Origin of the sequence: Aquabacterium sp. (assembly GCF_049274795.1) — a bacterium.
In the GTDB taxonomy this organism is placed as follows: domain Bacteria; phylum Pseudomonadota; class Gammaproteobacteria; order Burkholderiales; family Burkholderiaceae_C; genus Aquabacterium.
Map to the genome: position 1 here is coordinate 57,672 of NZ_JBASTH010000077.1, position 51,512 is coordinate 109,183.

At 66.5% G+C, this 51,512-nt stretch carries 48 protein-coding genes (1 of these 48 only partly in view); 24 read left to right on the plus strand and 24 right to left on the minus strand.

Features of this window, described 5'->3' with window-relative positions:
• Positions 1 to 324 carry the 5' portion of an endonuclease/exonuclease/phosphatase family protein gene (locus tag WAQ08_RS12235; RefSeq protein ID WP_422191851.1) on the minus strand. Its footprint begins 474 nt before the window's first position, so the window shows 324 of its 798 coding nt (coding positions 1-324); its start codon is at positions 322 to 324; its stop codon lies beyond the left edge, outside the window.
• Between the two features lie 284 nt (positions 325 to 608).
• Between WAQ08_RS12235 and WAQ08_RS12240 the strand changes: the two genes are divergently transcribed.
• Positions 609 to 1,787: a hybrid sensor histidine kinase/response regulator gene (locus tag WAQ08_RS12240; protein WP_422191852.1), complete on the plus strand. Its 1,179-nt coding sequence runs from the start codon at positions 609 to 611 to the stop codon at positions 1,785 to 1,787.
• A gap of 21 nt (positions 1,788 to 1,808) precedes the next feature.
• Here the strand turns inward: WAQ08_RS12240 and WAQ08_RS12245 are convergent, their stop codons facing one another.
• Entirely contained in the window at positions 1,809 to 2,504 is a 696-nt protein-coding gene (locus WAQ08_RS12245; RefSeq protein WP_422191853.1) for a hypothetical protein, read from the minus strand.
• A gap of 148 nt (positions 2,505 to 2,652) precedes the next feature.
• Entirely contained in the window at positions 2,653 to 3,231 is a 579-nt protein-coding gene (locus WAQ08_RS12250) for a hypothetical protein (protein ID WP_422191854.1), read from the minus strand.
• A 285-nt stretch (positions 3,232 to 3,516) separates the two neighbouring features.
• Between WAQ08_RS12250 and WAQ08_RS12255 the strand changes: the two genes are divergently transcribed.
• From WAQ08_RS12255 to WAQ08_RS12285, 7 genes are all read left to right on the plus strand, one after another.
• Positions 3,517 to 3,675 carry a DUF3309 family protein gene (locus WAQ08_RS12255; RefSeq protein ID WP_422191855.1) on the plus strand — a complete coding sequence of 53 codons (159 nt, stop codon included), beginning with the start codon at positions 3,517 to 3,519 and terminating at the stop codon, positions 3,673 to 3,675.
• 1 nt (position 3,676) lies between these two features.
• On the plus strand, positions 3,677 to 5,152 hold the full coding sequence (locus WAQ08_RS12260; RefSeq protein WP_422191856.1) for a dihydrolipoyl dehydrogenase: 1,476 nt from the start codon (positions 3,677 to 3,679) through the stop codon (positions 5,150 to 5,152).
• A 123-nt stretch (positions 5,153 to 5,275) separates the two neighbouring features.
• Positions 5,276 to 5,788 carry a BON domain-containing protein gene (locus tag WAQ08_RS12265; protein ID WP_422191857.1) on the plus strand — a complete coding sequence of 171 codons (513 nt, stop codon included), beginning with the start codon at positions 5,276 to 5,278 and terminating at the stop codon, positions 5,786 to 5,788.
• Positions 5,789 to 5,955: 167 nt separating this feature from the next.
• A complete protein-coding gene (locus WAQ08_RS12270; protein WP_422191858.1) occupies positions 5,956 to 6,162 on the plus strand; it encodes a hypothetical protein in 207 nt (68 codons plus the stop codon).
• A gap of 22 nt (positions 6,163 to 6,184) precedes the next feature.
• Positions 6,185 to 6,697, plus strand: coding sequence for a hypothetical protein (locus tag WAQ08_RS12275; protein WP_422191859.1), 513 nt, complete (start codon positions 6,185 to 6,187; stop codon positions 6,695 to 6,697).
• A 152-nt stretch (positions 6,698 to 6,849) separates the two neighbouring features.
• Positions 6,850 to 7,200: a response regulator gene (locus WAQ08_RS12280; protein ID WP_422191860.1), complete on the plus strand. Its 351-nt coding sequence runs from the start codon at positions 6,850 to 6,852 to the stop codon at positions 7,198 to 7,200.
• A 76-nt stretch (positions 7,201 to 7,276) separates the two neighbouring features.
• Positions 7,277 to 8,383: a zinc-binding metallopeptidase family protein gene (locus WAQ08_RS12285; RefSeq protein WP_422191861.1), complete on the plus strand. Its 1,107-nt coding sequence runs from the start codon at positions 7,277 to 7,279 to the stop codon at positions 8,381 to 8,383.
• Positions 8,384 to 8,410: 27 nt separating this feature from the next.
• Here the strand turns inward: WAQ08_RS12285 and WAQ08_RS12290 are convergent, their stop codons facing one another.
• On the minus strand, positions 8,411 to 9,838 hold the full coding sequence (locus tag WAQ08_RS12290; protein WP_422191862.1) for a phospholipase D-like domain-containing protein: 1,428 nt from the start codon (positions 9,836 to 9,838) through the stop codon (positions 8,411 to 8,413).
• 387 nt (positions 9,839 to 10,225) lie between these two features.
• Here WAQ08_RS12290 and WAQ08_RS12295 point away from each other — a divergent pair, with 387 nt between their 5' ends.
• Entirely contained in the window at positions 10,226 to 10,687 is a 462-nt protein-coding gene (locus WAQ08_RS12295) for a ferritin-like domain-containing protein (protein ID WP_422191863.1), read from the plus strand.
• A 50-nt stretch (positions 10,688 to 10,737) separates the two neighbouring features.
• On the opposite strand, the gene WAQ08_RS12300 is transcribed toward WAQ08_RS12295, so the two are convergent.
• Positions 10,738 to 11,904: an alkane 1-monooxygenase gene (locus WAQ08_RS12300; RefSeq protein WP_422191864.1), complete on the minus strand. Its 1,167-nt coding sequence runs from the start codon at positions 11,902 to 11,904 to the stop codon at positions 10,738 to 10,740.
• 221 nt (positions 11,905 to 12,125) lie between these two features.
• On the opposite strand from WAQ08_RS12300, the gene WAQ08_RS12305 reads away from it, so the two are divergent.
• Positions 12,126 to 13,088, plus strand: a complete 963-nt coding sequence (locus WAQ08_RS12305; protein ID WP_422191865.1) for an AraC family transcriptional regulator — start codon at positions 12,126 to 12,128, stop codon at positions 13,086 to 13,088.
• 114 nt (positions 13,089 to 13,202) lie between these two features.
• Here WAQ08_RS12305 and WAQ08_RS12310 read toward each other — a convergent pair whose 3' ends face one another.
• Together WAQ08_RS12310 and WAQ08_RS12315 are read right to left on the minus strand one after the other, a co-directional pair.
• Positions 13,203 to 14,762: a DEAD/DEAH box helicase gene (locus tag WAQ08_RS12310; protein ID WP_422191866.1), complete on the minus strand. Its 1,560-nt coding sequence runs from the start codon at positions 14,760 to 14,762 to the stop codon at positions 13,203 to 13,205.
• Positions 14,763 to 14,808: 46 nt separating this feature from the next.
• On the minus strand, positions 14,809 to 15,948 hold the full coding sequence (locus WAQ08_RS12315) for an aminoglycoside phosphotransferase family protein (protein WP_422191867.1): 1,140 nt from the start codon (positions 15,946 to 15,948) through the stop codon (positions 14,809 to 14,811).
• Positions 15,949 to 16,019: 71 nt separating this feature from the next.
• On the opposite strand from WAQ08_RS12315, the gene WAQ08_RS12320 reads away from it, so the two are divergent.
• From WAQ08_RS12320 to WAQ08_RS12340, 5 genes are read left to right on the plus strand one after another with little or no spacing between them, the layout of a single operon-like run.
• On the plus strand, positions 16,020 to 18,602 hold the full coding sequence (locus WAQ08_RS12320) for an LPS-assembly protein LptD (protein WP_422191868.1): 2,583 nt from the start codon (positions 16,020 to 16,022) through the stop codon (positions 18,600 to 18,602).
• 4 nt (positions 18,603 to 18,606) lie between these two features.
• Positions 18,607 to 20,022, plus strand: a complete 1,416-nt coding sequence (locus WAQ08_RS12325; RefSeq protein WP_422191869.1) for a peptidylprolyl isomerase — start codon at positions 18,607 to 18,609, stop codon at positions 20,020 to 20,022.
• Positions 20,012 to 20,830: a 16S rRNA (adenine(1518)-N(6)/adenine(1519)-N(6))-dimethyltransferase RsmA gene (gene rsmA / locus WAQ08_RS12330; protein WP_422191870.1), complete on the plus strand. Its 819-nt coding sequence runs from the start codon at positions 20,012 to 20,014 to the stop codon at positions 20,828 to 20,830. The genes WAQ08_RS12325 and rsmA overlap by 11 nt, the downstream gene beginning before the upstream one ends.
• Positions 20,827 to 21,399: a Rhs element Vgr protein gene (locus WAQ08_RS12335; protein WP_422191871.1), complete on the plus strand. Its 573-nt coding sequence runs from the start codon at positions 20,827 to 20,829 to the stop codon at positions 21,397 to 21,399. The genes rsmA and WAQ08_RS12335 overlap by 4 nt, the downstream gene beginning before the upstream one ends.
• Positions 21,359 to 21,958, plus strand: a complete 600-nt coding sequence (locus WAQ08_RS12340; protein WP_422191872.1) for a hypothetical protein — start codon at positions 21,359 to 21,361, stop codon at positions 21,956 to 21,958. The genes WAQ08_RS12335 and WAQ08_RS12340 overlap by 41 nt, the downstream gene beginning before the upstream one ends.
• Here WAQ08_RS12340 and WAQ08_RS12345 read toward each other — a convergent pair whose 3' ends face one another.
• Positions 21,959 to 22,444 carry a PEP-CTERM sorting domain-containing protein gene (locus WAQ08_RS12345; protein ID WP_422191873.1) on the minus strand — a complete coding sequence of 162 codons (486 nt, stop codon included), beginning with the start codon at positions 22,442 to 22,444 and terminating at the stop codon, positions 21,959 to 21,961.
• Positions 22,445 to 22,655: 211 nt separating this feature from the next.
• Between WAQ08_RS12345 and WAQ08_RS12350 the strand changes: the two genes are divergently transcribed.
• The 4 genes from WAQ08_RS12350 (at position 22,656) to WAQ08_RS12365 (ending at position 26,729) form a co-directional block, all read left to right on the plus strand.
• Positions 22,656 to 23,909: a multifunctional CCA addition/repair protein gene (locus tag WAQ08_RS12350; RefSeq protein ID WP_422191874.1), complete on the plus strand. Its 1,254-nt coding sequence runs from the start codon at positions 22,656 to 22,658 to the stop codon at positions 23,907 to 23,909.
• The gene (locus WAQ08_RS12355) at positions 23,906 to 24,607 is read left to right on the plus strand and encodes a response regulator (protein ID WP_422191875.1); all 702 of its coding nucleotides are present in this window, start codon (positions 23,906 to 23,908) and stop codon (positions 24,605 to 24,607) included. Before WAQ08_RS12350 ends, WAQ08_RS12355 begins: the two co-directional genes overlap by 4 nt.
• 4 nt (positions 24,608 to 24,611) lie before the next feature.
• On the plus strand, positions 24,612 to 26,438 hold the full coding sequence (locus tag WAQ08_RS12360) for an ATP-binding protein (RefSeq protein WP_422191876.1): 1,827 nt from the start codon (positions 24,612 to 24,614) through the stop codon (positions 26,436 to 26,438).
• A 90-nt stretch (positions 26,439 to 26,528) separates the two neighbouring features.
• Positions 26,529 to 26,729: a hypothetical protein gene (locus tag WAQ08_RS12365; RefSeq protein WP_422191877.1), complete on the plus strand. Its 201-nt coding sequence runs from the start codon at positions 26,529 to 26,531 to the stop codon at positions 26,727 to 26,729.
• A gap of 222 nt (positions 26,730 to 26,951) precedes the next feature.
• Here WAQ08_RS12365 and ftsZ read toward each other — a convergent pair whose 3' ends face one another.
• The 15 genes from ftsZ to mraZ all read right to left on the minus strand — a co-directional run bounded on the left by ftsZ (position 26,952) and on the right by mraZ (position 44,924).
• Positions 26,952 to 28,178 carry a cell division protein FtsZ gene (gene ftsZ, locus WAQ08_RS12370; RefSeq protein WP_422191878.1) on the minus strand — a complete coding sequence of 409 codons (1,227 nt, stop codon included), beginning with the start codon at positions 28,176 to 28,178 and terminating at the stop codon, positions 26,952 to 26,954.
• 56 nt (positions 28,179 to 28,234) lie between these two features.
• The gene (ftsA, locus tag WAQ08_RS12375) at positions 28,235 to 29,464 is read right to left on the minus strand and encodes a cell division protein FtsA (RefSeq protein ID WP_422191879.1); all 1,230 of its coding nucleotides are present in this window, start codon (positions 29,462 to 29,464) and stop codon (positions 28,235 to 28,237) included.
• Between the two features lie 22 nt (positions 29,465 to 29,486).
• Positions 29,487 to 30,320, minus strand: a complete 834-nt coding sequence (locus WAQ08_RS12380; RefSeq protein ID WP_422191880.1) for a cell division protein FtsQ/DivIB — start codon at positions 30,318 to 30,320, stop codon at positions 29,487 to 29,489.
• Between the two features lie 27 nt (positions 30,321 to 30,347).
• On the minus strand, positions 30,348 to 31,367 hold the full coding sequence (locus tag WAQ08_RS12385; protein ID WP_422191881.1) for a D-alanine--D-alanine ligase: 1,020 nt from the start codon (positions 31,365 to 31,367) through the stop codon (positions 30,348 to 30,350).
• A 17-nt stretch (positions 31,368 to 31,384) separates the two neighbouring features.
• Positions 31,385 to 32,788: a UDP-N-acetylmuramate--L-alanine ligase gene (murC, locus tag WAQ08_RS12390; RefSeq protein ID WP_422191882.1), complete on the minus strand. Its 1,404-nt coding sequence runs from the start codon at positions 32,786 to 32,788 to the stop codon at positions 31,385 to 31,387.
• Positions 32,785 to 33,912 carry an undecaprenyldiphospho-muramoylpentapeptide beta-N-acetylglucosaminyltransferase gene (gene murG / locus WAQ08_RS12395; RefSeq protein WP_422191883.1) on the minus strand — a complete coding sequence of 376 codons (1,128 nt, stop codon included), beginning with the start codon at positions 33,910 to 33,912 and terminating at the stop codon, positions 32,785 to 32,787. The genes murC and murG overlap by 4 nt, the downstream gene beginning before the upstream one ends.
• The gene (gene ftsW, locus WAQ08_RS12400) at positions 33,909 to 35,171 is read right to left on the minus strand and encodes a putative lipid II flippase FtsW (protein ID WP_422191884.1); all 1,263 of its coding nucleotides are present in this window, start codon (positions 35,169 to 35,171) and stop codon (positions 33,909 to 33,911) included. The genes murG and ftsW overlap by 4 nt, the downstream gene beginning before the upstream one ends.
• Positions 35,168 to 37,042 carry a UDP-N-acetylmuramoyl-L-alanine--D-glutamate ligase gene (gene murD / locus WAQ08_RS12405; protein WP_422191885.1) on the minus strand — a complete coding sequence of 625 codons (1,875 nt, stop codon included), beginning with the start codon at positions 37,040 to 37,042 and terminating at the stop codon, positions 35,168 to 35,170. The genes ftsW and murD overlap by 4 nt, the downstream gene beginning before the upstream one ends.
• A 15-nt stretch (positions 37,043 to 37,057) precedes the next feature.
• Positions 37,058 to 38,236 carry a phospho-N-acetylmuramoyl-pentapeptide-transferase gene (gene mraY, locus WAQ08_RS12410; protein ID WP_422191886.1) on the minus strand — a complete coding sequence of 393 codons (1,179 nt, stop codon included), beginning with the start codon at positions 38,234 to 38,236 and terminating at the stop codon, positions 37,058 to 37,060.
• On the minus strand, positions 38,226 to 39,698 hold the full coding sequence (locus WAQ08_RS12415) for a UDP-N-acetylmuramoyl-tripeptide--D-alanyl-D-alanine ligase (protein WP_422191887.1): 1,473 nt from the start codon (positions 39,696 to 39,698) through the stop codon (positions 38,226 to 38,228). Before WAQ08_RS12415 ends, mraY begins: the two co-directional genes overlap by 11 nt.
• The gene (locus WAQ08_RS12420; protein WP_422191888.1) at positions 39,695 to 41,239 is read right to left on the minus strand and encodes a UDP-N-acetylmuramoyl-L-alanyl-D-glutamate--2,6-diaminopimelate ligase; all 1,545 of its coding nucleotides are present in this window, start codon (positions 41,237 to 41,239) and stop codon (positions 39,695 to 39,697) included. The genes WAQ08_RS12415 and WAQ08_RS12420 overlap by 4 nt, the downstream gene beginning before the upstream one ends.
• Positions 41,239 to 43,065: a peptidoglycan D,D-transpeptidase FtsI family protein gene (locus WAQ08_RS12425; RefSeq protein ID WP_422191898.1), complete on the minus strand. Its 1,827-nt coding sequence runs from the start codon at positions 43,063 to 43,065 to the stop codon at positions 41,239 to 41,241. The genes WAQ08_RS12420 and WAQ08_RS12425 overlap by 1 nt, the downstream gene beginning before the upstream one ends.
• Before the next feature lie 86 nt (positions 43,066 to 43,151).
• On the minus strand, positions 43,152 to 43,472 hold the full coding sequence (ftsL, locus tag WAQ08_RS12430) for a cell division protein FtsL (protein ID WP_422191889.1): 321 nt from the start codon (positions 43,470 to 43,472) through the stop codon (positions 43,152 to 43,154).
• Positions 43,469 to 44,488 (minus strand): 16S rRNA (cytosine(1402)-N(4))-methyltransferase RsmH, encoded by a 1,020-nt coding sequence (rsmH, locus tag WAQ08_RS12435; RefSeq protein ID WP_422191890.1) that lies wholly within the window; start codon positions 44,486 to 44,488, stop codon positions 43,469 to 43,471. Before rsmH ends, ftsL begins: the two co-directional genes overlap by 4 nt.
• Before the next feature lie 4 nt (positions 44,489 to 44,492).
• The gene (mraZ, locus tag WAQ08_RS12440; protein ID WP_422191899.1) at positions 44,493 to 44,924 is read right to left on the minus strand and encodes a division/cell wall cluster transcriptional repressor MraZ; all 432 of its coding nucleotides are present in this window, start codon (positions 44,922 to 44,924) and stop codon (positions 44,493 to 44,495) included.
• A gap of 240 nt (positions 44,925 to 45,164) precedes the next feature.
• On the opposite strand from mraZ, the gene WAQ08_RS12445 reads away from it, so the two are divergent.
• From WAQ08_RS12445 to WAQ08_RS12455, 3 genes are all read left to right on the plus strand, one after another.
• A complete protein-coding gene (locus tag WAQ08_RS12445; RefSeq protein WP_422191891.1) occupies positions 45,165 to 45,590 on the plus strand; it encodes a histidine kinase dimerization/phospho-acceptor domain-containing protein in 426 nt (141 codons plus the stop codon).
• Positions 45,591 to 45,592: 2 nt separating this feature from the next.
• The gene (locus tag WAQ08_RS12450; RefSeq protein WP_422191892.1) at positions 45,593 to 46,711 is read left to right on the plus strand and encodes a response regulator; all 1,119 of its coding nucleotides are present in this window, start codon (positions 45,593 to 45,595) and stop codon (positions 46,709 to 46,711) included.
• 283 nt (positions 46,712 to 46,994) lie between these two features.
• Positions 46,995 to 48,344 carry a hypothetical protein gene (locus WAQ08_RS12455; protein WP_422191893.1) on the plus strand — a complete coding sequence of 450 codons (1,350 nt, stop codon included), beginning with the start codon at positions 46,995 to 46,997 and terminating at the stop codon, positions 48,342 to 48,344.
• 404 nt (positions 48,345 to 48,748) lie between these two features.
• Here the strand turns inward: WAQ08_RS12455 and WAQ08_RS12460 are convergent, their stop codons facing one another.
• Complete coding sequence (locus WAQ08_RS12460; RefSeq protein ID WP_422191894.1) at positions 48,749 to 49,561, minus strand: alpha/beta hydrolase family protein; 813 nt, start codon at positions 49,559 to 49,561, stop codon at positions 48,749 to 48,751.
• An 87-nt stretch (positions 49,562 to 49,648) separates the two neighbouring features.
• Between WAQ08_RS12460 and WAQ08_RS12465 the strand changes: the two genes are divergently transcribed.
• Together WAQ08_RS12465 and WAQ08_RS12470 are read left to right on the plus strand one after the other, a co-directional pair.
• Entirely contained in the window at positions 49,649 to 50,773 is a 1,125-nt protein-coding gene (locus tag WAQ08_RS12465; protein WP_422191895.1) for a hypothetical protein, read from the plus strand.
• A gap of 8 nt (positions 50,774 to 50,781) precedes the next feature.
• Positions 50,782 to 51,417 carry an NAD(P)-binding domain-containing protein gene (locus WAQ08_RS12470; protein ID WP_422191896.1) on the plus strand — a complete coding sequence of 212 codons (636 nt, stop codon included), beginning with the start codon at positions 50,782 to 50,784 and terminating at the stop codon, positions 51,415 to 51,417.
• Positions 51,418 to 51,512 lie beyond the last annotated feature (95 nt).

Consider the following 51,512-nt stretch of genomic DNA (forward strand, 5'->3'; position numbering starts at 1 on the left):
GCCATGGTGGCCCTGCGGGTAGACGGCGTTGCGCCCATAGGCGAAATCACGCCAGATGGTGTCGGCCAGGTATTCGTACTGGGATTGCGCCGGCCAGCCGTGCACGCGCTGGGCATGCGTGTCGTGCTGGCCCAGCACCTCCTGCAGGAAGACGATGTCCGCATCGCAGTGCTGTACCGCCGCCTTGAGCGCCGGCAACACGAAGCGCCGGTTCATGGCCGTGAAGCCCTTGTGCAGGTTCAGGGTGAGCACCTTCAGCGGCGCAGCCGGATCGCCGCGGCTCACCGAGCGGGGGGCCGGGTCACTGTGGGGGTCTCGGTACATGGGGTGGCAGGCATCGTTGGTCTGGATGGCACTTACCTTATCGGGGGCATGGCGCCAGGGCTGTCGTCCGCGACTGAAGCCCCTGTCGGCCAGCACTGACACCGCCATCGGCAGCCCGGGGCTTGTAGGCATCCCCCTACGCGACAATCCGCACCACCTGACGGCGACGCTGTCGGCGGCATCCGCTAACATCGCGCAGATCCCCGACCCAACATCTGTTCGAATACTGAACGAACGGCTGCCGTTCGAGCCCTCAACAACCTCAGCGCACCCAAGGAGCCGTGATGACCACGGACGCGGAACTGGACGTCAATATCCTCGTGGTGGACGACCTGGCCCAGAACCTGCTGGCCATGGAGGCCTTGCTGGCCCGCCCTGGCGTGCGCGTCATCAAGGCATCGTCCGGCGTCGAGGCGCTCGAACTGCTGCTGCTGCACGAGGTGGCCGTGGCCCTGCTGGATGTGCAGATGCCCGAGATGGACGGGTTCGAGCTGGCCGAACTGATCCGGGGCCGGGACAGCACCCGCCACATCCCCCTGATGTTCGTGACGGCCGCGGCGGCCGACCAGCAGCGCCAGTTCCAGGGCTACGACTACGGTGCGGTCGACTTCCTGCACAAGCCGGTGGAAAGCCACGTGCTGATCAGCAAGGTCAACGTGTTCATCGAGCTGTACCGCCAGCAGCGCCACATCCGCCTGCAGAACGCCCGCCTGAGCGAGACCCTGCAACTCAATGAGATGTTCGTGGCCGTGCTGGCCCACGATCTGCGCGTACCGCTGACCGCGATGTCGCTGGGCGTGCGGCTGCTGCGCGACTCCGTCAGTGCACCCCCTGCATCAGCCCTGCTCGACCGGGTCGAAGGCAGTGCCGCGCGCATGGGCCGCATGATCGAGCAGTTGCTCGATCTCTCACGCATCCGCAGTGGCCAGCTCACCCTGGCCCTGCGCAGCCAGGATCTGGCCTTGCTGACCGAACAGGCCCTGCACGAGCTGGACCCGGCCAACAGTGGCCGCCTCACCCTGACGGTGGCGGGCAATACACAGGCTCGGGTGGATCTCGACCGCTGGCAGCAGGTGCTCACCAACCTGCTCGGCAACGCATTGACCCACGGGCACGCCGGCTCGCCCATCAAGGTCACGCTCGACGGCCGCAACGCCCACATGGTGGTGCTGGAAGTGAGCAACCGCGGCACCATCGCCGCCGAGAAGCTTCCGGAGCTGTTCCAACCCTTCAAGCCCTGCCCCAACGCGCCGCTCAAGCCGCGCACCAAGGGCCTGGGGCTGGGCCTGTACATCGTCCACCAGTTCGTGCGGGCGCACGAGGGAACCATCGATGTGCAATGCAGCGCGCAGGACGACACAACGACCTTCGTGGTGCGGCTGCCCCGCTCCCCCCTGAACGACCAGCACGAGATGCTCGGCACCGCCGGCGCCACGCTGGTGGCGCAAGGCGACTGCCACTGAGCGCACGCGCAAGGCCAGGGCTTACACCCCGGAGGCCGGGCAACCCGTCCACAGCTCCAGCCCGTCCAGGCGCACATCCCAGCCCTGGGCGCGCAGCAGGGCCATCAGGCAGGCCTGCGTGATGCGCAAGCGCTGGGCCATCTCCCAGCCCTGGGCCGGATCCAGATCATCCCGTGCCGGGCCGGGCTCCAGCCTCCAGAAGCAGCCCCGTGCGCCATCCGATCGCACGGTGAGTTGCGCACCGGCAGAGTCCTCGTGGTCAAACCAGAACCACAGCGCAGCCAGCACGCCGTAGTAGGCCTCCACAGAAGCCGCGAAAGGCCAGGGAAAGCCTGCTCGATCAGGTGCGGGCTCGGGTGGCTGGATCTCCAGCGCCAGCTCGCGGCACTTGAAGGCCAGCCCCACCCAGCCCTGGCACACCTGCAGCACCTGGTCCAGGCTCACAGGCTCCAGGCTGTGCATCCAGCGCGCCAGCCCCCGCCCCACATCGATGGCTTCGCGGATGTCATCGCACAGGGCTGTCACGGCATCGCTCACGGAGCCGGCCGCGCCATCGCCCTTGGCCATGGACACCTTGAGCAAGGTGGTGCGCAACTCGATCACCATCAACTGGTTCATCAGGTCGTGCCGCATCGATGGCACCACGCGCTGCAGCACTTCCAGGCGCACCGAGTCGGCGCTGGGCTCTGCGCTGAACGCGGCCAAAGGTTGAGCCAAGGTTGCGGGAGACAACGAAACACTCACGGTGCACCACCAGCCATACGGCATCTATGACGAACCAAGGCGGCGAGGCCTCAAGGCCTGCCGCCCGCTTCAAGACGAAGAAATCAGATCCAAAGAACGAAGAGGAAAAGCTGCTTGAGCCTTACTTGACGAAGTCAGCCTTGGCCTTGGCCTGGCAAGCGTCCTTCGCATCGCCCTTGAGGGCATCGCACTTCTCCTTGGCCGCAGCATACTTGGCATCGAGCTTTTCTTCAGCGGCATGGTTCACGGCCTTGCCGGTCTTGAGCTGGACTTCGGCATCGGCCTTGGCGGCCGTGTAGGCGGCTTCAGCTTCCTTCTTGCAGACGTCCTTGTCGTTGCCGGTCTTGTCGTCGCATTTTTCCTTGGCCAGGTCGTACTGGGCTGCGGCGATGTCCTTGTGGGCATCGAACGTGGCCTTGGGGGTGTTCTTGTAGGCCGCTTCGGCCTTGGACACCGTGCTCACATGCTGCACCTTGGCTTCGGCCTTGCACACGTCGGCAGCATTGCCGCTGAGCGACTTGCACTTGTCCTTGTCAGCGTCGTACTTGACCTTGGCCTCGGCCTTGGTCTGCTCATAGGCTTGCTTGTTGCCCTTGTTGGCATGCATGTCAGCCTGCGCGGCCGATGCCAGGAACAGGGCGCCAGAGGCGAAAGCCAGCGATTGCAGGGCGGTACGGGCGAAGTGGGATGTTTTTGTCATGGGTATCTCCGTGTGGTTTCAAGTCAGGGCCAGACACCGTCATCGGCGACTTCCTCAGCGTTCGATCCTGATGCGGTGCCGATGAAGTGTGGCGGCCGGTGCTGTTCGCGGCACGGGGATGGATGCCTAGATTGCAGGCAGCATCGGCTGATAGGCCTGTAGGGCAATGCCGACACCCAGGCCGGGGGTAGGCCGGGGACTACAGCCGATCGCGCGCTCCGCTGATGCCGGGCAATCGGACAAATGCCTAGAGTGGGCTCATCGGACCACAACGAGGAGAACATCATGACCTTGGGAACCATCCTGCTGATCGTGCTGCTGCTGATGCTCATCGGCGCCCTGCCCACCTGGCCCCACAGCCGCAACTGGGGCTACGGCCCTACGGGTGGCCTGGGCCTGGTCGTCGTCGTTCTGGTAATCCTGGTCCTGCTGGGCCACATCTGACGTGGACGTCGACCTCGCCATCGTCGGTGCGGGATCGGCGGGCATGGCGGCCTACAAGGCCGCCGCCCGCCACACCAACCGCATCGTGGTGATCGAAGCCAGCGGCTACGGCACGGTCTGCGCGCGCGCGGGCTGCATGCCCAGCAAGCTGCTGATCGAAGCCGCCCACCGCGCACACGCCGTGCGTCAGGCCCACCGTTTCGGCATCCAGGCGGTGGGCGCCCGTGTGGACGGTGCGGCCGTGATGGCCCGCCTGCGTGAACTGCGTGACCACTTTGTCGACAGCGTCATCCGCGAGGTCGAGGCCTGGCCTGCGGCACATAGGCTGGTGGGGCGTGCCCGGTTCATCGGCCCTTGCCTGCTGCAAGTGGATGACCACATGCAGGTCAAGGCGCGCAGCGTGGTGCTCGCCACCGGCTCACGCCCGGTCGTGCCGCCCGAGTGGCGCGACGGATTGGGCGAGTTGCTGCTGACCACCGATACCGTCTTCGAGCTGCCCACCCTGCCGCGCTCCATCGCCATCATCGGCGGAGGCGCCATCGGCACGGAGATGGCCCAGGCCATGAGCCGGCTGGGCGTTCGGGTGGTGTGGCTGATGCGCGAAGACGCCCCTGGCGGGCTCAAGGATCCGGCCTTGCGCCCGCTGGCCATCCCCTTGCTGTCCGAAGGCATCACCCTGATCACACGCACCCAGGTGCGCGGCATGTCGCAGGTCGACGGGAGCCAGGCCCGCGTCGAGTTCGACGTGACTGGCGGCGAGCGCGGCAGCACGGTGGTTGAAAAGGTGCTGGTGTGCATCGGCCGTGAACCCGTGCTCGATGGCCTGGACCTGGACAAGGCCGGGCTGGTCCTCAAGGACAACAAGCTGCAGGGCCACGAAGACCGCAGCACCCGCGTCGGTGAAAGCTGCGTGTTCCTGGCCGGCGATGTGAGCGGGGCACACCCCGTGTTGCACGAAGCCGTGCGCGATGGCCTCCGCGCCGCCACCCAGGCCGTGGCCCAACCGGGCCCGCCCAATCATCTGCCCGAAGCACCGCTGGAAGGCGGGCGGCGTACACCCTTGCGCATCGTGTTCAGCGATCCGCAGATCGCCGCCGTGGGCCGCTCGCACGACGAGTTGTCGCGGCAGCCGCAACCGTTCGTGACCGGCGTGGCCGACTTCACCGACCAGGGCCGCAGCCGCATCAGGGACATGAACCGTGGCGCCTTGCGCGTGTACGTGTGCCGCCAGCGCCGCGTGCTGCTGGGCGCCGAGATGATCGGCCCCTGCGCCGAGCACCTGGCCCATCTGCTGGCCTGGTCCATCCACCAGGGCCAGACCATCGATGCCCTGCTGGACTGCCCCATTTACCACCCCGTGGTGGAAGAGGCCGTGCGCACCGCGCTGGGCCATGCCCGCGGGCAGATCGCCGGTCAGGCCACGGCCCGTCCCACATCGCCTTTGTCAGCATGTACCGACATGGGAATCGGCCTGTGATGACTGGGCAGACCCGCACCTCGCTCTTATCGTTCTGACCATGCGGAACGCCGGTCTGGCCGGCAGCCCGCCCGACCCGAGACCTGCCGCAGCACCACGCCGCGGCGCCCAAAGGAGAACAGCATGAACACCAACAAACGACACCTGATCCTGCCCGTCACCCTGGCCCTGCTGGGCGGCGTGGCCCTGAGCGGCTGTGACCGCAACGACGAGCGCACCGCCGGGCAACAGCTCGACAGCGCCGTGGCCAGCGCCTCCAGCGCGATGGACAACGCCGCCGCCGATGCCCGCCAAGGCGCCGCCGAGCTCAAGGCCGACACGCAAGTGGCCATGAACGACGCCCGTGACGCCAGCGCCAACGCCGCCAACGAGGCCAGCGCCAAGGCCAACGAGTTGGGCCAGAAGATCGAATCGACCGTGGCCGACGCCACCATCACCACCAAGGTGAACGCCGCCCTGGCCGCCGATGACAAGCTCAAGGCCACCAAGATCAACGTGGACACCAAGGCCGGCCAGGTCACGCTGACCGGCGTGGCCCCTGACAGCCAGTCACTGGCCCGCGCCTCCGAGCTGGCCCAGGCCGTCGACGGCGTGACCAACGTGGTCAACCGCCTGAGCGTCGACAAGACCTCCTGATGCCTGACGGGTCAAGAATCCACCCGGCCCCGGGGAGGTGACAAGCGGACCGTGTGGAGGAGACAAGGCAACAGCCCCACACAGACAGTCAACAGACACCGCCCCTCCCCCGCCTGGTGGCGATGCCGGGCGCGGAATGAGGATCGAACACCATGGAGACCATTACCATGAAAAAGAACAAAGCCCCTCATTCCGCGTCCGACGCGCCCTTGCCCCACGAACGCGATCAAGACCACCACAACGTCGGCCCTGACCAGGACGGCGTCATCGAACAGGCCAGACGCGACATCGAGTCCGGCCAGATGGACACCGACCTGCACGGCATGCGCGGGCTGGACCAGATCAAGAAACCCGGGCGCCACCAGCGCCCCTGACCACGATAGCCTGGAGTGCGACATGGGTGAGTTCCACAGACTGATGACCGACGACCACACCACCGTGCGGCTGTACATGGATGCGATCAAGCGCATGGGTGAACTCAACCCCGATCTGCGCCGCGAAGCGCTGGCCGAGCTGATGTGCTTCCTGATGGCGCGCGACAGTGCCCTGGGCCGTACCGATGTCGGCGGCCGCAGCATGACGGAAGACCCACGCTTCACCGAGCGCGAGAGCTACCACGCCATCCTGCCGCGCCTGGTGGCGATGGATCCGTCGGCCGACTACTGGTCCACCATGTTCGACGTGGTGCACACCAAGGTCGAAGGCGCGCTGATGGCCGAGGAAATGCTGGTGTCGATGTGGCGCACCTCGCCCCAGGCCGAGGCCCTGGCCTGCGAGTTCTACCTGGACCAGCGGGAAACCATGCTGCAGCGCCTGCGCCGCTCCCTGGAGCGCTCCCTGCCGACCTCGACGCGTTTCGTCGACCACCCCTTGTCCCACCACCCTGCCATGCAGGCCGCGGCGGCCTGAAGATGTCACGGGCTGATGCCCCTGAAGTGCGTGGCCGGCCGGGCCCATGGGATACCATGGCCCACCTGCCAGCGAGCCCCCCGGGGCGCACAGCAGCGTACTTCGGACAGCCCTTTGACGCCAGGCCGCAGCGCCACCCTGACCCAGACCGGATGAACATCATTTACATCGAAGACGCGCCCGACGTACGGGACATGGTCGAACTGCTGTTGCAGTCGTGGGGGCACGACGTCCGCTCGTTCGAGAGCGCCGAAGCCGCCAGCGATGCCCTGCAGACCACCGGCGTCGAGCTGTTGATCAGTGACCTGGAGCTGCCCGGCATGTCGGGCCTGGAACTGATGCGCCAGGTGATGAGCCACAACGTGCACGTGCACGGGCTGCTGACCGGCCACCGCGCCGAGATGTACCGCCCTCACCTGCCCGAACGGGTTCATATCCTGTCCAAGCCCTTCGATGTGGATGAGCTTCAGAAGCTGCTGAACGGTCTGGGCTCCGCCAACTGAGCGTGCGGTGCCAGCCCGCCAGGGTGGTGTGTTCCATGACCCCATGTGCACGCCCTAGAGGCCCCAAGAGGACCCCATGAGGACCTTTCGCTGCGATCACTGCGACAGCCCCGTCTACTTCGAAAACCCCCGCTGCGTGGCCTGTGGCCACACCCTGGCCTTCCTGCCAGACCAGTTCCGGCTGGCCGCGCTGGAGCGCACCGACGATGGCCTGTGGCGCATCGCCGGCGAGCAGCAGGCCGAGGCCCTGCCTGATACCCAGGCCGATACCCGGCCAGCCTACCGCCTGTGCCACCACTATGTGAGCACCGACACCTGCAACTGGGCCGTCGAGGCCGCCGACACCCATGAGCTGTGCGTGTCGTGCCGGCTCACGCAGGAGATCCCCGATCTGTCACTGCCCGGCCGCCAGGCCTCGCTCTACAAGATGGAATTGGGCAAGCGCCGCCTGGTGTTCAACCTGCGGGAGTTGGGCCTGCCGCTGTTCGAGCACGAAACCCTCAACCCGCTGCGCTTTTCCTTCCTGGAGAACGTGCCCGAGGCCGGCTTTCATGTGATCACCGGCCACGACCACGGCCACATCACCATCAACCTGTCCGAGGCCGACGATGTCGAGCGCATGCGCTCGCGCAACGAGATGGGCGAGCCCTACCGCACCGTGCTGGGCCACTTTCGGCACGAGATCGGGCACTTCTACTGGGATGAGATCGTCGCACCGCAGGAACAGCGGCTGGAGGCCTTCCGCGCGCTGTTCGGCGATGAACGCGAGGATTACGGCGAAGCGCTCAAGCGACACTACGAGCAGCCCGATCCGAACTGGGCCAATGAGCACATCTCTGCCTACGCCAGCGCCCACCCCTGGGAAGGCTGGGCTGAGACCTGGGCGCACTACATGCACATGCGCGCCGTGATCGAGACCGCGGATGATTTCGCCGACAGCGTGCGCCTGCCCGGCCAGGATGCCAAGGCGGCGCGACTGGCTAGCGCCAACGCCTGGCTGCTCCACACACAGCCCGATTTCGACCGGCTGATCCTGCGCTGGATGCGGCTGGGGCTGGCGCTCAACGCCCTGAACCGCAGCATGGGGCTGGACGACGCCTACCCCTTCACGCTGTCGGAGCCTGTCCGCGAGAAGCTGCGCTTCGTGCACGACACCGTGCGGGCATCGGCCATCCTGGCCTGAAGAAGAAGCAGCCTCAAGCGCCTCGGATCACATCAGGCGCTCGAACAGGCGAGCGCCTTGCTCCTTGAGCCGCTCGAACACCGGGCGCTTGCGCCAGGCCTGGGGCTCGATCGGTGTGGAGACGCGCAGATCCTGCTGGAACAGGGCCTCCATCGATTCAGCGAAATCGCGCCCGAGCACCACCACGTTGATCTCGTTGTTGCTCACGAAGCTGCGCCAATCCATGTTGCTCGAGCCCACCGTGGACCACACGCCATCGATCACGGCCGTCTTGGCGTGCAGCACGGCGCTGTCGAGTTCATAGAGCTGCACGCCCGCGGTGAGCAGCCGTTGGTAGTAGGCACGCCCCGCATAGAGCACCGGGCTGAAATCGCTGATGGACGGCAGGATCAGCTGCACCTGAACCCCGCGCTGGGCCGCATCGCACAGCGCCTGGATCATGTCCTCGCCGGGCGAGAAGTAGGCCATGGTGATGTGGATGCTGTGCTGCGCCGCGTCCAGCGCCGTGAGCAGAGAGACATAGGTGTCCATGCCTTTCTCATCTGGGCCGCTGGCAATCACCTGCAGCACCTTGTCGCCACGCTTCTGGCCGCCCTTGGGATCCGCCCCGGTGACGATGCCTGGCTCGACGGCCGGCTTGCAGCCTTGCGCGTCCCAAGTCTGCCGCACGATGCGGGCCATCTCGGCCGCCGCAGGCCCGTCGATGCGGATCTGCGTATCGCGCCAGCCAGGCTGCGGCGCACCGTCGCGCGGGCGGTGCTGCTTCTTGAACAGCGATGAACCCGAAGAATAGACCTTGGAAATGTTGATGCCGCCAGTGAAGGCCTGCTGCTCGTCCACCGCCAGGATCTTGCGGTGGTCACGGTGGTTGATGCTCCAGTAGCCAGGGCGGGTCAGCGGGTTGATGGGGTTGAAGGCGCAGGTGTGCACACCCGCATCGCGCAGGCTCTGGAAGAACTCGCGCGAGGTGCCGATGGAGCCCACCGCGTCGTAGATCACATGCACGGACACGCCCTTGCTGCGCTTGCGGATCAGCAGATCGCGCAGACGCAGGGCCACCTCGGCGTCTTCGATGATGTAGCTCTCCAGCCAGATCGAGCGCTTGGCAGCCTCCAGCGACTTGAACATCGCCGCGAAGGTGTCAGGCCCATCGACCAGCAGGTGCACGTCGTTGTCGGCCACCAGGCGCACGCGCTCCTGGGCCGTCATCGCGGTCAGGTGGCGCTTGACCAGATCGGCCCGGCCTTCGGATTGCACCTGGTTCAGCAGGCGCGCGCGCTCGCCGCGGCGCAGGTCATCGCTGGCCGTGGCCACCTGCACCCGGGCGGCCAGGTGCGCCGTGCTGGCGGGCGCATCAGGCTGTGCGCGCCGTGGTGCCAGCGAGCCGCAGGCGGTCAGCAGCACCACGCCCGCCAAGGCACATATGCCATACAAGGTCTGGAAGGTGCGCCGCATCGGGCGCACCTTCCCATGGCCGCTGGCCAGCACCACGGAGGCACTGGCAGCGGGTCTCCTCGGTCGTCCATCTTGTTTTGGGGAAGGGATCACGCCACACCTCAGCTGCGCCGTCCAGACAGGGGCATTGTGGACAGCTCCTTGGCCGCGGCCTATCAGCGCCCGCCGACACCGTTGTCAAGAAGCGCTGACACACCGTGTGACATCCATGCCCGACACCGGTGCACGCACCGCGCGCAGGCCGTGAAGTCAACGTCAGGCTTCACTGACCTTCAGTTCAGTCCTGACTGACTGCCCCGGGCCAGCCGCGCTTTTACGCTGGAGTCTCGGTTTTGCCAGCCGCCATCAACAGGAAAAGGCTGGCCGGATCTCAAGAAGGAGACCCCCATGAGCTACGCAACCGAAGTGATCGACACCGTCAACGACGTCATTGAAAACTGCAAGGACGGCGAGTACGGCTTCAAGGAGTGCGCCGAGCACGCCGACTCTCCCACCCTCAAGACCATGTTCGAGCGCCGCGCCACGGAGTGCCAGTCCGCAGCCACCGAGCTGCAGCGCATCGTGTACGCCAACCAGGAGCAACCTGCCACGGGCGGCACGGCCTCTGGCGCGCTACACCGCGGCTGGCTGAACATCAAGGCGGCACTGTCGCTGTCCGATGACAAGACCGTGCTGGAAGAGTGCGAACGCGGCGAGGACCGCGCGCTCTCCCGCTACGACAAGGCGCTGAAGAAGGATCTGCCCGACGAGATCCGCTCGGTGCTGGTGGCCCAGCGCGCCGGCGTACAGCGCAACCACGATCTGGTGCGCTCGCTGCGTGACCAGGCCCGCGCCGCCGCCCACCATTGATGGACCACCCTCAATGAGAAAGCCGCCCGAGGGCGGCTTTTTTCCTTCGATCAGGCCTTCGCCGTGCGCCCGTAGCGTGCCATCAGAGCCTTGCGCTTGGACGGCTGCAGGTTCACGCGCGAGATGTCGCCGTCATAGTGCGCCAGCACCTTCTTGTCCATCAAGGCGAACCACAGCGGCGGGATGTAGGCCACCATCAGCATGGCCGCATATCCCGAGGGCAGTTGCGGGCCCTCGTCGAAGTGCCGCAGGGCCTGGAAGCGCCGCGCCGGGAAGGCGTGGTGATCCGAGTGGCGCTGCAGGTGGTACAGGAACAGGTTGGTCACGATGTGGTTGCTGTTCCAGGAGTGGCGGGGCTGGCAGCGCTCGTAGCGTCCGTCGGCACCCTTCTGGCGCAGCAGGCCGTAGTGCTCCAGGTAGTTCACCACCTCCAGCAGCGAGAAGCCGTACACCGCCTGGATGATCAGGAAGGGCAGCACGGCCCAGCCCAGCCAGGCCACCACGCCCGCGAACATCAGCAAAGAGATCGCCCACGACTGCAGGTTCTGGTTGTGCACGCTCCAGGCGCCCTTGCCCTGCTTGGCCAGGCGTTCGGCCTCCAGTTCCCAGGCGGATTTGAGGCTGCCCATCACCGTGCGCGGCAGGAAGGCCCAGAAGGTCTCGCCCATGCGGGAGCTGGCCGGATCCTCGGGCGTGGCCACGTTCTTGTGGTGACCGCGGTTGTGCTCCACGTAGAAGTGGCCGTACCAGGAAGGCGCCAGCGCGATGCGCGCCAGCCACTGGTCCAGCGTGTTCTTCTTGTGGCCCAGCTCATGGCCGGTGTTGATGGCGATGCCGCTGACCAGGCCCACGCTCAGGCCCAGGCCGAGCTGGGTGTACCAAGCCATGTCCACGTTCACGAACAGCCAGGCGCCCCACAGCGTCACGGCCCACTGCAGCGGCACGAAGGCGAACAGCACCCAGCGGTAGTAGGGGTCGGCCTCCAGCGCGGCGATGGCGCTGTCGGGCGGGTTCTCGCGGTCTTCGCCGACGATCCAGTCCAGCAGCGGCAGCACGCCGTGCACGATCAGCATGGGCAGCCACACCACCCAGTGCCATTGCAGTTGCTGGAAGATGCCCAGCGCCACCAGCCCGATGACAGGCACGGCCGGCCCCAGCAGCCACAGGTAACGTTTGTGATCCACCCAGGGTGCCTGGGCCACGCTGGCTTGTGCCATGTCTTGTACTCCTTTGTGTCCGAGGGCGCGCTCGGCGCCGATGAGCATCAGTGTGCTCAGACAAGTGTATGAACTGAATCCCTGCAAAGCCGCCTCAGTGCAGTCAGACGCCGGGGGCCGCCCCGGAAAAACCCGCAACGGCCTGGATTCGGTGAATCTCGCTCGGGTGTCGGCGTTTCCACGATGACAAGGCGCCCACAAGCGTGGCATCCTGCGGCACCATGGACCCATTGAGTCTCATCATTGACGACATGCGCTTCGACGGCGTCGTGTTCGTGGCCACCGAACTGAGCGCGCCCTGGTCCCTGCAGTTGCACACCCCCGGCCTGGCCGCTTTCCACATCCTCACCGAAGGGCAGGCCTGGCTGCTGCGCGAGGGGCACGAACCCGTCGCCCTGCAGACGGGCGATCTGGTCGTGCTGCCCGCCGGCGTGCCGCATCTGGTGCAGGACCGCCCCACCCCGGCCGCCCAGTCGCACGATCTGTCGACGCACCTGCAGCGGCCCGATCTGGTCCCCCTGAGGCTGGGCGGCAGCGGCAGCGCCCAGACCCAGCTGATCAGCGGCCACGCCCGCTTCGACGTGCACATGGCCGCGCCCCTGGTGTCTGCCTTGCCCGGGCTGATGCACATCCACGGGCTGGGCGAGGCGCCGCCGCCCTGGCTGGCCATCGGCCTGCAGTTCCTGGCGCAGGAGCTGATGAGCCCGCGCCCCGGCCAGCAGGCCATCATCAACCGCCTGGGCGACATCCTCTTCATGGAGTGCCTGCGCGACTACGTCAGCTCGCTCACGGAAGAATCAGGCAACTGGCTGGCCGCGTTGAAGGACCGGGCCTTGTCCACCGCCCTGGCCTGCATGCACCGCACGCCCGCGCGCAACTGGACGGTACCCGAGTTGGCCCAGCACGCCTGCCTGTCGCGCTCTGCCTTTGCCGACCGCTTCACGCAGACCCTGGGCGAGCCCCCGTTGACCTACCTGACGCGCCACCGCATGCGCCTGGCCGCGCGCCAACTGGCCAGCAGCAATGCCCCGATCAGCCGGGTGGCCGACCAGGTGGGCTATGCCTCGGAGGCGGCCTTCAGCCAGGCCTTCAAGCGTGAATACGGGCAATCGCCTTCTGCCTGGCGCCAGGCACAGCCCACGCGGGCAGAAGGCGATGCGCCCGAGGCTGTGGCGGCCGCCTGAAGCTGGCTTGAAGCGGAATCGGCAGGCCCTGGAAACACAAAGGGCTCCGGCGATGTGCCTGGAGCCCTCTTTTCTTGGCGATTCAGCTCGGCGTTCAGCGCCGTTCAGCGCAACTCAGCGTGTGGTGCCTGACCCGCCGCTGCCCGTGCCGGAGCCACCCAGCAGGGTCGCCACCTTGCGCTTGGGCTTGATGAAGCGTGACAGGCCGCCACCAGCGCCCGACGTCGGGGCAGCCACAGCACCCTTCTTGTCCCAAGACGGGTCGGCATCGCTCTGGGCCTCGTAGGGCTTGTCGAAGAACGGGTCGGCAGGCGGGCGGCGGATACCCGGGCGCACCGTACCGCGCGTATCGGCAGGGCGTGGCGCATGGCCATGGGAGGCAGGCACCAAGTCAGGGCGGTCATCGTCCTCGCGGCACTCGCGTCGGAAGGACGGCCGGCGCTCGCCGCCACCTTCCAGCTCGAAGGACTCAATGTCGAGCTTCTTCTTGGTGAGCTTTTCGATGTCAGCGATCAGGCGCGCATCGGCGCCGGTGACCAGCGACACGGCCAGGCCCGACGCGCCGGCACGGCCCGTGCGGCCGATACGGTGCACGTAGTCTTCGGCGTTGAAGGGGATGTCGAAGTTGAACACCGCCGGCAGGGCCGCGATGTCGATGCCGCGCGCCGCCACGTCGGTGGCCACCAGCAGCTCGACCTCGCCCTTCTTGAAGGCTTCGAGCGACTTCAGGCGCTCTTCCTGCGACTTGTCGCCGTGCAGCGCCGCCGTCTTCAGGCCATCGCGCTCGAACGAACGCGCCAGGCGGCCGCAACCCAGCTTGGAGTTGACGAACACGATGCTCTGGCTGATGCCACGGTCGCGCAGGATCTGGCGGATGGTGGCGCGCTTGTCGTCCTCCGACACCTTGTAGAAACGCTGCTCCACAGTGGAGGCGGTGGCGTTCGGGCGGGCCACCTCGACCAGCACCGGATCCTGCAGGTAGCTCTGGGCCAGCTTCTTGATCTCGGGCGAGAAGGTGGCCGAGAACAGCAGGGTCTGGCGCTGCTTGGGCAGGTAGCTCAGGATGCGCTGCAGGTCGGGCAGGAAGCCGATGTCCAGCATGCGGTCGGCCTCGTCGAGCACCACGTACTCGACCTGCGACAGGATGCAGTTCTTGGCCTCGATGTGGTCCAGCAGGCGGCCCGGGGTGGCGATCAGCACCTCGACGCCGGCTTTCAGCTCGACCGTCTGCTCGCGCATGTTCATGCCGCCGAACACCACGGCCGAGCGCAGGTTGGACTTGCTGGCGTAGGTCTTGACGTTGGCAGCCACCTGCACGGCGAGTTCGCGCGTGGGGGCCAGCACGATGGCGCGCACCGGGTGGCGGGCGGGCGAGACGCTGGCGTTCTCGTGCTTCATCATCTTCTGAAGCAGCGGGATCGAGAAGGCGGCGGTCTTGCCGGTGCCGGTCTGGGCGGCGCCCATCACGTCGCGGCCCGCCAGCACCAGCGGGATCGCCTTGGCCTGGATGGGCGTCATCGTGGGGTACTCGATGGCGCGCAGCAGCTTGGGATCGAGCGGCAGGGTGTCGAAGCGCGCGGGGGCTTCAGCGGCGGCCGGCGCGGGGGCTGCGCCGGTGTCGGCGGGTGCGGCGGTTGCCAGGGAGGTATCGCCCGTAGGCGTCGTCGAGGTCATAGAGCCCCTGTTGGGCGCCAGACCTGCGGCCTGGCAACTGAAAACATCAAAAGGTGTAGCCGGCCTGACGCTGGATGCCCAGTGTCTCGGCTTCGGCCACTTCGAGCAGGGCCGCCAAGGGGCCCAGGCCGTTGTACCGTGTGCAGACGCGGTGGGCGTAGCGCCACACCCGCGGGATGTCGTCCAGGTACTGCCGCTTGCCGTCGCGCAGCGCCAGACGCGCAAAGATCCCCAGCACCTTCAGATGGCGCTGCAGGCCCATCCACTCGAAGTCACGCCAGAAATCACCGAAATCGTCCGGTACAGGCAAACCGGCCTTGCGGGCCTTTTCCCAGTAGCGGATCGCATGATCGATCTGCACTTCCTCGTCCCAGACCACGTAGGCATCACGCAGCAGAGACACGAGATCATACGTGACCGGCCCCCATACCGCATCCTGAAAATCGATCACCCCCGGGGTGGCGCGGGGATCGCCCGGCGTGACCATCAGGTTGCGCGAGTGGTAATCACGGTGCACCAGCACCCGCGGCTGGCCCAGCACCTGGGCCTTGATCAGGCCGAAACTGCGCGCCAGCATCTGCTGCTGGGTCTCGGTGAGTGTGAGGCCGCGCAACTGCGTGAGGTACCACTGGGGCAGCAGGTCCATCTCGCGCTGCAGCAGGGCGTCGTCGTACGGGGGCACCTGGTCTTCGGCGGCGATGGCCTGCAGGCGCACCAGCTCGTCCAGCGCAGCGCCGTAGCGGGCGCGGTTGTCGGCATCGGCCTTGGACAAGGCCTCAGCTTCAGGCGCCAGGGCGGACAGCAGGGTGTGCTCGCCCAGGTCGCTGATCAGCATGAAGCCCTGGGCCTCGTCCCACTCCAGGATGGCGGGGGCGCCCACGCCGCCGGCCTGCAGCAGGCAGGCCACTTTCACGAAGGGGCGGCAGTCTTCCTTGTCGGGCGGGGCATCCATCACGATGAAGGACGATGCCGGCCCGCCCTGCGCGTCCACCCGCAGGTAGCGGCGGAAGCTCGCGTCCGAACTGGCCGCACGCACGGAGGCCGGCAGCAGCCCATGGCGGCCGGCCACGCCCGCCAGCCAGGCCTCGAAAGCGCCCCGGCGCGCCGGATCGGCCCAGGGCACGGACAGGCCATCCTGGCCGGAAGAAGGCGATGCGGCGGACAAAGATTCGGCAGACGATGACATGGTGGCAAGGAACGCGCAGAGGGGCATGGAATAATCCCCCACAATTTTAGTCGCCCCACCCTCCACTTTTCGTGCCGCCATCCGCCCTGACCACCCGCCGCGCCGCAGGCTCACGGCTCAATGCCTGGCATCTGCCCCTGCCAAGCCCGACACCGGTGGCCTGCGCGGCGGCGCTGGCGCTGTGCCACCCCTGGCTGGCCGACCGGGCAGACGCCCAGACCGCACCGCCCCCGGCGACGCTGAGTGCAGCCCCCGCGGCCAGCACCCCAGCCAGTGCACCCCGGCTGGGCGATGAAGAGTTGAAGGCCGCCGCAGCACCGCTGCGCATTTCCTCGTCACTGGCCGCCCCCGTAGGCGGCACCGATGCCAAGGATCTGCCCATCTACTTCGAGGCGGATCGCCTCGACGGCACGCCCGGCATCAAGACCCACGCCAGCGGCGATGTGCGCCTCAAGCGCGGCGACCTGCTGATGCGCGCCGACGATGTCACCCACACGGCCGACAGCAATGTCGCCGATGCGGCAGGCAATGTGCGCATCACCCGCCGGGGCGATCTGTTCGCCGGCCCCGCGCTGACCCTGCAGCTCGACACCCTGCAAGGCGAGTTCACCACCCCCAGCTACCGCTTCGCACGCACCGGCGCCGGCGGGCAGGCCGCGAAGGTGGAGTTCCTGGGCAACAACAAACTGCGCGCCATCGACGCCACCTACACCAGTTGCACGCCCGAGAACACACAGGATCTGGACTGGGTGCTCTCCACCAGCGATGTCTACATGGACTTCGAGGCCAACAAGGGCCGCGCCAAGAATGCCGTGATCCGCTTCATGGGCGTACCCATCCTGGCCGCGCCGGTGCTGACTTTCCCGCTCAGCGACGAGCGCAAATCCGGCTTCCTGCCGCCCAGCTTCGACATCAACAACAAAAGCGGCTTAGGGCTGTCGATACCCTACTACTGGAACATCGCCCCTAACCGCGACGCCACCATCACACCCACGGTGTCCACACGGCGCGGAGCGGGCATGGAAGGCGAGTTCCGCTACCTGTCCGACAGCGACCGCGGCACCATCGACGTGATGGCCCTGCCCAATGATCGCGTGGCCGACCGCAGCCGCGGCATGATCAACGCGAGACACACCGGCGAGTGGATCCAGCCAGACTCGCCCAGCCTGACCAACTACGAGATGCGGTGGAACCGCGTCTCCGACGACAACTACTGGAAAGACTTCACCCGCAGCCGCAACACGATCACGCCGCGCCTGTACAGCAGCTACGCCAACGTCGAGCGACAGATCAACACGCGGGTCTGGGGCCTGGGCAACAGCCAGACCTCGCTGTACGCCCGCGTGCAATCCTGGCAGACCCTGCAGGATCTGGACCCCGACGCCAGCCCGGATGCGCGCATCATCACGCCCTACCGCCGAGAGCCCCAGATCGGCCTGCGCAGCCGCAGCGCATCCGATGCCGGCCTGATCTGGAACTTCGAGGCCGAGGCCAACCGCTTCGGCAACGAAGACAAGAGCCGCGTCACGGGCGACCGCGTGCACGCGCTGGCCACCATCTCGCGCCCCTTCGGCAATGCGGGCTGGCACTTCACGCCCAAGATGAGCCTGAACGCCGCCAGCTACACGCTGGACCGCAACGAAGCCAGCGTCAGCACGCCACGCAACCAGTCCCGCTTCATCCCCACCACCAGCCTGGACGGCGGCCTGGTCTACGAGCGCCCCATCGGCTGGTTCGGCCAGAACCTGGTACAGACGCTCGAGCCGCGCGTGCAGTACGTCTACACCCCCTACCGCAAGCAGTCGGACCTGCCCCAGTTCGACAGCGCCATCCGCGACTTCAACCAGTACAGCATCTTCAGCGAGAACGCCTTCACCGGCGTGGACCGCGTGTCCGACTCGAACCAGCTGACGATGGGGCTGACCACCCGCATCCTCGGCGCCAGCAACGGCGGCGAGATCATGCGCCTGGGCGTGGTGCAGAAGGTGCAGTTCGCCGACCAGCGCATCACCGCCGACGACGGCCCCGTGAACACCCAGCGCTGGTCCGACCTGCTGCTGCTGGGCTCGACCTCGGTCGTGCCGCACTGGTACTTCGACACCACCGCGCAGTACAGCGCCCGCGACAAGCGCATCAAACGCTCCCTGCTGGGCGTGCGCTACAACCCGGGCAATTTCCGCACCATCAGCGCCAACTACCGTTACACCCGCGACAGCAGCGAGCAGGTCGACGTGGGCTGGCAGTGGCCGATCGCCGGCCGATCGCCCGCCGCCGAGGCCGTGGCCTCCGCCCTGGCCCAGGCCGTGGGCAGCAAGCCGATGGGCTCCAATGCGGGGTGCGGGGGAACTTGGTACAGCGTGGGGCGTCTGAACTACAGCGTCAAGGACAGCCGCCTGAGCGACGCCCTGGTGGGCCTAGAGTACGACGGCGGCTGCTGGATCGCCCGCGTGGTGGCCGAGCGCACGTCCATCGGGCGCGCCGAAGCCGCCACCCGCCTGATGTTCCAGTTGGAGCTGGTGGGGCTGTCCCGACTGGGTTCCAGCCCGCTGCGCGCCTTGAGGGACAATATCCCTGGTTACCGCCTGCTGCGCGAGGACACCGGTCTGCTCACCGCCCCTCCCGTGCCGCCCTCAGCCTACGTGAATGATGAATGACCTGATGTCCGCCCGTCTGCAAAGCCTTTCGCCCACCTCGCCCCGGTGGCCGCGTCTGCTGGTGGCCGCCAGTCTGGCCGCCTTGGGCACCACCTCGGCACTGGCCCAATTCACCCTGGGCGGCGGCGCGCCGTCCGTGTCACCCCGCATTCCTGGCGTGCCCAGCCTGAGCACCGATCTCAAGCTGCAGGGCCAGCAGACCACCGCCGACTACATCGTCGCCGTGGTCAACCAGGAGCCCATCACCCACACCGACGTCGACAAGCGCGTGGGCCGCATCATGGAGGCGGCCAGCCGCAACCCCAATGCGCGTCTGCCTCCCCCCGATATGCTGCGCGAGCAGGTGCTCGACGCCCTGATCGACGAGAAGGTGCAGCTCCAGCATGCAAAGACCATCGGCATGGGCGTGAGCGATGCCGAGGTCGATGACGCCATCGCCAACATCGCGGCGCAAAACCAGATCTCGCTGCAGGAACTGCGCCAGCGCATGCGCGCCGATGGCCTGGACTACGACCGCTACCGCAACAGCCTGCGCGAGCAACTGCTGCTCGAGCGCGTGCGCGCCCGTGAGGTCAATGGCCGCATCCGGATCTCCGACAGTGAGCTGGACACCTTCAATGCGCAGGCTGCCGCCGCCGGCCGCGACACAGACCTCAACCTGGCCCACATCCTGATCGGCGTGCCCGAAGGCGCCAGTGCCGACCGCGTGCGCCAGCTGGCTGCCAAGGCCGAAGCCCTGCGCGAGCGTGCCGCTGCCGGCGCCAACTTTGCCCAGCTGGTCAAGGACAACACCGACGACACCGGCACGCGCGACAACGGCGGCACCTTCGGCATGCGCCCGGCCAGCCGCCTGCCCGAATTGTTCACCGACGCCGTCAAGGACCTGCAGGTGGGCCAGGTGTCCAAGGTCGTGCGCTCCGGCGCCGGCTTTCACGTGCTCAAGCTGATCGAGCGCGAGAACGCCGCCAAGGCCACCTACACCCAGCAGCGCGCCCGCCACATCCTGCTGCGCACCACGCCCCAGCAAAGCATCCAGGCCGCCCGTACCCGCATGGCCGAGATCCGCAAGGAGATCGTCGGCGGCCAGGCCAGCTTCGCCCAGATGGCCCGCCAGAACTCGGAAGACGGCAGCGCCACCCGTGGCGGCGACCTGGGCTGGGCCGCCCCTGGGCAGTTCGTGCCCGAGTTCGAGCAGGCCTTGATCGCCCTGCAGCCCGGCCAGGTCTCCGAGCCCGTCGTCACCCGGTTCGGCGTGCACCTGATCCAGCTGATCGAGCGCCGCGAAGTGCAACTCACCGAGCAGCAAAAGCGCGAAGCCGCCCGCAGCGTGCTGCGCGAGCAGCGCTTCGAGCCCGCCTATGAAGACTGGGCGCGCGAACTGCGTGCCGCGGCCTACGTGGACATGCGCGATGCGCCCTGAGCGCAGGCCTGACCGCGGCGCAGGCGCTGGTGACAGCCACCGCGCCCGCAAGCGCTTCGGCCAGCACTTCCTGGCCGATCCGGGGTTGATCGACGAGATCGTGCGCGGCATCGACCCGTGCCCTGGCCAGCCCCTGGTCGAGATCGGCCCGGGCCTGGGCGCCCTGACCAACCCGGTGGTGCAGCGCAGCGGCCAGCTCACCGTGATCGAGCTGGACCGGGATCTGGCCGCCCGCCTGCGCAAGCGCGCCGATCTCGCCGTGGTCGAATCCGACGTGCTCAATGTCGATTTCACGGCCCTGGCCGAGCAGGCCGGCAAGCCGCTGCGCGTGATCGGCAACCTGCCCTACAACATCTCCACGCCCATCCTGTTCCACCTGCTGCCCTTCGCCGCGCGTGTGGAGGATCAGCACTTCATGCTGCAAAAGGAAGTGGTCGACCGCATGGTGGCCTCGCCCGGCAGCAAGGATTACGGCCGCCTGAGCGTGATGCTGCAATGGCGCTACGAGATGGAATCCATCGTCGACGTGCCCCCCGAGGCCTTCGATCCGCCGCCCAAGGTGGATTCGGCCGTGGTGCGCATGGTGCCCTACCCCGCAGCCGCACAGGCCGACCTGAACGTGGACCTGCTCGGCGAGATCGTCACCGTGGCCTTCTCGCAGCGCCGCAAGATGCTGCGCAACACCCTGGGCCGCTGGCTCGAGGAGCGCGGCCTCCAGGCCGATTTCGACCTGCAGCGCCGCGCCGAAGAGGTGCCGGTGGACGACTACCTGGCGCTGACCCGCCTGGCCAGCGCATCACAGGCATGAGCCTGTGGCGCCCCTGGTCGACGGGGGCGCGGCCGCTCACGAGCGGCGAGGTGGCGATGGCCCGCCAGCTCTTCGGCACCGCCATCGACTACCACCAAGTGCGGGTGCACCGCCGGCGCCGGCTGCCCGGCATGGGCGACAACGCCCTGGCCCCGTTCGGTGCCATCTACTTCCCGCCCCATGGCTACCGTCACGACTTCTCTGTCGCGGGCAGGGCCGCCAAGGTCTGGTTCATGCACGAAATGACGCACGTGTGGCAATACCAGCGCGGCCTGTGCGTGCTGTGCCATGGCCTGCTGTTGGGCCTTCAGGGCGGCTATGGGACCAAGGCACGCGCCTACGGTTACGATCATGTGCGTGATCAGGGCAAGACCCTGGGTGATTTCAACCTGGAGCAGCAAGGCGAGCTGATCGCCCACTACTTCGACGCATGCCACCTGTCATCTGGCGACAAGGTGCATGCGCGGCGCAGGTCGCTGCTGCCCTTCTACGAGGCTGTCCTCGCTGACTTTCTGAAGGATCCGCTTGATGCCAGAACGCTGCCGCGCACCGTCCACGTCCCACGCTGAGTGGTCACGCCAGATCGTGGTGAGCCTGTGGGCGGCATTGGCCGGCATGCAGGCTGCGTGGGGCACGTCGGCCGAGGTGCATGGCCCGGTAGAGCTGGCGATCGGCGCGCAGGGCGTACCCAACACCCCGTTGTGCGCCCACGTGAGCGCGGGCTCGCCCAACGAGGCGCAGCAGGGCTGGTCGGTCCAGTTGTGGGCAGGCGCCCCGGCCGACGACACGAGCACGCCACTGTGGCGGCAGGACACCGAAGAAGGGGCCAACGCCAGCCGCACCTGGCCAGACGCGCCAGCGCAGTGCGTGGGCATCCCGACCCAACTGCTGAAAGCGGGTCAGCCCTACACGCTGGAGGTCAGCAGCATCCGCCTGTACCGCAGTCGTTTCTGCTGGCAGGAAGGCGATGCCAAACGGCCAACGCAGTTGCTGGCCGTGGACGACACCACGCAACGGTGCACATCGCGCGCATGGCTCGATGACGGCGAGGGCCATGCCCTCGACACCGGCGCCACGTGGTGGGAACGGCTGCGCGACTGGTGGCGCAGCCAGCCCCTGGGTCGGTGATCAGCCCTGTGCTGACGCGTTGCTCAGGCGACGACGGCCCAGCACGCCCAGCACGCCCAGGCCACCCAGGGCCAGCGCCAGGGATTCGGGCTCGGGCACCAGCGCGACCGAGGTGCCCAGGGTGGGCGCGATATCGAGCGTGAAGCTCGTGCCCACCGGGCCGAAGAACTCGAAGGTGTAGATGCCAGCGGCCAGGCCCGTGAAGCTGTAGATCGTCTGGAACGACGGCAGCGAGGTCGAGAACGACGGCGTCACCGATGCAGGGCTGTACAAGCCACCGAAGATGGGGCCGGCCCCCGAGATCACCGCCGTGATACCGCCACTGGACAGCAACTCGAACGTCACTGAGGCGCCCCCCGTGTAAGGCAGGGCGAGGGGATCGAATGTTCCCGACACCGACAAGGCGGCGCTGGCGCCACCGCTGGCCAGGGCCATCGAGGCGGCAGCAACCGCACCAACAAGCCACTTCTTCGTTTGCATGCTCATACCAACCTCCCTGGGGGGAATGACAAATGACACAGAACCTGGGCCCTCTCACGCATACTCCGTGCCAGACGTCACACACCATCCAAGCCCGGTTTTGGCCTGCTTGCGGTGCATCGGGGCCCGTTTTGCCCCTTCCACGGGCCGCCACCATGGTGCAATGCACAATGTTCAGGCGCTCCGTCATCGCGCATCGACCCCATACTTTCGCCCCATGAAAACCTACCTCGTCGGCGGCGCCGTCCGCGACCGGCTGCTGGGCCGCCCCACGCAAGACCACGATTGGGTGGTCGTGGGCGCCTCGCCCGAGGCCATGGTTGCCCGGGGCTTTCTGCCCGTCGGCCGCGATTTCCCCGTCTTCCTGCACCCGCAGACGAAGGAGGAGTACGCGCTGGCCCGCACCGAGCGCAAATCCGGTCGGGGCTATCACGGCTTCGTCTTCCAGGCCACGCCCGAGGTCACGCTGGAAGAAGACCTGGCCCGTCGCGACCTGACCATCAACGCCATGGCCCAGGGAGAAGACGGCGCCCTGGTCGATCCCTACGGCGGCCAGCAGGACCTGAACGCCCGGGTGCTGCGCCACGTCTCGCCGGCCTTCGGTGAAGACCCGGTGCGCATCCTGCGCCTGGCCCGCTTCGCCGCCCGTCTGCCCGACTTCACCGTGGCGCCCGACACCGCCGACCTGATGCGCCGCATGGTCGACAAGGGCGAAGCCGACCACCTGGTGGCCGAGCGCGTCTGGCAGGAACTGGCCCGCGGCCTGATGGAAGCGCGCCCCTCGCGCATGTTCGACGTATTGCGCGACTGCGGTGCGCTGGCACGCCTGCTCCCCGAGGTCAACCGCCTGTGGGGCGTGCCCCAGCGCGCCGATTACCACCCCGAGGTCGACACCGGCGTGCACCTGATGATGGTGCTGGACATGAGCGCGCGCCTGCAGGCCTCGCTGCCCGTGCGCTTCGCCTGCCTGTGCCATGACCTGGGCAAGGGCACTACCCCGGCCGACGTGCTGCCCCGCCACCTGGGCCACGAAGGCCGCAGCGCCAAGCTGCTCAAGGACGTCTGCGAACGCCTGCGCGTGCCCAACGAATGCCGCGAACTGGCCGATGTGGTGGCCCGCGAGCACGGCAACATCCACCGCAGCACCGACCTGTCCGCCGCGGCCACGGTGCGCCTGCTGGAACGGCTCGACGCCTTCCGCAAGCCCCAGCGCCTGCCCGACATCCTGCTGGCCTGCGAATGCGACGCGCGCGGCCGCCTGGGTTTCGAAGACAGCACCTACCAGCCCGCCACGGCCTTGCCGCTGGCCCTGAAGGCCTGCCAGTCGGTCGATACCGCCCAGTTGGCCGCCCAGGCCATGGAACGTGGTCAGAAGGGCGCGGCCATCGCCGATGTCATCCAGCAGGCACGCACACAGGCCCTGGCCGGCCTGCGCCCGCCTCAGCCTCACGACGAGGACAAGACGCAGTGACCCGAACGCTGTTGGTGGTGGAAGACCATGCCCTGGTCAGCGAAGGCATCCTCAAGGTGGTCACCGCCCAATGGCCCGACCTCAGCACGCACCAGGCCGATGACCTGGCCACGGCCCTGCGCCGCCTGGACAGCGCCCCGCCCCCCGGCATCGAGGTGATCATCACCGACCTGAACCTGCCCGATGCCCAGGGGCTGGAAACGCTGCGCCAGTTGCGTGCCCATGCCCCGCGCGCCCGCATCGGCGTCGTCTCGGGCAGCAACGATCTGGACCTGGCCCTGGCCTGCCTGCGCGAAGGTGCCTGCGCCTTCGTGCCCAAGGCGGGCAGCCTGGCGCACTTCGCCGAAGGGCTGCGCACGCTGGCCCACGGTGGCGTGTACTTCCCGCGGGAACTGCTGGCACAGGCCCACGCTGCCGCCGACGCGGATGGCGGCGGGGGCCCAGCCCCAGAGCGGCGTGACGCGGCACCCGACCAACCCCTGCCACCACGCCTCACACCCCGCCAGATCGAAGTGCGCGCCCTGCTGCTGCATGGCCTGGCCAACGCGCTGATCGCCGACCAGCTCGGCATCAGCGAAGAGACCGTGAAGCTGCATGTGCGCGCCATCCTGCGCGCGCATGGGGCCCACAACCGCGTGCAGCTGCTGCTCAACTGCGCGCGCGACGGCCTGGCGGAGCCCGCCCTTCCCACCCGCTGAGCCCATGAAGTTCCTGCGCCTGAACCTGCAGGGCCTCACGCCCACCGACCGGGCCATCTACCTGGAACAGTTGCGCGACCACTGGCGCCTCGATGTCTGGGCCATCCCCGGGCAGTTCATCGCCTTGCTGGCCCTGATCCCCGTGGTGCGGCGCAGCGGCCTGAATCTGTGGGAATGGGGCCCGCCCATCGCCTTGCTGCTGGCGACGTGGTCCTGGGGCAGCCTGTCGATCTGGCGCCTGCGCCGCGTGGTGCTCGATGCCGACAACTACCCACGCTGGCGGGCCATCACGCTGATGCGCGAGGTCACGCAGGCCACCGGCTGGGCGCTGCTGGCCGCCATGCTGTGGGGCGCGCTGCCATCGCAATGGCACCTGCTGATCCTCACGGCACTGATCATCTTCGGCTACACGGCCATGTTCTTCAGCACGCACGATTCGGGCGTGGCCACGGCCGCCAACCTGCCCATCCTGCTGATCGTGCTGGCGCGCCTGCTGCTCGACCCCGCCGAAGGCACAGCCACCATCGCCCTGATCCTGACACTGTCCATGGTGACCTGCCTGGGCGTGGGCCGGTTGATCGAGGTGCGCCTGCTGGAGGCCGAACGCCTGCGCATCCGCAACGAGCAGCTGGTGGCCGAGCTGGCCGATGAGGTCGGCAAGGTGAGGTTGGCCAAGGATGCCGCCGAGCAAGCCAACCGCCAGAAGAGCGAGTTCATCGCCACGGCCAGCCACGACGTGCGCCAGCCCCTGCACAGCCTGACGCTGCTGTCCGGGCTGCTGTCCACCCGGCTGCTGGAACCGGAATCACGCGGCCTGGCCGGCAAGATCAGCACGGCGGTCGATGGCCTGCGCGGCATCTTCGAGCAGCTGTTCGACATCGCCCGCGTGGATGCGCAGAAGCTGGTACACCAGCCCCATGCCATCGCCCTGCGCCCATTGCTGTCGCAACTGGCCGACGAGTTCGAGCTGCTGTGCCAGGACAAGGGCCTGCGCTGGCAGCACCTGCATGCACACGGGGTGCCTGCGCACATTGCCGTGCAGGCCGACCCGCTGTTCATGCAGCGCATCCTGCGCAACCTGCTGGAAAACGCCTTGCGCTACACCCCGCAAGGCCAGACGGTGCGGCTGCGCACACGGGCACGCGGCGCCTGGCTGGTGGTGCAGGTGTGGGACCAGGGCCCAGGCATCGCGCCCGCCGACCGGGCCCGCATCTTTGAAGACTACGTGCAGCTGCACAACCCCGCGCGCCACCTGCGCGAAGGCCTGGGCCTGGGCTTGGGCCTGGTGCGCCGCCTGGTGCAGGCCGGGGCCTACCGCCTGAACGTGCGCTCACGCCTTGGGCAAGGCTCGGTGTTCTCGCTGTGGGTGCCCATGGTGCCGGCCAGCGAAGCGCCCACGCCCACGCCGCAGGCTTCATCTCTGCACGATCCTCACGCCTTGCCAGGCCAAGGCGCCACCCGCACCATGCTGCTGGTGGAAGACGACGACGATGTGCGCGACACCACCCGCACGGTGCTGCAGACCCTGGGCTGGCAGTGCTTTGCCGGCGCCACCCTGGCCGAGGCCATCGAGGCACTGGCCCATGCCGATGCGTGGCCCCATGCACTGCTCACCGACCTGCGCCTAGGTACGTCCGACGATGGCTTGGCCGTGGCCCATCAGGCACGGCATGAGTTCGGCCCCGAGCTGCCCGTGTTGCTGCTGACCGGGGATCTGGACCCGACGCTCAACGCCCGGGCCGCGGAGGCCGGCGTGGTCCTACGGCGCAAGCCCCTGTCCCCCGCCGAACTGCGCCAGGCGCTGGACACCCTGATCGGGGGCCCTGCCTAACCCCTGCGGGTTATGGACTCGGGAAAGCACTTTCACGTGCAATGGCACTTCATTTCGCAGCCCGACGCCGCAGACCGACGCAGTACCGCCATGCACGACACTCCCGACGACGCCCTGGGCGCGCCCGCCAGCGGCGATGATCGCCCACCGATTGGCTGGGGCGTGCTGGCCCTGCTCATCGCTGCCGGATCGGCCAGCGCGGCCGTGCTGCTGGATGCCACCCTCACCCCGCTGCTGATCGTCGTGGGCCTGGGGTGCCTGGTCTACCTGGAACGCATCTGGCGCCCCTGACGGAGGCGCGCCCGCTTCCCTTCGCCGTCCTCCCGGACAACGCTCTCTCATGACTGCCGACGCGGCCCAGGCCGTTTCACGCAGGCATGAAAAAGCGCCCCCGCACGCACGAACATGCGGAGGGCGCAAATCCCGACCCCGGCCGGCAAGCCGGGGCCTTCGGTTCACTGGTCAACGGTCATGACATGCCGGGGCAGCACGCCTGCCCCGAGCGCGGAAGAATCAGTCCGCCTGCTTGCGCAGGAAGGCCGGGATCTCCAGCTCGTCCATGCCATTGCTGGCCAGCGCATCGACCTTCTGGGCCGCCTGCGTGCGGCCGCTGCGCCATACGCTGGGGGTGTTCAGGCCGCTGAAGTCGTTGCCATGGCCGGCGTGGCCCATCTGGTGACCGCCCGGGTGCACCGGGTTGTTCAGAATGGGCAGGTTGTCGGTGCCGGTACGGGCGAAGATCTGCGAATGGCCTTGCGGGGCGCTGTGCACCACGGTCATGCGCTTGGCAGCGCTCAGGCCGGTGGCGATCACGGTCACGCGCAGCTGGTCGCCCAGGCTTTCGTCGTAGGCCGTGCCGTAGATCACGTGCGCGTCTTCGGCGGCGTAGCGGCGGATGGTGTTCATCGCGTTGCGCGATTCGCTCAGCTTGAAGGTCGCCTTGCTCGCGGCGATCAGCACCAGCACGCCACGCGCGCCGGACAGGTCGATGCCTTCGAGCAGCGGGCAGGCCACAGCGGCTTCGGCGGCCTTGGTAGCGCGGTCAGGGCCCGAGGCCGTGGCCGTGCCCATCATGGCCTTGCCAGGCTCGCTCATCACGGTCTTGACGTCTTCGAAGTCGACGTTCACCAGGCCCGGGATGTGGATGATGTCGCTGATGCCGCCGACGGCGTTCTTCAGCACGTCGTTGGCCTGCTTGAAGGCTTCTTCCTGGGTGATGTCATCGCCCAGCACTTCCAGCAGCTTCTCGTTGAGCACCACGATCAGCGAATCGACGTTGGCTTCCAGCTCGGCCAGGCCGGCTTCGGCCTGCTTGAGGCGGCGGTTGCCTTCGAACTCGAAGGGCTTGGTGACCACGCCGACGGTCAGGATGCCCATCTCCTTGGCCACGCGGGCGATCACGGGCGCAGCGCCCGTGCCGGTGCCGCCACCCATGCCGGCGGTGATGAACACCATGTGCGCGCCATCCAGGGCCGTGCGGATCTGCTCCGTGGCCTCTTCAGCCGACACGCGGCCAGCCTCGGGCTTGGAACCAGCGCCCAGGCCGCTGGTGCCCAGTTGCAGGTTCTGCTCGGCCGTCGAACGGCTCAGGGCCTGGGCGTCGGTGTTGGCGTTGATGAACTGCACGCCCTGCACACCCTGGGCAATCATGTGGTCAACGGCGTTGCCGCCACCGCCGCCCACACCGATCACCTTGATCTGTGTACCCAGGTCGAAGTTTTCAATCATCTCGATAGGCATGTCATACCTCCTAGTAGTCTCAATCAGCAGTTGCCAGTGAATTGGGAAGAAACGTTTTAGAAATTACCGATGAACCAGTCCTTCACCCGTCCGAACAGGGTCTGTACAGACCCGGCCTTCTGAGCGGCCTTCATGCCGCGGGTGCGGGACAACCTTGCTTCTTCGAGCAAGCCCATGACGGTGGCCGACCGAGGGCTGGCCACCATGTCGTGGAGAGCGCCTGAATACAGCGGCACGCCCTTGCGCACCGGTTTCAGGAAGATGTCTTCGGCCAGCTCGACCATGCCCGGCATGACTGCCGAGCCGCCGGTGAGCACGATGCCCGAGGACAGCAATTCTTCGTAACCAGACTCGCGGATCACCTGGTGGACCAGCGAGAAGATCTCTTCGACGCGCGGCTCGATCACGCCGGCCAGAGCCTGGCGCGAGAGCATGCGCGGGGCGCGGTCGCCCAGCCCGGGCACCTCGACCTGTTCGTTCGGATCGGCCAGCAGTTGCTTGGCCACGCCGTGGTCCACCTTGATGTCCTCGGCATCCTTGGTGGGCGTGCGCAGGGCCATCGCGATGTCGCTGGTGATCAGGTCGCCGGCGATGGGGATCACGGCCGTGTGGCGGATGGCGCCGTCGGCGAAGATGGCCACATCCGTCGTGCCCGCGCCGATGTCGACCAGGGCCACGCCCAGGTCCTTCTCGTCATCGGTCAGCACCGAGGCGCTGGATGCGCTGGGGTTGAGCACGAGCTGTTCGGCTTCGAGCCCGCAGCGGCGCACGCACTTGACGATGTTCTCGGCCGCGCTTTGCGCACCGGTCACGATGTGCACCTTGACTTCAAGGCGGCCACCGCTCATGCCGATGGGTTCCTTCACCTCGTGCCCATCGATGATGAACTCCTGAGGCTCGACCAGCAGCAGGCGCTGATCGTTCGGGATGTTGATGGCCTTGGCGGTCTCGACCACACGCTGCACGTCGATGGGCGCGACTTCCTTGTCGCGCACGATGACCATGCCGGTGCTGTTCTGGCCGCGGATGTGGCTGCCGGTGATGCCCGTCCACACGCGGCTGATCTTGCAGTCGGCCATCAGCTCGGCTTCCTTGAGCGCCTGCTGGATGGATTGCACGGTGGCATCGATGTTGACGACCACACCGCGCTTGAGCCCATGGCTGGGAGCGACACCCAGGCCGGCGAGTCGGAGATCGCCACCCGGCAGGACTTCCGCGACGACCGCCATCACTTTGGCGGTGCCGATGTCCAGTCCGACGACAAGGTCCTTGTATTCCTTGGGCATGTTGGTGCGGGTTTTGACGAGTTTAAGGCGTTTGACGAGCGCTGGCCATACGCTCTTTCGAAATGTTCTGAACGGTGCTCAGGCCCTTGAGCCGCACGGCATAGCCATGGGGATAGCGCAGGTCGGCATAGGCCAGCGGCTCGCTGTATTGCTGGCGCAGTTGGGGCAGCGTGCGCACGAAGCGTTCGGCACGCGCCACGAGTTCATCGGTCTCGCCGCGGCCCAGCTCGATCACGGCATCGTTGTCGAGCTTGACCGTCCACGAGCCACGGTCCGTGAGCTTGAGCGAATCGATGCTGGAGTCCAGCGGCACCAGCACGGGCTGCAGCTTGCGCAGCATGGTCAGCATCAGGCGGGCCTGGCCGGCACTGGCATTGGCCGGCGCCTGCAAGGTGGGCAGGGGCTCGTCTTCCACATCGCCCAGGTTGGCATCGAAGACCTCGCCCTGCTGGTTGACGAGCTGGTCGTCGCGATCTTCATGGCGCCAGTAGGCAGCAGGCTTGTGCTCTTCGAGCGTGACGCGCAACTCGTTGGGCCACACGCGGCGCACCAGGGCCTGGCGCACCCAGGGCACCGACTCGAACACGGCCTTGGCACGGGCCAGGTCGACCATGAAGAAGCTGCCCTCGACGCGCGGCACCACGTTGGCCCGCACGGTGGCCATGTTGTTGCGCTGCATCTCGCCGTCGATGCTGAGCTTGTGGATCACGAAGTAGGGCTGGCGGCTGATCACCGTGAAGCCTGCGGCCAGCACCAGCAACACCGCCACCACGGCCAGGGCGGCGGTGGCGGCGTTCATCCAGCGGATGTCTTGCGGCATCTCGCTGGAGGGTTGCAGGGCCTGGGCGGTGAGCATGGTGATCGTGGGTGACGAGTTGGTGCGTCAGGCTGTGGGGTTGCCGCGGCTCATGGCTTCGTACATGCCAGGGATCTCGCGGTCCAGCGCGGCGGTGGTCAGCAGGTGCACGCACAGCTGCTCATAGCTCAGGCCGGCCACACGGGCCGACATGGGCACCAGCGAGTGCGAGGTCATGCCGGGCGCCGTGTTGATCTCCAGCAGGCTGGGTTCGCGGGTGACCTTGTCGATCATCACGTCGACACGGGCCCAGCCGCGGCAGCCCAAGGCCTTGAAGGACTTGACCACCAACTTCTGGATACGCTCTTCCTCGTCCTCGGGCAGGCCGGACGGGCAGTGGTACTTGGTATCGTCGGTGAAGTACTTGTTCTGGTAGTCGTAGTTGCCATCGGGCGCGGCAATGCGGATCACCGGCAAGGCCACGGGCTCGCCGTTGATCTCCAGCACCGGGCAGGTGGTCTCGTCGCCGTCGATGAACTCCTCGCACATCACTTCTTCATCGTGCTGCGCGGCCAGGACATAGGCGGCTGCGCACTGGCTGCGGTCCGTCACCTTGGTCAGGCCGATGGACGAGCCTTCACGTGCAGGCTTGACGATGATGGTGGGACACTCGAGGTAATCGAAGGCCTCTTCACACTCGGCCGCGCTCTTGACGGTGCGCCAGGCCGGCGTGGGCACGCCCTTGTAGCGCCACATCAGCTTGGTCACGTCCTTGTCCATGGCCTGGCTGGAAGCCTTCACGCCCGAGCCGGTGTAAGGGATTTGCAGCCACTCGAGCTCGCTTTGGACGGTGCCATCCTCACCACCGCGGCCATGCAGGGCAATGAAGCAACGCTCGAAGCCTTCCTTGCGCAGATCCTCGATCGGGCGCTCGGAAGGATCGAAGGCGTGCGCGTCCACCCCCTGCGACTGCAAAGCCTTGAGCACACCGGTACCCGACATGATGGAGATCTCGCGCTCGGCGGAATCACCACCAAACAGCACGGCGACCTTGCCCAGGGACTTGGGGTCCACGGTGGGGGGGGCAATCTGGAGGGGGGTGCTCATGGCATCGGTCCTCGTCTTCAATCTTTCAGCAGTTCAACGACCTTGGCGGGCACGCCGCCAATGGAGCCAGCGCCCATGCAGATCACCACATCACCCGCGCGGGCGGTGTCGGCGATGGCCTGCGGCAAGGTGGCGACGTCATCCACGAACACCGGCTCGACCTTGCCGGACACGCGCACGGCACGGGTCAAGGCACGGCCATCGGCGGCGACGATGGGTTGTTCACCCGCGGCATACACCTCGGTCAGCAGCACGGCATCGGCGGTGCCCAGCACCTTGACGAAATCCTCGAAGCAATCGCGCGTGCGGGTGAAGCGGTGCGGCTGGAAGGCCAGCACGATGCGCTGGCCGGGGAAGGCGCCACGCGCGGCGCTGATCACGGCGGCCATCTCCACCGGGTGGTGGCCGTAGTCGTCGATCAGCGTGAACACGCCGCCATCGCTGGTCTTGAGTTCGCCATAGCGCTGGAAGCGGCGGCCCACACCCGTGAACTCGCCCAGGGCCTTGATCAGCGGCTCGTCGGGCAGTTCGATCTCGGTGGCCACGGCGATGGCAGCCAGCGCATTGAGCACGTTGTGCACGCCAGGCAGGTTCAGCGTGACGGTGATCTCGGGCATCACGACGCCATTGCGGCGCTGCACGACGAAGCGCATCTGACCACCGGCCAGCGCCTCGACGTTGACCGCGCGCACCTGCGCATCTTCACCAAAGCCGTAGGTGATCACAGGGCGCGAGATCAGCGGGATGATCGAGCGCACGCCCGGATCATCGGCGCACAGGATGGCCGAGCCGTAGAAAGGCATGCGGTGCAGGAAATCGACGAAGGCCTGCTTGAGCTTCGCGAAATCGTGCCCGTAGGTGTCCATGTGGTCGGCATCGATGTTCGTGACGACCGACAGGATGGGCAGCAGGTTCAGGAAGGAGGCATCCGACTCGTCGGCCTCGACCACGATGTACTCGCCCTTGCCCAGCGCCGAGTTGGCACCCGCGCTGTTGAGCTTGCCGCCGATCACGAAGGTCGGGTCCACACCGGCCTCGGCCAGGATGCAGGTGACCAGCGAGGTGGTCGTCGTCTTGCCGTGCGTGCCGGCGATGGCAATGCCTTTGCGCAGGCGCATCAGCTCGGCCAGCATCACGGCGCGCGGCACCACGGGGATGCGCTTGGCGCGTGCGGCGATCACCTCGGGGTTGTCGCCCTTCACGGCGGTGGAGGTGACCACGGCCTCGGCACCCTCGATGTGCGCGGCCTCATGGCCGGTGAACACCTGGATACCCAGCGAGGCCAGGCGGCGCGAGGTGGCGCTGTCGGACTGGTCGGAGCCGGAGACGGTGAAGCCCAGGTTGTGCAGGATCTCGGCGATGCCGCTCATGCCCGCGCCGCCGATGCCGACGAAATGGATGTGCTTGACCGCGTGTTTCATGCTGCGGCCCCCTTTCGGGAAGAAGAGGTCAGTCGTTCGATGTCGTCGGCCACAGCGGCGGCGGCGCCACGGCGGGCCAGCGCGTGGGCCTTGTCGGCCATGGCACGCAGGTCGTCGCGGTGCAGCGTGCGCAGGCGCGCGGCCAGCGACTCGGGGGTCAGGTCGCCTTGCGGCAGGTGCACGGCCGCGCCGTGCTGGGCCATGTAGGCTGCGTTGTCGCGCTGGTGGGCGGTGGTCGAGACCACCAGCGGCACGAGGATGCTGGGCACGCCGGCCACGCACAGCTCGCTCACCGTGATGGCGCCGGCGCGGCAGACGATCACGTCGCAGTCGGACAGGCGCTGGGCCATGTCGTTGATGAAGGGCAGCACCTCGACCTCGCTGGGCATGCGGATGCCATGCTGGCCGTAGGTGGCCTTGACGGCCTCGTACTGGGCGATGCCGGTCTGGTGCGTGACGCGGGGGCGCTCTTCGGGCGCCAGCAGGGCCAGCGCGCGGGGCAGCGTGTCGTTGAGCACCTTGGCGCCCAGGCTGCCACCGACCACCAGCACGCGCAGCGGGCCCAGGCGGCCGGCAAAGCGCATGGCCGGCGGCGCGATGGCCTCGATCTCGGCGCGCACGGGGTTGCCGGTGACATGGGCCACACGGTGGCGCGAGGCCACCTTGGCCACGTCGTCGCTGTCGAAGCCGAAGGCCACGGCATCGGCCACGGGCAGCAGCGCCTTGTTGCTCATCAGCAAGGAAGCATCGGCGTTGACCAGCACCAGCGGCAGGCCGCGCGCCGAGGCCATCAGGCCACCGGGGAAGCACACATAGCCACCCATGCCCAGCACGGCATCGGCCTTGCGCTTACCCAGAATGCCGAAGCATTCGCCAAAGGCCTTGACCAGGCGCAGACCGCCGGTGAGCGTGTGCAGAAGGCCCTTGCCGCGCAGGCCGCTGAAGCCAATGCTGTCCATCGGGATGCCGCTGGGCGGCACCAGGCGGTTTTCCATGCCGGTGCGCGTGCCCAGCCAGCTCACGGCCCAGCCGCGCTGCTGCATCTCGCGCGCCACGGCCAGGCCGGGCATGACGTGACCGCCCGTACCGGCGGCCATGATGACGAGGTGTTTGCCGGCGCTCATGCGCGGCCCCCTCTCATCAGTTGACGGTTCTCGATGTCCACGCGCAGACAGATGGCCAGCGCCACGCAGTTCAGCAAGATGCCCGAGCCACCGTAGCTCATCAACGGCAGCGTCAGGCCCTTGGTGGGCAGCACGCCCAGATTCACGCCCATGTTGATGAAGGCCTGACCGCCCATCCACACGCCCACGCCTTGTGCGACCAGGCCCGAAAAGACGCGGTCGAGTGCGATGGCCTGGCGGCCGATGTGGAACAACCGGCGCACCAGCCAGAAGAAGGCGAAGATCACGATGGCCACACCGATGAAACCCAGCTCCTCGCCGATCACGGCCAGCAGGAAGTCGGTGTGGGCCTCGGGCAGGTAGTGCAGCTTCTCGACGCTGGAGCCCAGGCCTTCACCGAAGATCTCGCCGCGGCCGAAGGCGATCAGCGAATGCGTGAGCTGGTAGGCCTTGCCCAGGGCGTTCTTCTCTTCCCACGGATCGAGATAGGCGAAGATGCGCTCACGCCGCCAGGGGCTCAGCGACACCATCAGCACGAAGGCGCTGACCAGCACGGAGGTGATCAGGAAGAACATGCGGCCATTGACACCGCCCAGGAACAGGATGGCCATCGCGATGGCCGCGATCACCATGAAGGCGCCCATGTCGGGCTCGGCCAGCAGCAGCAGGCCCACCACGCCCACGGCGACGGCCATCGGGGCCACCGCGCGGAAGAAGTGCTCCTTCACGTCCATCTTGCGCACCATGTAGTCGGCGGCATAGAGCGTGATCGCCAGCTTGGCCAGCTCCGAGGGCTGAAAGTTCATCACGCCCAGCGGCAACCAGCGGCGCGCGCCGTTCACGCCCTTGCCCACATGCGGGATCAGCACCAGCATCAAGAGCACCAGCGAGGCCACGAACAGCCAGGGCGCGGCGCGCTCCCACACCGACATCGGGATCTGCACCACGATGCAGGCCGTGGCCAGCGCCAGGCTCAGCGAGAACATGTGGCGGCTGAAGAAGTGGGTGGCGGCGTAGTTGGCGAACTTGGGGCTGTCGGGCAACGCGATCGAGGCGGAGTACACCATCACCAGGCCCAGCATCAGCAGCGCCATCGCCACCCAGACCAGCCCCTGGTCGAAGCCCATCACGCGGGTGGGCTGACCGGAGACGCTGACCCAATCCCGCACGGGCAGGCTGCCGCCCTCGCCGCGTTGCAGCAGGCGGGCCTTGAGGCGGGCGAACAGGCCGGGGTTGGCGTCGAGGCTCGTATCGGTCATGCCAGTTCCCCACGGTCGATCGCGATCTCGCGCACGGTGTCGATGAAGACCTCGGCGCGGTGTGCGTAGTTGCGGAACATGTCCAGGCTGGCGCAGGCCGGGCTCAACAGCACGGCATCGCCCGCACGAGCCTGCTCGAAGGACCAGCGCGTGGCCTGCTCCAGCGTGTCGTGGCGCTGCACGGGCAGCGGCTCGCCCAGGGGATCACGCAGCACGTCGCCGCTGGCCAGGGCCTGGCCGATGACCTCGGCATCACGGCCGATCAGGGCCACGGCACGCGCGAAGCGGCTGACCGGGTCGGCCAGCGGCGCGAAATCCTGGCCCTTGCCATCACCACCCAGGATCACGACCAGCTTGCCGCTGCCCAGGTCCGAGCCCAGCCCCAGCAAGGCAGCCACGGTGGCGCCTACGTTGGTCCCCTTGCTGTCGTCGATGGCGTCGACGCCGGCCACATTGCTCACGACCTCGACGCGATGCGGCTCGCCTCGGTATTCGCGCAGGCCGTGCAGTATGGGGGCCAGCGGCAGGCCGATCGCGGTGGTCAATGCCAGCGCGGCCAGGGCGTTCGACGCGTTGTGACGGCCACGGATGCGCAGCGCATCCGCAGGCATCAGCCGCTGCAGGATGATCTCTTCTTCCGGATCACCCTTCTTGCGCTTGATGGTGGGATCGGCCTCACGGGCACGCATCAGCCAGGCCATGCCGGCCTCGACCACCAGGCCGAAGTCGCCCGGGTTGCGCGGGGCATCTAGGCCGAAGCGCACCACGTTGCGGTGCACGGTGCGCGCGGGGCGGCCCTTCACGCCGGACTTGATCACCTCGGGCGGCGGCACCATGGCTTCCACGGCCGGGTCGTCACGGTTGATCACCATCACGCCCTGCTTGCCGAAAATGCGGGCCTTGGCGCCTGCGTAGCCGGCCATGGAGCCGTGCCAGTCCAGATGGTCCTGCGTGATGTTGAGCACCGTGGCGGCGCTGGGCTCGAAGTTGCTGACGCCGTCGAGCTGGAAGCTGGAGAGTTCGAGCACCCAGACCTCCGGCAGCACCTGGAACACGGGCTCGGCCGGGGGCGGCGGGGCCAATTGCACCAGAGGGGCATCGGCGTCGTCGGCCAGAGGGGCGGAGTCGGTGGGCTCCGCCGATTCGGTAATGGGTTCTGCTGTGGGTTCGGTGCCGTCTGTCACAACATCGGTCGTTGCATCAGTGGCCGATGCTTGCAGATCCGCGGCCTCAGCGCCTTGAGCGTCCAAGGCTTGCGATGTCTCGCCTGCATCGTCAGCAGATGCAGGGCTCACAACCTCCGTCGATGCGTCTGCCACGGCAGCCTCATCCACAGCCACCTCATCGGCCACCGCTTCGGGCTCTGCATCCAGCGCCTGCGCCAGCGTGTCCAGCAAGGTCGGGCCGATGTTGCCGGCCAGGCCTACGCGCTTGCCCGCCCGCTCGACCAATTGGGCCGTGAGCGAGGTGGTCGTGGTCTTGCCGTTGGTGCCGGTGATGGCCAGCACCTTGGGGGCGTAGCCGCGCTCGGCCTTCAGATCGGCCAGGGCCGTGGCGAACAGCGACAGCTCACCGCGCACGGGGATGCCCAACTCATCAGCGCGCGCCAGCAGGCGCTCGACATCGGGCGCATTGGGTGCCAGGCCGGGACTTTTAAGCACCAGCTGCACACCGTCCAGCAGGGCTGCGTCCAGCCCATGGTGCACGGTGGCAGCCGGAATCTCGTTCATCAGCGTGACCGCCTGGGGCGGGTTCGCGCGCGTGTCGGCCACGCGCACATGGGCACCACACCGGGCGCACCAGCGCGCCATGGCCAGGCCCGAGTCTCCCAGACCCAGGATCAGCACGGTGAGCTCACGCAGGTAACGCATCTTGAAGTCAGTCGATCAACGCAGTTTCAGGGTGGACAGGCCGGCCAGGCACAGCAGCATCGTGATGATCCAGAAGCGGACCACGACCTGCGTTTCCTTCCAGCCGGACTTCTCGAAGTGGTGGTGCAGCGGCGCCATCAGCAGGATGCGGCGGCCCTCGCCGTACTTCTTCTTGGTGTATTTGAAGTAGCTGACCTGGATCATCACGGACAGTGCTTCGAGCACGAAGACACCGCCCATCACGGCCAGCACGATCTCCTGGCGCACGATCACGGCAATGGTGCCCAAAGCGCCACCCAGCGCCAGCGCGCCGACATCGCCCATGAACACCTGTGCCGGGTAGGCGTTGAACCACAGGAAGGCCAGGCCCGCGCCGGCCATGGCCGCGCAGAACACCATCAGCTCACCGGCCCCGGGGATGTGCGGCAGCAGCAGGTACTTGGCATACACCGAGTTGCCCGTCACGTAGCAGAAGATGCCCAAGGCCGAGCCCACCATCACCACGGGCATGATGGCCAGGCCGTCGAGGCCGTCCGTCAGGTTCACGGCGTTACTGGTGCCCACGATCACGACGTAGGTCAGCACCATGAAGCCCCACACGCCCAGCGGGTAGGAGATGGTCTTGAAGAAGGGCACGATCAGGTCGGCCTTGGGCGGCAGATCGTTCGAGAAGCCCGAGCCCACCCAGCGGATGAACAGCTCCACCACCGCCAGGTTGTCGGTGCCGGACACACTGAAGGCCAGGTAGATGGCCGCCACCAGGCCGATGAGCGATTGCCAGAAGTACTTCTCGCGCGAGGGCATGCCCTCGGGGTTCTTGTGCACCACCTTGCGCCAGTCGTCGGCCCAGCCGATGGCTCCAAAGCCCGTGGTCACGATCATCACGATCCACACGAAGCGGTTGCCCCAGTCGAACCACAGCAGGGTCGACAGGCCGATGGCCAGCAGGATCAGTGCGCCACCCATGGTGGGCGTGCCGCGCTTGCTGAGGTGGTCCTGGATGCCGTATTCGCGGATGGGCTGACCGATCTTGAGCTCGGTGAGCTTGCGGATCAGCCACGGGCCCAGCGCCAGGCCGATCAGCAGCGCGGTCATGGCCGCCATCACGGAGCGGAAGGTCAGGTACTGGAAGACGCGCAAAAAACCCCACTCGGGGTTCATGTCCTGCAGCCACAGTGCCAGGCTAAGCAGCATGCTCACCTCCGGCCAGTTGGGCGACGACGGTTTCCATCTTCATGAATCGGGATCCTTTGACCAGGATGGCAGCGGCCTCGGGCGGGCCATCCGGGGTGTTGTTCTTGGTGTTGTCGGCAGGGCTGGTCGAGGCGTCCAGGGCCGCGACGATCTCGGCGGCCGATTCGAAATGACGCGCCTGCGGCCCGAAGGCCTGCGCAGCGTGGCGGCACAGGGTGCCGGCCGTCCACAGCCGCTCGATGCCCTTCGCGCGGGCATGGGCGCCGACCTCCTCGTGGAAGGCGGGACCCTGGTTGCCAACCTCACCCATGTCGCCCAGCATCAGCCAGTGCGGGCCAGGCAGCGCGGCCAGCATGTCGATGGCGGCGCGCACGGAGTCGGGGTTGGCGTTGTAGCTGTCGTCGATCAGCGTGACGGTGCGGCCACCACGCTGGATGCTGCGAAGCGCCGAGCGGCCCTTGACGGGCACGAAGCCCGACAGGCCCTGGACCACAGCCTGAAGCGGCGCACCGGCACCGATTGCCGCAGCTGTGGATGCCAGGGCATTGCGCACGTTGTGTTCGCCAGCCATGTGCAACTGCGTCACCGCCACACCCGCGGGCGTGGCCAGGCGGATCGACCAGTGCGGTCCCTGGCCATCGGCAGGTGCATCGACCCAGACGCTGGTGCCTGTGACGGCGGCATCACCCTGCAGCGCGAAATCGACCACGCGACGGCCGGTGGACAACTCGCGCCAGATCGGCGTGTGCTCGGCATCGTCGGCCGGGAACACGGCCACGCCATCGCGCGGCAGCGAGGCCAGCACGGCGCCGTTCTCGCGCGCCACGGCCTCGACCGTGTGCATGAACTCCTGGTGCTCGCGTTGCGCGTTGTTGACCAGGGCCACGGTGGGCGCGGCCAGGGCGGCGAGTTGCTCGATCTCGCCCGGGTGGTTCATGCCCAGCTCGACCACCGCGCACTGGTGCTGGCCCTCACGCAGGCGCAGCAGCGTCAGCGGCACGCCGATGTCGTTGTTGAAGTTGCCCTGCGTGGCCAGTGCGCCTTCCGGGCGGCCCTGCAAACCCACCCAGGCACGCAGGATGCTGGCCACCATCTGCGTGACGGTGGTCTTGCCATTGCTGCCGGTCACGGCCAGCAGCGGGATGTCGAAGCGCGCGCGCCAGGCCGAGGCCAGCCAGCCCAGGGCCGCGCGCGTGTCCGGCACCACCAGGCCCGGCAAGCCGGAGGCTTCGATGCCGCGCTGCACCAGCACGGCCGCAGCGCCCGACTGCGCGGCCTGCGGCAGGAAGTCATGCGCATCGAAGCGCTCGCCGCGCAGGGCCACGAAGAAGTCGCCGGCCTGCAGGCTGCGGGTGTCGCTGTGCACACGCAGCAGCGGCGTGGCCGGATCGCCCACCAGCACGGAGCCGGGCAGCAACTGATGGGCCAGGCCCAGGGTCATCATCATCGGGGTGCCCGTCATGCAGCCCTCCGTGCGCGCAGGGCGCTCAGCGATTCATCCACATCGGAGAACGGCGTCTTGACGCCGGCCACTTCCTGCGTCGTCTCGTGGCCCTTGCCGGCAATCAGCACCACATCGCGCGGATCGGCGCTGGTGATGGCATGGACGATGGCCTCGTGGCGGTTCTCGATCACGGCCACCGGCTCGCTGCGCACCACCCCGGCCAGGATCTGGCAGAGGATGTAGCCCGGGGCCTCGCCGCGCGGGTTGTCGCTGGTCAGCACGATCTCGTCGGCGTGCTGATCAGCCATGGCGCCCATCAGCGGGCGCTTGATCGGATCACGGTTGCCGCCGCAGCCGAACACGCACCAAAGGCGGCCGCCGCGTGCCTGCGCCAGGGGTTTCAGGGCGCGCAAGGCCTTGAGCAGGGCATCGGGCGTGTGGGCGTAATCCACCACGGCCAGCGGCAGCGCGAGCGCATCCTCACCGTCCAGGCGCACCTGCTGCATGCGGCCGGGCACGGCGCTCAGGCCCGCGCAGGCGCGAACGGCGTCAAGCAGCGGCACGCCCAGCGCACGCAGGGCACCGATCACCGTCAGCAGGTTGGACACGTTGAAATCACCCACCAGCGCGGCCTGCAGCTCGGCCTGGTCGATCACCTTGACCAACGATTCATCGCGTTCGACGATGCGGGCACGCAGGCCGTCGGCCTGGGTGACGACATCCTCGGCGCACAGGCGGGCCGGCTCGCGCACGGCCGTGGTCCACAGTTGCACGCCGCGCTGGCGGCACAGCGGCACCAGCTCGTCGCCCTGCGGATCGTCCACATTGACCACGGCGGCCTGCAGGCCTTCCCACTCGAACAGGGCCTGCTTGGCACGCCAGTAGGCTTCCATCGTGATGTGGTAGTCCAGGTGGTCCTGCGTGAAGTTGGTGAACTGCGCGACGCGGATGCGCGTGGCGTCCAGCCGGTGTTCTTCAATGCCAATGGACGATGCCTCGATGGCCGCGGCCACCAGGCCCTGGTCGGTAAAACGGCGGAAGGTGGCGTGCAGGGTGACGGGGTCGGGCGTGGTCAGGCCCGTGGCCTCGAAATCGCCGGCGCCGGGCCGGCCCACGCCGAGGGTGCCGATCACGCCGCAGGGGCGGCCCAGCGCGCTCAGCGCCTGCGCCGTCCACCACGAGGTGGAAGTCTTGCCGTTGGTGCCGGTCACGGCCACCACGTCGAGTTTCTCGCTGGGGCGGCTGTTGAAGGCATGGGCGATCAGCGCCAGGCGTGTCTTCAGGCCCGGCACTGCGGCGATGCGTGCGTCATCGAACGCGAAGGCCTCGGCGCCCTCGGCCTCAACCAGACATGCGCGCGCGCCCTGTGCCAGGGCCTGAGCCACGAAGGCGCGGCCATCACGGGCGGCGCCCGGCCATGCGATGAAGCCGGGTGCTTGCCCCTGGGCCACGCGCGGCGCCACTTCGCGGCTGTCGACCGTGAGCTGGTCCACGCCATGCCCGGCCAGCCAGGCCAGGATGGCGGAGACATCGTTCAGCAAGGTGGGCAAGGTGCTCATCAGAAGCTCTCCTCCACGGCCGGCTGGGCGACGATGTGGGTCTGCACATCCAGGTCGGGCACCACACCCAGCCGCGGCAGAGTGTTCTGCACGATCTGGCTGAACACCGGGCCGGCGACCGCACCGCCAAAGTACTTGCCGTTGGTGGGTTCGTCCACCATCACCGCCACCACGATGCGGGGCTTGTTGATGGGCGCCAGGCCCACGAACCACGAGCGGTACTTGTTGCTGGCGTAGCCTTTGCCCTCTTGTTTGTGCGCGGTGCCGCTCTTGCCGCCCACGCTGTAGCCCACCGTCTGGGCCAGCGGCGAGGTGCCGCCATTACCGGCGGCCATGCGCAGCATCTCGCGCATCTCGCGCACCGTCTCGACGGACAGCACGCGTGTACCCTTGACCGGCACCAGATCGGCGGCCTCGGCACGCTTGGCCGCCACGGCCTGCGACCAGCCCAGACCACCGCTGGAGGTGTGCAGCGCCGGCTCGTCAGCCCCCGGGGCATCGCGCTTGATCAGCGTCAGCGGGATCAGCTCGCCATCGTGCGCGAACACGGTGTAGGCATGGGCCAGCTGGAACAGGCTGGCCGACAGACCATACCCATAGCTCATGGTCGCCTGCTCGATGGGCCGCCAGCTCTTGTAGGGGCGCAGACGGCCGGTGACAGCGCCAGGGAAGCCGATCTGCGGCTTCTGGCCCATGCCCACGGCGGTGTAGAGCTCCCACATCTCGCGCGGCGCCATCTCCATCGCCATCTTGACGGTGCCCACGTTGCTGGATTTCTGGATCACCTCGGCCACCGTCAGCACGCCGTGCGGGTGCGAATCGCTGATGGTGGAACCGGCAATCGTCAAGCGGCCCGGCGCCGTCTGGATGGGCGTGTCCGGCTTGACGCGACGGGTCTCCAGCGCCCACGACACGATGAAGGGCTTCATCGTCGAGCCGGGCTCGAAGGTGTCGGTCAGGGCGCGGTTGCGCAACTGCGCACCCGTCAGGTTGCGGCGATTGCCGGGCGAATAGCTGGGGAAGTTGGCCAGCGCCAGCACCTCGCCTGTGAGCGTGTCGATCACGACCACACTGCCAGCCTTGGCCTTGTTGGCAGCCACCGCATCGCGGATACGCTGATACGCATTGGCCTGGATCTTGGCGTCGATGGACAGGCGGATCTCACGGCCATCGGCGGCAGGCACCAGATCACCCACGTTCTCGACGACACGGCCCAGGCGGTCCTTGATGACGTGGCGCTGCCCGTCGCGGCCGGACAGGTCGCGGTCGTAGGCCAGCTCGATGCCTTCCTGGCCCTTGTCTTCCACATTGGTGAAGCCCACCACGTGCGCGGCGGCCTCGCCCTCAGGGTACTGACGGCGCGATTCCTTGATCTCGTGCACCCCCTTGAGCTTGAGCGCAGCCACCTGCTGGGCCGTGGTCTCGTCCGCCTGACGGCGCAGCCACACGAAGTTGTTGCTGCCGCCCAGACGCTTCTTGAGCTCGGGCGTGCTCATGTCGAGCAGGCGCGCGAGCTTGCGCAGATCCTGCGGCGAGGCATCCATGTCCTTGGGGATGGCCCACAGCGAGGGCGCCGGCACGCTGGAGGCCAGCAACTCGCCATTGCGGTCGAGGATGCGGCCACGGTTGGCCGGCAGCTCGATGCGGCGCTCGTAGCGGTTGGCCCCCTGCTGCTGGTAGAACTCGGTGTGGATGATCTGGATCCATGCGGCGCGGCCGATCAGGACGGCGAAAGCCAGGCCGATCGCGCCCGTGAGGAACTTGATGCGCCACGGCGGCGTCTTGGAGGCCAGCAGAGGGCTGGTGGCGTAGCGCACGGCCGGCATGGGCGCGTTGCCCTGCTTGCGCGAGCTGCGGCCGCCATTGGACCGGGCACCGCCCTTGTCCTTGCTGAACATGTCGCGCCAGCCGCTCACCGAGCACCTCCCGAGGTGGACGATGCGGATGTGGCGGGCGCGCTCGCGGCAGCGCCGTCACTCACATAGTGCGTGACGGACGGCGTGGCGTTGAACATGCGCAGCTTCTGGCGCACCATGTCCTCGACCACCAGGGGCGTGGCCGCGGTACGGCGTTCGATCTTCAATCGCTCGAAATCGACCTGCAGCTCCTGCTCGCGCACCTGGGCGCGCTCGAGCTGCACGAACAGGCTGCGTGCCTCGTTGCTGGAGCGGATCAGCCAGAAGCAGCTGAGCAGCAGCACGGCGGTCAGGGCGATGTTCAGGCGCGTGCTCACCGGCGGCCTCCCTGGCGACGGCCCCGGGCGGGCGCGGCGGAGGCTGGCGGCACATAGGGCGCGTCGGTGCGTTCGGCCACGCGCAGCACGGCGGAGCGGGCGCGCGGGTTGGCGGCCACTTCGGCCTCCGAGGGCTTGATGCGCGCGATGGCCTTGAGCGGCATGGCCTTGGGCTCGGCGAAGGGCACGCGCCGATCAACCACTTCGCGGCTGTGCGCGGCGATGAAGGTTTTGACAATGCGGTCTTCCAGCGAATGGAAGCTGATCACGGCCAGGCGGCCGCCCGGCGCTAGCGCGCTCAAGGCTGCCTCCAGAGCGGCTTGAAGCTCGTCGAGCTCGCCGTTGACGTGAATCCGAAGGGCCTGAAAGGTGCGTGTGGCTGGGTTTTGCCCGGCCTCCCGGGTCTTGACCGCACCAGCCACGACGTTGGACAGCTCGCCCGTGGTCCGCACAGGCTGTCCGGATTCGCGGCGAGCCACAAGCGCCTTTGCAATCGGGCGAGCAAACCGTTCTTCGCCATATGTGTGGATGACGTGGGCGAGTTCATCGACGGTCGCGCGGGCCAGGTAGTCGGCCGCGCTCTCCCCCTGCGTCGTGTCCATGCGCATGTCCAGCGGCGCATCGAAGCGGAAGCTGAAGCCACGCTCCGGATTGTCGATCTGCGGCGAGGACACGCCGATGTCCATCAACAGACCGTGGACCGGACGCAACCCTTGCAGCAAGGCCACATCCGCCCACGACGAGAACGCCGCGTGCGCAATGCGAAAGCGCGGATCCGTGATCGCCTGCGGACCCCGCGTCGCGTGCGCGATGGCATCCGGGTCGCGGTCCAGCGCCAGCAAGGTGGCATTGGCCGGCAGCTGCGACAGAATCAGGCGCGAGTGCCCGCCCCGCCCGAACGTGGCATCCACGTAGACGCCGCCCGGCACCGGACCGACCGCGGGATCCCACAACGCCCCGGCGGCCTCGTGCAGCAAGACGGTGGTGTGCTGCCAAGGTGTGCTCCCTTCTTGCATGCGGCTAGAAGGTGAAGTCCTGCAGGGCTTCGGGCATGGGCTGCGCCATGACCTGGGCCTCGTGCGCGGCGTAGCGTTCGGCGTCCCACAGCTCGAAGTGGCTGCCCATGCCCAGGAGCATGACCTCCTTGCCCAGACCGGCGGCGGCGCGCAGCTCCGGGGAGATCAGCACGCGCGAGGCGCCGTCGATCTCGACATCCATGGCATTGCCCATGAAGACACGCTTCCAGCCCGCGGCCGACATGGGCAGCGCGGCGACCTTGTCGCGGAAGGTTTCCCAGGCGGGACGGGGGAAGACCATCAGACAGCCCTCCGGGTGCTTGGTGATGGTGATCTGGCCCTCACAAAGGGCTTGCAGGGCGTCGCGATGGCGCGCAGGGACGGCCATACGCCCCTTTGCGTCCAGCGACAGCGCTGATGCCCCTTGAAAGACCAAACTCACACAAAACTCCACTTAAGTGCACTTTCCAACACTTTAAACCATGCACACCCCCGAAACAAGCGGAAAAGATAAAAAAATCTGAATGAAATCAAAGACTTACACGCACTTTCAAACACCACCCTCATAAAAAAGTTGTTCAAAATGAAGCACTTGCACGGGGGTATGCAAGTGAATGTTGAGAAGGACGCCCCCATTGGGGGGATCCCGGGGGCCAGCTGGGCAACCTAACGGCAAATGGAAAATGCGCCCCGGAGCACCAGGGCCATCCAGGAAACCAAACGAGCCAGTTTGGCCAAGAGCCACTTCCTGGCGAACATGAGCCATGAGATCCGCACCCCGATGAACGCGGTGATCGGCATCACCTATCTGCTGGGACAGACGAAACTCGATGAAGAGCAGCGTCCGCTGCTGTCGAAAGTCGAAAGGGCCAGCCAATCCCTGCTGGCCATCATCAACGACGTACTGGACCTGACGAAGATCGAGGCGGGCGAGTTGCTGATCGAGCACACGGCCTTCGCGCTGCCTTCAACCCTGCATGAAGTGCACGATCTGATCTCTGTGCAGGCCAAGTCCAAGCAGATCGGCTACGAGATGGTGCTGGACAAGGACGCCCCCCCTGCCTGTTCGGAGACCCCACTCGACTGCGGCAGATTCTCCTGAACTTGCTGTCCAATGCCGCGAAGTTCACTGACCGTGGCCACGTTCGCCTGCGGGTAAGCAGCAGCGCCAGCACCCAACAGGGTTTTACGCGACTGCGCTTCGAGGTGTCCGACACCGGTATCGGCATCCCGGCAGACGTTCAGGCCAGGCTTTTCATGCCGTTCGCCCAGGCCGATGCCTCGACCACACGCCGTTATGGCGGCACGGGACTGGGCCTGTCGATCGTGCGTCATTTCACCGAGATGATGGGTGGCACCGTGGGGTTGAACAGCGAGCCCGGCCGAGGCAGCCGCTTCTGGGCTGAACTGGCGTTCAAGGCGGACGACGCAGCCGGTGAAGTCGCCGCCGCGACGATTCGGGACGCCACATCCACGGGCCTGAACGGCATTCGGGTCATGGTTGTCGATGACAGTGACATCAACCTGGATGTGGCCCGGCGAATACTGCAGTTGGCTGGCGCGAATGTGGCGCTGGCGGCAGATGGAGAGGAGGCCCTGTCCATGCTTGGCCAGCATCCCGATGAATTTGACGTTGTGCTCATGGACATGCAGATGCCCAGGCTGGACAGCCACGAAGCAACGCGCCGCATTCGCGCCGAACTCGGGCTCAAAGACCTGCCGATCATTGCATTGACGGCAGGCGCGCTGACCAGTGAGCAGCAGAAGGCGCTGGAATCCGGCGTGGCCGACTTCATCAGCAAACCCTTCGAGCCACGGGACCTCATCCAGCGTATCCGACGTCAGGTTCAGTTGTCGGGAGGGATCAGCCGGATGGCCGTCGACGGCAGCAGTACGCCATCGGCCGGGCAGCCCGATGAAAGCTGGCCTCACATTGAAGGGGTGGACATGCCGACTGTTCAGTCCTTGTTCGGGTCCAACATCACCTTGTACAGAAGCCCGCTGAGTCGAATGCTCGACGAGCACCTTCCTTCCCGGCTGCTAGATGAGCACAGCCTGGACGCACTGGATCACTTCAGTGCCTTGAAAGGAGAAATGGCTCGGGTATGCGAGCCTGCGCTTCTGGAGACGCTTCAAGCGCATGTCGAGGCTCTTCGGTTTGCTGAAGCCTATGGCGTCCTCGCAAGCCTTGCATCCTTGAGCGAACAACATCCATCCGGGTAATGGAGATCCAGCCTGCCATTCGCGCTCATAGGCACACCCATAACCCGCGCGGCTTCATTCAGCGAGGCCCACTCACATAACGCATCAATCCGGAAAAGCCGAGAGATAAGTTAGGGGGGCGTTGCATCAAGCAGCCACCAATCCGGTTGACATGCCTCCGCGGGCGATCTGAGAATGGCGCAACACAAACACACGGGAGAGAGGCCAGACGCCTCATGGGCATAGCCTCTTGTCAGCGGCAAGGGGCCGAATATCCCACGGGTGCAAGCCTCAGGAGATCGTCATGGCCATACATGAATCCAATCGGGATCATCACGTCAACATCGTTTCCTCACTCAACGATGACACAGCGTTCGTGACGCCCCACTGGCAGCCACCCTCGATGGACGCCGAAGCGCTTGGCTTTCCCAACAGCATTGAGGCCGATGCTCGAGAACATCTTCTTGCACGGTTTCCGTACTTCGCGTCTCGGTTGCAGATCAGCACCATGGCGGATGCCATACACGCCATTGAAGCCGTGGCATCCACGCCAGCCTATCAACGCCATGTTCTTCGCGATGCCCCCGATATCGCCCACGTCCAGCATGGTTCGCTGGGCGTCTTCTTCGGATACGACTTCCATCTGGGTGATGGTCCGCCGCAACTCATAGAGATCAATACCAATGCGGGAGGCGGCCTCATCAATGCGACGTTCACGAAGAACGCTCGCGCAACAAGGTCCAACGAGATAGAAGACCTGTTCGTGAACATGTTTCACCACGAATGGGCGTGCCATGGCGGCGATGGCCCCTTGCGGTCAATGGCGATCGTCGACGTCACGCCGACAGCTCAGTACCTTTACCCGGAATTCATCCTCTTCAGGCGCTTGATGGCCAGACATGGCGTCCGGGTGGACATCGTCGATCCCGGACAACTCGAACTGCGAGCCGACGGACTGTGGACCTCCGACATGCGTGTACAGATGGTCTACAACCGCCTGACCGACTTCTACCTCGAAGATCCCGGCAACGCGCCGCTTCGAGAAGCCCACGTGCGAGGACAGATCGCACTCACGCCCCACCCCCGTGCTCACGCCACATTCGCCAACAAGAAGGCGATGACTGTTCTGAGTGACACCAGCCTCCTGACGTCCTGGGGAATCGCCGAATCCACTCGCAGACTTCTCTCGACAACCATACCCAGGACCGTTCTGGTCACACGGGACACTGCCGAAGAATTGTGGGCACACAGACGCCTCTACTTCTTCAAGCCGGCGCTCGGTTATGGCAGCAAGGGCACCTACCGAGGAGACAAGCTCACCCGTCGTGTCTGGGAAGACATTCTGAATGGTGACTATGTGGCTCAGCTGTTCGCACGGCCCGGCAGCCGGAAAATCCTGGTCGATGGTGTACCCCAGGAGCTCAAGGTAGACGTCAGGAACTACGTCTACAACAGGCAGGTGCAGCTCATTGCCGCACGCATGTTCCAAGGCCAAACGACCAACTTCAGGACGCCTGGCGGGGGCTTCACGCCAGTGCTCGGAGTGGACGACGCTGCTGCTTCGTTCCTTGAATTGAGCACATCACATTCCGCCAGGCAACCCGTTTCCGCCCGTGATTTTTTCAATCATGGCAGCGCATTTCCCTTCAGCTGACACACCAGACAACGTGCGTCAATCCCAATAAGACGATTGACCTATTAATACGCAGTTCAATTGAAACAATGCGTTATCAGGGCGTTCTTTAGCGCCTGATCCCGCCGCATCAACCCATGCGATCAGAGCCGATTTCCACTCTATAAATCGGCAATACCCAACACCATCCAGACACCAAAAGCGGCGAAACATTTTTTTTCACATAATCCGTTGTGCACACTAGGACAAGCGTCTAGTATCTGAGCCAACAACAAAAAACCAGGTTAATTTTTTTGCAAGGGGAAGCAAGCATGTTGCGCTTTGAAACGCCTTGGGGAATATGGCTGGATGTCCATGTCCAGCCGCCGCCTGACAACCGACGCACGGGGATGGCTGACACGGATGCCCGAGACATCCAATGCCTGCTATTGACCGTCTTTGTGCAGGTACTTCTGAATCTGGTTCAACAGCACACCGAACGCATGCGTGCGTGGATCAATGAGTTCGAAGTGCTGCACGCCCTCAAGCAACTGAAGATCGCAGGCGTCCTTCTGCGCCAGGGCTCGAGCGTGGTGCCGCAGACTGATCTCATGAGGCACGGAAGTGTCGTCGGTCCCATGGATCAGCGCATGCGGCACGCCGAGGGGCAGCAACTCAATGGGCGAGCTCTCCATGTACCGCTCCGGAAAATCCTCGCGAAGGCCTCCCAGGAACGCGGCCACGATGTCGTTGCTGAGGCCCAAGCGGGCGCACTCGGTCAGATCGACGGCGCCGGCCAACGAAATGGCGCCCGCCAGTTGCAAGGGGTCATCAGCATGAAGCAGGCTTCGCTGATCGAGCCTGTGGCGGCCCGCGGCCCACAAAGCCAGTTGCCCGCCGGCCGAGAAGCCGACAGTCACCACAGCCTCGATATCGAGCTGATAGCGCGGCGCGATGCTGCGCAGGAAATCGATGGCCTGGCCTGCGTCGGCCAGCGTACCGGGCCAGCCCCCGCCATCTTCGCCGATCCGTCTGTATTCGATGTTCCAGGTCGCGAATCCCGCTTCCGTCAACGCAGCGCAAAGGTGCGAATGCGTTTCCAGCCCATGAGCGGCACGCCACCATCCTCCGTGGATGCCCACGATGACAGGATGAGGCCCCTGTCCTTTCGGTAGCCGAAGCTCACCGAACTGGCTTGCCTGAGGGCCGTATTGCAGTCTTGCATCGAAAGACGGCTGGGCCCAACTCAACAGATCCATTGATCGTTCCATGCATGGAGCGTAGCACGCGTGCGTTCGCAGAAGGCGATACGCCAGGCAGCTGCACGCCCATGAAAGGCATGACAAATGAAACTACACGCCCCCATCCGAGGCTTCCTTCCAGCGACAGACCCCGCGACTGAACTCCCTTCTGGCTATGGCCTCTGGGATGAGCTCGGCGAAGAGCTGCCTCACCTCCTCGCCTGTGGTAAGGCCCGCACGACGTTGGCGAAACTCGCACCGATCAGAACGGATGAGCTCTCGGACCCAGCTCACCAGGAACGAGCCTTCGGCCTGCTCTCCGTTTTGGGTCATGCGGCGGTGCACGAAAGCTGGCGCACTGCATCCGCCAGCAGCGTGCCCAAAGGTATCGCGATGCCGTGGGTGGCCCTGGCCAGGATGATGCAGCGCCTGCCGGTGCTGGCCTATGCATCTCATGGCTTGAACAACTGGCGCCGGCTGGATCCCACTGGCGAGGTGGAACTGGGCAACATCGCAGTCCTGAGGACTTTCTTCGGCGGCCTCGACGAGCACTGGTTCGTGGCCACACACGTCGACATCGAAGCCAGCGCCGCACCGTTGATTCGCGCTGCGATGGATGCGCAGGAAGCCGTTGCCAGCGACGACGCAGCCCGGCTTCAGGCAACGCTGTCCACCATGGCCGCCACGCTCGACAAGATGGGCACGACCCTTGAGCGCGTCCGGGAGAACTGCGACCCTCACATCTTCTTCAACCGGGTCCAGCCTTTCATGCAGGGTATGAGGGGCGTCATCTACGACGGCGTCCCCGAACTCAACGGCACGCCGCAGAACCACCCAGGCGGCAGCGGCGCCCAGAGCACGGTGCTGCCCGTCGTCGATGCGGTTCTGGGCGTGCGTCATGCGCCCGACGCGCTGCTGAGCTACCTGACCGAACTGCGTCGCTACATGCCAGCGGAACACAGGGAGCTGTTGATGAAGGTCGAGCACCGAGGCGCGGTCAACCTGTATGCATCCAGCGCCGGTGACGCAGCCCTGCTGGACACCTACAACCGGTGCATTGATGCACTGGGCAGGTTCAGGGAACAGCACTTGCGGATCTCCATTGATTTCATACAGAGACCTGCCAAGCAGCAGGCGAGTAACCGAGGTGAGCAAGGTACCGGCGGATCACCCTTTGTTGGGTATCTGGAAAAGCATCGCAAGGAAACCTTCATCAATATTCTGAAATGAGGAAAGTCATGCAAGAAACGAAACACGACTATGTCATCGTGGGCGCGGGGCCCGCTGGACTGCAACTCGGTGCCTTCCTCAAGAAGGCGGGCCGAGACTTCGTCATCCTAGAGTCCGGGGAGGGGCCTGGCACGTTCTTCAAGAAGTTCCCCCGGCATCGCAAGCTGATCTCGGCCAACAAGGTCTACACCGGCTACACGGACAAGGTGCGCAACATGCGCTGGGACTGGAACTCCCTCATCTCTGACGATGACACCCTTCTGTTCAAGCATTACAGCAAGGAGTTCTTCCCGCCTGCGGACAGCATGGTCACGTACCTGCAGGACTTCGCGGACAAGCTGGACCTGCCCATCCACTACAACCGCACCGTCAGCCGAATCTCACGACACGGCGACTTCCGGATCGAGACCTCCAACGGCGACGTCTACCACGGCAAGCGGCTCCTGATGGCCACGGGTGTCTCACTGCCCTACATTCCCGATGTCCCCGGCATCGAACACGCGGAGGTTTACACCGATGTCTCGGTCGATCCCGACGACTTCACCGACCAGAAGGTATTGATTCTCGGGAAGGGCAACTCCGCGTTCGAGACCGCCGACAACCTGATGAACACTGAGGTTGCCCCCGAAAAGTGGAGTTCTTAGCTCATGACCACAATGCTGGAAAGGAGCGAAGAAATGGTCGACAAGCAGGTACGTGGCAAGTACACCCTGGAGTACAAACTGGAGGCTGTCAGGCA

Excerpts from the sequence above, each read along its gene's own strand:
- WAQ08_RS12240 (WP_422191852.1), top strand. The coding sequence starts at position 609 with ATGACCACGGACGCGGAACTGGACGTCAATATCCTCGTGGTGGACGAC.
- WAQ08_RS12250 (WP_422191854.1), bottom strand. The coding sequence starts at position 3,231 with ATGACAAAAACATCCCACTTCGCCCGTACCGCCCTGCAATCGCTGGCT.
- WAQ08_RS12255 (WP_422191855.1), top strand. The coding sequence starts at position 3,517 with ATGACCTTGGGAACCATCCTGCTGATCGTGCTGCTGCTGATGCTCATC.
- WAQ08_RS12265 (WP_422191857.1), top strand. The coding sequence starts at position 5,276 with ATGAACACCAACAAACGACACCTGATCCTGCCCGTCACCCTGGCCCTG.
- WAQ08_RS12270 (WP_422191858.1), top strand. The coding sequence starts at position 5,956 with ATGAAAAAGAACAAAGCCCCTCATTCCGCGTCCGACGCGCCCTTGCCC.
- WAQ08_RS12275 (WP_422191859.1), top strand. The coding sequence starts at position 6,185 with ATGGGTGAGTTCCACAGACTGATGACCGACGACCACACCACCGTGCGG.
- WAQ08_RS12280 (WP_422191860.1), top strand. The coding sequence starts at position 6,850 with ATGAACATCATTTACATCGAAGACGCGCCCGACGTACGGGACATGGTC.
- WAQ08_RS12285 (WP_422191861.1), top strand. The coding sequence starts at position 7,277 with ATGAGGACCTTTCGCTGCGATCACTGCGACAGCCCCGTCTACTTCGAA.
- WAQ08_RS12290 (WP_422191862.1), bottom strand. The coding sequence starts at position 9,838 with ATGCGGCGCACCTTCCAGACCTTGTATGGCATATGTGCCTTGGCGGGC.
- WAQ08_RS12295 (WP_422191863.1), top strand. The coding sequence starts at position 10,226 with ATGAGCTACGCAACCGAAGTGATCGACACCGTCAACGACGTCATTGAA.
- WAQ08_RS12300 (WP_422191864.1), bottom strand. The coding sequence starts at position 11,904 with ATGGCACAAGCCAGCGTGGCCCAGGCACCCTGGGTGGATCACAAACGT.
- WAQ08_RS12305 (WP_422191865.1), top strand. The coding sequence starts at position 12,126 with ATGGACCCATTGAGTCTCATCATTGACGACATGCGCTTCGACGGCGTC.
- WAQ08_RS12310 (WP_422191866.1), bottom strand. The coding sequence starts at position 14,762 with ATGACCTCGACGACGCCTACGGGCGATACCTCCCTGGCAACCGCCGCA.
- WAQ08_RS12315 (WP_422191867.1), bottom strand. The coding sequence starts at position 15,948 with ATGTCATCGTCTGCCGAATCTTTGTCCGCCGCATCGCCTTCTTCCGGC.
- WAQ08_RS12325 (WP_422191869.1), top strand. The coding sequence starts at position 18,607 with ATGTCCGCCCGTCTGCAAAGCCTTTCGCCCACCTCGCCCCGGTGGCCG.
- rsmA (WP_422191870.1), top strand. The coding sequence starts at position 20,012 with ATGCGCCCTGAGCGCAGGCCTGACCGCGGCGCAGGCGCTGGTGACAGC.
- WAQ08_RS12335 (WP_422191871.1), top strand. The coding sequence starts at position 20,827 with ATGAGCCTGTGGCGCCCCTGGTCGACGGGGGCGCGGCCGCTCACGAGC.
- WAQ08_RS12340 (WP_422191872.1), top strand. The coding sequence starts at position 21,359 with ATGCCAGAACGCTGCCGCGCACCGTCCACGTCCCACGCTGAGTGGTCA.
- WAQ08_RS12345 (WP_422191873.1), bottom strand. The coding sequence starts at position 22,444 with ATGAGCATGCAAACGAAGAAGTGGCTTGTTGGTGCGGTTGCTGCCGCC.
- WAQ08_RS12350 (WP_422191874.1), top strand. The coding sequence starts at position 22,656 with ATGAAAACCTACCTCGTCGGCGGCGCCGTCCGCGACCGGCTGCTGGGC.
- WAQ08_RS12360 (WP_422191876.1), top strand. The coding sequence starts at position 24,612 with ATGAAGTTCCTGCGCCTGAACCTGCAGGGCCTCACGCCCACCGACCGG.
- WAQ08_RS12365 (WP_422191877.1), top strand. The coding sequence starts at position 26,529 with ATGCACGACACTCCCGACGACGCCCTGGGCGCGCCCGCCAGCGGCGAT.
- ftsZ (WP_422191878.1), bottom strand. The coding sequence starts at position 28,178 with ATGCCTATCGAGATGATTGAAAACTTCGACCTGGGTACACAGATCAAG.
- ftsA (WP_422191879.1), bottom strand. The coding sequence starts at position 29,464 with ATGCCCAAGGAATACAAGGACCTTGTCGTCGGACTGGACATCGGCACC.
- WAQ08_RS12380 (WP_422191880.1), bottom strand. The coding sequence starts at position 30,320 with ATGCTCACCGCCCAGGCCCTGCAACCCTCCAGCGAGATGCCGCAAGAC.
- WAQ08_RS12385 (WP_422191881.1), bottom strand. The coding sequence starts at position 31,367 with ATGAGCACCCCCCTCCAGATTGCCCCCCCCACCGTGGACCCCAAGTCC.
- murC (WP_422191882.1), bottom strand. The coding sequence starts at position 32,788 with ATGAAACACGCGGTCAAGCACATCCATTTCGTCGGCATCGGCGGCGCG.
- murG (WP_422191883.1), bottom strand. The coding sequence starts at position 33,912 with ATGAGCGCCGGCAAACACCTCGTCATCATGGCCGCCGGTACGGGCGGT.
- ftsW (WP_422191884.1), bottom strand. The coding sequence starts at position 35,171 with ATGACCGATACGAGCCTCGACGCCAACCCCGGCCTGTTCGCCCGCCTC.
- murD (WP_422191885.1), bottom strand. The coding sequence starts at position 37,042 with ATGCGTTACCTGCGTGAGCTCACCGTGCTGATCCTGGGTCTGGGAGAC.
- mraY (WP_422191886.1), bottom strand. The coding sequence starts at position 38,236 with ATGCTGCTTAGCCTGGCACTGTGGCTGCAGGACATGAACCCCGAGTGG.
- WAQ08_RS12415 (WP_422191887.1), bottom strand. The coding sequence starts at position 39,698 with ATGACGGGCACCCCGATGATGATGACCCTGGGCCTGGCCCATCAGTTG.
- WAQ08_RS12420 (WP_422191888.1), bottom strand. The coding sequence starts at position 41,239 with ATGAGCACCTTGCCCACCTTGCTGAACGATGTCTCCGCCATCCTGGCC.
- WAQ08_RS12425 (WP_422191898.1), bottom strand. The coding sequence starts at position 43,065 with ATGCCGGCCGTGCGCTACGCCACCAGCCCTCTGCTGGCCTCCAAGACG.
- rsmH (WP_422191890.1), bottom strand. The coding sequence starts at position 44,488 with ATGCAAGAAGGGAGCACACCTTGGCAGCACACCACCGTCTTGCTGCAC.
- WAQ08_RS12445 (WP_422191891.1), top strand. The coding sequence starts at position 45,165 with ATGGAAAATGCGCCCCGGAGCACCAGGGCCATCCAGGAAACCAAACGA.
- WAQ08_RS12455 (WP_422191893.1), top strand. The coding sequence starts at position 46,995 with ATGGCCATACATGAATCCAATCGGGATCATCACGTCAACATCGTTTCC.
- WAQ08_RS12460 (WP_422191894.1), bottom strand. The coding sequence starts at position 49,561 with ATGGATCTGTTGAGTTGGGCCCAGCCGTCTTTCGATGCAAGACTGCAA.
- WAQ08_RS12465 (WP_422191895.1), top strand. The coding sequence starts at position 49,649 with ATGAAACTACACGCCCCCATCCGAGGCTTCCTTCCAGCGACAGACCCC.
- WAQ08_RS12470 (WP_422191896.1), top strand. The coding sequence starts at position 50,782 with ATGCAAGAAACGAAACACGACTATGTCATCGTGGGCGCGGGGCCCGCT.